The organism is Streptomyces sp. NPDC031379 (genome assembly GCF_055569615.1).
Map to the genome: position 1 here is coordinate 160,553 of NZ_JBVIIT010000021.1, position 45,255 is coordinate 205,807.

The 45,255-nt window shown below is 70.4% G+C and carries 38 protein-coding genes and 2 tRNA genes (1 of these 40 running past the window's edge); 21 read left to right on the forward strand and 19 right to left on the reverse strand.

The annotated features are described in order from the left end of the window. A protein-coding gene (locus ACZ5CW_RS28445; protein ID WP_468606216.1) for a CCA tRNA nucleotidyltransferase crosses the window boundary here: on the reverse strand, positions 1–349 show its start. Its footprint begins 1,094 nt before the window's first position; only the first 349 of its 1,443 coding nucleotides appear in the window; it begins with the start codon at positions 347–349; the stop codon falls past the left edge of the window. 256 nt (positions 350–605) lie between these two features. Between ACZ5CW_RS28445 and ACZ5CW_RS28450 the strand changes: the two genes are divergently transcribed. From ACZ5CW_RS28450 to trxA, 7 genes are all read left to right on the forward strand, one after another. Further along, complete coding sequence (locus ACZ5CW_RS28450; protein WP_468606218.1) at positions 606–2,978, forward strand: DUF6049 family protein; 2,373 nt, start codon at positions 606–608, stop codon at positions 2,976–2,978. A gap of 45 nt (positions 2,979–3,023) precedes the next feature. After that, positions 3,024–5,384, forward strand: a complete 2,361-nt coding sequence (gene murJ / locus ACZ5CW_RS28455; protein WP_468606220.1) for a murein biosynthesis integral membrane protein MurJ — start codon at positions 3,024–3,026, stop codon at positions 5,382–5,384. Positions 5,385–5,502: 118 nt separating this feature from the next. Further along, positions 5,503–7,206, forward strand: a complete 1,704-nt coding sequence (locus ACZ5CW_RS28460; RefSeq protein WP_468606222.1) for a protein kinase family protein — start codon at positions 5,503–5,505, stop codon at positions 7,204–7,206. A 21-nt stretch (positions 7,207–7,227) separates the two neighbouring features. Beyond that, on the forward strand, positions 7,228–7,953 hold the full coding sequence (gene sigM / locus ACZ5CW_RS28465; RefSeq protein ID WP_468606224.1) for an RNA polymerase sigma factor SigM: 726 nt from the start codon (positions 7,228–7,230) through the stop codon (positions 7,951–7,953). Continuing rightward, on the forward strand, positions 7,950–8,885 hold the full coding sequence (locus tag ACZ5CW_RS28470) for an anti-sigma factor family protein (protein ID WP_468606226.1): 936 nt from the start codon (positions 7,950–7,952) through the stop codon (positions 8,883–8,885). The genes sigM and ACZ5CW_RS28470 overlap by 4 nt, the downstream gene beginning before the upstream one ends. A 151-nt stretch (positions 8,886–9,036) precedes the next feature. Beyond that, on the forward strand, positions 9,037–10,008 hold the full coding sequence (gene trxB / locus ACZ5CW_RS28475) for a thioredoxin-disulfide reductase (RefSeq protein WP_468606228.1): 972 nt from the start codon (positions 9,037–9,039) through the stop codon (positions 10,006–10,008). Between the two features lie 49 nt (positions 10,009–10,057). Further along, complete coding sequence (gene trxA / locus ACZ5CW_RS28480; protein ID WP_393739944.1) at positions 10,058–10,390, forward strand: thioredoxin; 333 nt, start codon at positions 10,058–10,060, stop codon at positions 10,388–10,390. A 125-nt stretch (positions 10,391–10,515) separates the two neighbouring features. Here trxA and ACZ5CW_RS28485 read toward each other — a convergent pair whose 3' ends face one another. From ACZ5CW_RS28485 to rpmH, 9 genes are all read right to left on the reverse strand, one after another. Then, a complete protein-coding gene (locus ACZ5CW_RS28485; RefSeq protein ID WP_468606231.1) occupies positions 10,516–11,133 on the reverse strand; it encodes a GNAT family N-acetyltransferase in 618 nt (205 codons plus the stop codon). Between the two features lie 322 nt (positions 11,134–11,455). After that, positions 11,456–12,556 carry a ParB/RepB/Spo0J family partition protein gene (locus tag ACZ5CW_RS28490; protein WP_468606233.1) on the reverse strand — a complete coding sequence of 367 codons (1,101 nt, stop codon included), beginning with the start codon at positions 12,554–12,556 and terminating at the stop codon, positions 11,456–11,458. Continuing rightward, entirely contained in the window at positions 12,553–13,626 is a 1,074-nt protein-coding gene (locus ACZ5CW_RS28495) for a ParA family protein (protein WP_468606306.1), read from the reverse strand. The genes ACZ5CW_RS28490 and ACZ5CW_RS28495 overlap by 4 nt, the downstream gene beginning before the upstream one ends. Positions 13,627–13,970: 344 nt before the next feature. Beyond that, positions 13,971–14,687, reverse strand: coding sequence for a 16S rRNA (guanine(527)-N(7))-methyltransferase RsmG (rsmG, locus tag ACZ5CW_RS28500; RefSeq protein WP_468606235.1), 717 nt, complete (start codon positions 14,685–14,687; stop codon positions 13,971–13,973). Between the two features lie 121 nt (positions 14,688–14,808). Beyond that, positions 14,809–15,321 carry a Jag family protein gene (locus ACZ5CW_RS28505; RefSeq protein ID WP_468606237.1) on the reverse strand — a complete coding sequence of 171 codons (513 nt, stop codon included), beginning with the start codon at positions 15,319–15,321 and terminating at the stop codon, positions 14,809–14,811. 15 nt (positions 15,322–15,336) lie between these two features. Then, entirely contained in the window at positions 15,337–16,608 is a 1,272-nt protein-coding gene (gene yidC / locus ACZ5CW_RS28510) for a membrane protein insertase YidC (RefSeq protein WP_468606239.1), read from the reverse strand. A 3-nt stretch (positions 16,609–16,611) separates the two neighbouring features. Then, the gene (gene yidD, locus ACZ5CW_RS28515) at positions 16,612–16,977 is read right to left on the reverse strand and encodes a membrane protein insertion efficiency factor YidD (RefSeq protein ID WP_468606241.1); all 366 of its coding nucleotides are present in this window, start codon (positions 16,975–16,977) and stop codon (positions 16,612–16,614) included. After that, complete coding sequence (gene rnpA / locus ACZ5CW_RS28520; RefSeq protein WP_079173071.1) at positions 16,974–17,345, reverse strand: ribonuclease P protein component; 372 nt, start codon at positions 17,343–17,345, stop codon at positions 16,974–16,976. The genes yidD and rnpA overlap by 4 nt, the downstream gene beginning before the upstream one ends. A 21-nt stretch (positions 17,346–17,366) precedes the next feature. Then, the gene (gene rpmH / locus ACZ5CW_RS28525; protein ID WP_008746848.1) at positions 17,367–17,504 is read right to left on the reverse strand and encodes a 50S ribosomal protein L34; all 138 of its coding nucleotides are present in this window, start codon (positions 17,502–17,504) and stop codon (positions 17,367–17,369) included. 398 nt (positions 17,505–17,902) lie between these two features. On the opposite strand from rpmH, the gene dnaA reads away from it, so the two are divergent. From dnaA to ACZ5CW_RS28570, 9 genes are all read left to right on the forward strand, one after another. Further along, positions 17,903–19,855, forward strand: coding sequence for a chromosomal replication initiator protein DnaA (dnaA, locus tag ACZ5CW_RS28530; protein WP_468606244.1), 1,953 nt, complete (start codon positions 17,903–17,905; stop codon positions 19,853–19,855). Positions 19,856–20,923: 1,068 nt separating this feature from the next. Beyond that, complete coding sequence (gene dnaN / locus ACZ5CW_RS28535) at positions 20,924–22,054, forward strand: DNA polymerase III subunit beta (protein WP_468606246.1); 1,131 nt, start codon at positions 20,924–20,926, stop codon at positions 22,052–22,054. A 206-nt stretch (positions 22,055–22,260) separates the two neighbouring features. Then, on the forward strand, positions 22,261–23,136 hold the full coding sequence (gene gnd, locus ACZ5CW_RS28540) for a phosphogluconate dehydrogenase (NAD(+)-dependent, decarboxylating) (protein WP_468606247.1): 876 nt from the start codon (positions 22,261–22,263) through the stop codon (positions 23,134–23,136). Between the two features lie 92 nt (positions 23,137–23,228). Further along, complete coding sequence (gene recF, locus ACZ5CW_RS28545; RefSeq protein WP_468606249.1) at positions 23,229–24,350, forward strand: DNA replication/repair protein RecF; 1,122 nt, start codon at positions 23,229–23,231, stop codon at positions 24,348–24,350. Beyond that, positions 24,347–24,916, forward strand: a complete 570-nt coding sequence (locus tag ACZ5CW_RS28550; protein WP_468606251.1) for a DciA family protein — start codon at positions 24,347–24,349, stop codon at positions 24,914–24,916. Before recF ends, ACZ5CW_RS28550 begins: the two co-directional genes overlap by 4 nt. A gap of 373 nt (positions 24,917–25,289) precedes the next feature. Next, positions 25,290–27,359 (forward strand): DNA topoisomerase (ATP-hydrolyzing) subunit B, encoded by a 2,070-nt coding sequence (gyrB, locus tag ACZ5CW_RS28555; RefSeq protein ID WP_468606253.1) that lies wholly within the window; start codon positions 25,290–25,292, stop codon positions 27,357–27,359. Between the two features lie 42 nt (positions 27,360–27,401). Further along, positions 27,402–29,996, forward strand: coding sequence for a DNA gyrase subunit A (gene gyrA / locus ACZ5CW_RS28560; RefSeq protein ID WP_468606255.1), 2,595 nt, complete (start codon positions 27,402–27,404; stop codon positions 29,994–29,996). Positions 29,997–30,014: 18 nt separating this feature from the next. Continuing rightward, positions 30,015–30,740: a DUF3566 domain-containing protein gene (locus tag ACZ5CW_RS28565; protein ID WP_468606257.1), complete on the forward strand. Its 726-nt coding sequence runs from the start codon at positions 30,015–30,017 to the stop codon at positions 30,738–30,740. A gap of 112 nt (positions 30,741–30,852) precedes the next feature. Then, positions 30,853–30,929, forward strand: a tRNA-Ile gene (locus tag ACZ5CW_RS28570). 67 nt (positions 30,930–30,996) lie between these two features. On the opposite strand, the gene ACZ5CW_RS28575 is transcribed toward ACZ5CW_RS28570, so the two are convergent. The 5 genes from ACZ5CW_RS28575 to ACZ5CW_RS28595 all read right to left on the reverse strand — a co-directional run bounded on the left by ACZ5CW_RS28575 (position 30,997) and on the right by ACZ5CW_RS28595 (position 37,750). Then, positions 30,997–31,344, reverse strand: a complete 348-nt coding sequence (locus ACZ5CW_RS28575) for a hypothetical protein (protein WP_468606259.1) — start codon at positions 31,342–31,344, stop codon at positions 30,997–30,999. A gap of 491 nt (positions 31,345–31,835) precedes the next feature. Then, on the reverse strand, positions 31,836–32,162 hold the full coding sequence (locus ACZ5CW_RS28580) for a hypothetical protein (protein WP_468606261.1): 327 nt from the start codon (positions 32,160–32,162) through the stop codon (positions 31,836–31,838). Between the two features lie 20 nt (positions 32,163–32,182). Continuing rightward, positions 32,183–32,305, reverse strand: a complete 123-nt coding sequence (locus ACZ5CW_RS28585) for a hypothetical protein (protein ID WP_468606263.1) — start codon at positions 32,303–32,305, stop codon at positions 32,183–32,185. A 182-nt stretch (positions 32,306–32,487) separates the two neighbouring features. After that, on the reverse strand, positions 32,488–36,765 hold the full coding sequence (locus tag ACZ5CW_RS28590; RefSeq protein ID WP_468606265.1) for an nSTAND1 domain-containing NTPase: 4,278 nt from the start codon (positions 36,763–36,765) through the stop codon (positions 32,488–32,490). Positions 36,766–37,246: 481 nt separating this feature from the next. Next, entirely contained in the window at positions 37,247–37,750 is a 504-nt protein-coding gene (locus ACZ5CW_RS28595) for a hypothetical protein (protein ID WP_468606267.1), read from the reverse strand. 412 nt (positions 37,751–38,162) lie between these two features. Between ACZ5CW_RS28595 and ACZ5CW_RS28600 the strand changes: the two genes are divergently transcribed. Continuing rightward, positions 38,163–38,501, forward strand: coding sequence for a hypothetical protein (locus ACZ5CW_RS28600; protein ID WP_468606269.1), 339 nt, complete (start codon positions 38,163–38,165; stop codon positions 38,499–38,501). A gap of 206 nt (positions 38,502–38,707) precedes the next feature. Next, positions 38,708–38,896, forward strand: coding sequence for a ferredoxin (locus ACZ5CW_RS28605; protein ID WP_468606271.1), 189 nt, complete (start codon positions 38,708–38,710; stop codon positions 38,894–38,896). Positions 38,897–38,906: 10 nt separating this feature from the next. Here ACZ5CW_RS28605 and ACZ5CW_RS28610 read toward each other — a convergent pair whose 3' ends face one another. Together ACZ5CW_RS28610 and ACZ5CW_RS28615 are read right to left on the reverse strand one after the other, a co-directional pair. Next, positions 38,907–39,665, reverse strand: coding sequence for a glycosyltransferase family 2 protein (locus tag ACZ5CW_RS28610; RefSeq protein ID WP_468606273.1), 759 nt, complete (start codon positions 39,663–39,665; stop codon positions 38,907–38,909). A gap of 212 nt (positions 39,666–39,877) precedes the next feature. Beyond that, positions 39,878–40,219 carry a DUF6344 domain-containing protein gene (locus ACZ5CW_RS28615; RefSeq protein ID WP_468606275.1) on the reverse strand — a complete coding sequence of 114 codons (342 nt, stop codon included), beginning with the start codon at positions 40,217–40,219 and terminating at the stop codon, positions 39,878–39,880. Positions 40,220–40,569: 350 nt separating this feature from the next. Between ACZ5CW_RS28615 and ACZ5CW_RS28620 the strand changes: the two genes are divergently transcribed. Beyond that, the gene (locus ACZ5CW_RS28620) at positions 40,570–40,698 is read left to right on the forward strand and encodes a DLW-39 family protein (RefSeq protein WP_003999697.1); all 129 of its coding nucleotides are present in this window, start codon (positions 40,570–40,572) and stop codon (positions 40,696–40,698) included. Between the two features lie 285 nt (positions 40,699–40,983). Then, positions 40,984–42,543, forward strand: a complete 1,560-nt coding sequence (locus ACZ5CW_RS28625; RefSeq protein ID WP_468606277.1) for a hypothetical protein — start codon at positions 40,984–40,986, stop codon at positions 42,541–42,543. Here ACZ5CW_RS28625 and ACZ5CW_RS28630 read toward each other — a convergent pair. Both ACZ5CW_RS28630 and ACZ5CW_RS28635 read right to left on the reverse strand, forming a co-directional pair. Beyond that, on the reverse strand, positions 42,507–44,036 hold the full coding sequence (locus ACZ5CW_RS28630; protein WP_468606279.1) for a serine/threonine-protein kinase: 1,530 nt from the start codon (positions 44,034–44,036) through the stop codon (positions 42,507–42,509). The genes ACZ5CW_RS28625 and ACZ5CW_RS28630 overlap by 37 nt on opposite strands. Before the next feature lie 233 nt (positions 44,037–44,269). After that, the gene (locus ACZ5CW_RS28635) at positions 44,270–44,818 is read right to left on the reverse strand and encodes a helix-turn-helix domain-containing protein (RefSeq protein ID WP_468606281.1); all 549 of its coding nucleotides are present in this window, start codon (positions 44,816–44,818) and stop codon (positions 44,270–44,272) included. Between the two features lie 182 nt (positions 44,819–45,000). Between ACZ5CW_RS28635 and ACZ5CW_RS28640 the strand changes: the two genes are divergently transcribed. Next, positions 45,001–45,073, forward strand: a tRNA-Ala gene (locus ACZ5CW_RS28640). Positions 45,074–45,255: the final 182 nt, after the last annotated feature.

Sequence of the window (45,255 nt, forward strand, 5' to 3'; positions counted from 1 at the left end):
TGCGGTCGTAGGCCTCCGACCGGTAGGTGGTGATCTCGATCTGATAGCCGCCCTTGTGGGCGCCGACGGTGCCGAAGGCGATCCCCACCTCCCAGACGGCGTCCGCCCACGGCCGGACGATCTTCAGTACGTCCTCGGGACGGGCGTCGGTGGTGAAGTCCAGGTCATTGCCGAGCCGCCCGAGCAGCGCGTCGCGGACCGATCCGCCGACCAGGGCGAGGGAGAACCCGGCTTCCTGGAATCGGCGGGCGAGATCGTCGGCGACCGGGGCCACCCGCAGCAGCTCGGCTACCGCGCGCTGCTGCGCCTGGCTCAGGGCAGAGGGAGTGTCTTCGTTGGGGTTCGGCACAACAGAAGAGGGTACGTGCCCCGCGCGTCCGCGGGCGCCCCCATTGAGGGCCGCGGACAGCTCCCTGCATACCCGCGCAAGCGCTGCTCTTACGGCGGACGACCGCTCTCCGCTCGATACTGGATATAGAGGACGGGTCACCGTTGTCCTTCGATCTTGTGGAGGAGACCGCGGCACTTCCCCTCAGCGCGCATCGTTACCATGCGTGGACGCACATTCCGACGACCACTGACGACGACGAGGGACGGGCGAGCGCGTGGCCGAGGCGGCTGACTTCCAGGGGACCAGTGCCTCACCTGCCCGCCGGTGGCTGCGGCGCACCGGCGCGATGCTCGCCGGTGCGCCCCTGCTGGCCGGGTTGCTCCAGCTGCCCGCCGCAGAGCCCGCTCAGGCCGCCTCCTCGGACACGGTGTCCGTCGTCCTGGACACGCTCACCCCCAACGCGCCCAGCGACGGTGACACGCTGACCGTCTCCGGCACGGTGACCAACAACGGCAAGCAGGCCGTCACCGGGGCCCACGTGGACCTGCGGGTGGGCTCGATGCTGAACACCCGCGATGCCATCGACGGCATCGCCAGGAACCCCGACGATCTGCAGAGCGGAATCGGCTCCGCGGTCGGCGGCAAGTACGTGGAGAAGTTCGCCAAGCTGTCCCCGGGCGTCGCCGAGCACTTCAGCATCGCGGTCCCCGTGGACAAGCTCGACCTCGGCGACGACGGCGTCTACGAGTTCGGGGTCTCCCTGTCCGGCCAGACCTCCGCCCGGCCCTGGGAGCAGGTGCTCGGCATACAGCGGACGTTCCTTCCCTGGCAGCCTTCCGAGGCCGACACCAGGACCAGGACGACATTCCTGTGGCCGCTCCTCTCCACGGTCCACATGACCGCCAAGACGGGCGCCGGCGAGCAGCAGACGCCGGTGTTCCGCAACGACGACCTGGCCAAGGAGCTGGCTCCGGGTGGCCGGCTGGCGCAGATGGTGGACCTGGGCAAGGACCTCGACATCACCTGGGTGATCGACCCGGACCTGCTGGCCTCGGTCGACGCGATGGCGGCGGGCAACTACCGGCTCCAGGGCGACGGAGACACCACCACGCCCGGCTCCCGCGAACATCAGGCGATCGCCAAGCAGTGGCTGGCGAACCTGCAGAAGGCGGTGACGGGCAAGGAGGTCGTCGCGCTGCCGTTCGCCGACCCGGACCTGGCCTCCCTCGCGCACAAGGGCACCAGCGTCACCGGCTCGCTCAGCCATCTCAAGGACGCCACCGAGGTCGCCGCCATCACCGTCAAGACCGTGCTCCACGTCACACCGAGCACCGACTACGCCTGGCCGGTGGACGGGGCGGTGGATCCGTCGATCATGAAGGTCGCCACCTCCGCCGGTGCGGACCGGGTGATCGCGCGCAGCGACAGCCTCCAGGAGACCGCAGGGCTGTCGTACACGCCCTCCGCAGCCCGCCCGGTCGGCGGAGGCACCACCGCGGTGGTCTCCGACGCCCGGCTGTCCACCGCCTTCGAGGGTGATCTGACGAAGGCGGGGTCGGCCACGCTCGCCGTGCAGCAGTTCCTGGCCCAGAGCCTCGAGGTCAACGCTCAGACGGACGAGCAGCGAAGCATCGTCGTCGCCCCCCAGCGCACGCCCACGGCGAGCCAGGCGCAGGCGATGGCGGCGGCCCTGAAGACGCTCCAGGCCGGCGCCTGGACCCAGTCCCAGAACCTCACCGCCGCCGCCAAGGCCAAGCCCGATCCCGACGCCACCACGCGCGTCCCCTCGGGGTCCGCCTACCCCTCCTCGCTGCGTCGGCAGGAGCTGCCTCGGTCGACCTTCGAGCAGATCGCGCGTACCCAGGACAAGCTGGACAACTTCCAGGTGATCCTCTCCGACCAGTCCCGGGTGGTGACCCCGTTCGGGCGGGCCATAAACCGTGAGATGTCCACGTCGTGGCGCGGCCGGATCCAGGAGGCGGACAGCTACCGGGGCGGCGTGGAGGCATGGCTCGACGACCTCGCCGACCAGGTGAAGCTGATCGACAAGTCGGAGACCAAGCTCTCCGGACGCAGCGCCACCATCCCGGTGACCGTCCAGAACAACCTCGTCCAGCCCGTCGGACATCTGGTCCTGCGCCTCTCCTCGACCATGCCGACCCGCCTGAAGATCGGCGGCAAGGATTACGCCGAGCAGCGCGTGGAGGTCTCCGGCGGGCACAGCCAGTCCGTGAAGTTCGCCACCTCGGCCAACGCCAACGGCCGGGCCACGGTGATCGCCCAGCTGTACACCGAGGACGGCCGGGCGTACGGCTCGCCGGTCAGCTTCGACGTGAAGGTCACCGAGGTCACGCCCACGGTGATGCTGGTCATCGGTGGCGGTGTGCTCCTCCTGGTGCTCGCCGGCTTCCGGATGTACACCCAGCGCAAGCGCGCCGCCGCCCGCCGGGCCGGGGAGGACGACTCCGGCACGGAGGAGGAGGGCTCCGACGAGCCCGGGAACCCCACGGCGCCCGGAGACCGTCTCCCGGAGGAGTCCGACTCCCGCTCCGGGGCAGACGACCCGGAGCAGCCGAGTGACCCTGCGCCGGACACCGCACCGGAAAGCACCGACCCGTCCGGGACGGGTGAGAGAGTGGACCGTTGAGCGATGTCGTGGCCGGTGGGCCCGGGACGATGAGGTGGGGTAAGCATGAACGCGCCGTACGACGGTGAACGCGGCCAGGGCGCGGCCGGCTCGGGCTACCCCGAGACGCCGCCCGAGCCCGGCCAGGTACCGCCACAGCACACGGCGGACATGTACCTCCAGGACGCCTACGAGCAGGACCCCTACCGGGCGCACGACCTGACCGCCCAGGACCCGGTCGCCGAGGCGCTCTACGACCGCGCCGCGCACCCGCCACCGCCCCCGGGCACCTACGACCAGCAGCAGCCCCTGTACGCCCCGCCCGCCCCGTCGCCCTACGCCCCCGACCCGCACGTGTGGGCACAGACCCCGGCACCGGAGCCGGAGGCCGCGACCCAGTACCTGCCCTACGGCGACGACCCGCGCACCACCCAGTTCGTGGGCGTGGACGACCTGGTGACGCACTCCGGCGAGGAGTACCACGAGCCGGACGCCTTCGCGCACCTCTTCAAGGACCAGCAGCAGAGCGGCGGGCACACGCCCATGGATCCCCCGGGCGTCCCGGGACCGGCCGCCGCGCCGGGCTACGGGCAGGCAGGCGCGGGACAGTACCCGCTGTCGTACGGCCAGGGCCCGCAGCAGGGCCACCCCTACGCCGAGGCCTCCTACCCGTCCGCTCCCCACGCCGCCGGCAACCCGGTGCAGCCGCCGGTGCCCGCGCCGGCCGCGGCCCCGGACCCGGTCGGCGCGCTCCACTCCGCGGAGCCCGAGGCTCCCGCCGCTCCGGCGAAGAAGGGCGGCAAGGCTGCCGGGCTGCTCAAGTCCAGTGCCGTCATGGCGGCGGGCACCATGGTCTCCCGCCTCACCGGCTTCATCCGCTCCGCGCTGATCGCCGCGGCGCTGGGACTCGCCTTCCTCGCCGACTCCTTCCAGGTGGCCTACCAGCTGCCGACGATGATCTACATCCTCACCGTCGGCGGCGGCCTCAACTCGGTCTTCGTGCCGCAGCTGGTGCGGTCCATGAAGGAGGACGAGGACGGCGGCGAGGCCTTCGCCAACCGTCTGCTGACCCTGGTGATGGTGGCGCTGGCCGCGCTCACCGGTCTCGCGATGTACGCCGCGCCGTTGCTGGTGCGGTTGCTGTCTCCCACCATCGCCGACAACCCGGCGGCCAACGACGTCGCGGTCACCTTCACCCGTTACTTCCTGCCCTCGATCTTCTTCATGGGCGTCCACGTGGTGATGGGTCAGATCCTCAACGCGCGCGGGAAGTTCGGCGCGATGATGTGGACCCCGGTCCTGAACAACATCGTCATCATCATCTCGCTCGGCGCGTTCATCTGGGTCTACGGCTCCGCCGCCAACTCCCACATGGACGTCACCAACATCCCGCCGGAGGGGCAGCGACTGCTCGGTGTCGGTGTGCTGCTCGGCCTCGTCGTGCAGGCGCTGGCGATGATCCCCTACCTGCGCGAGACCGGCTTCCGCATCCGGCTGCGGTTCGACTGGAAGGGCCACGGCCTGGGCAAGGCCGCGATGCTCGCCAAGTGGACGGTCCTGTTCGTCCTCGCCAACCAGGCGGGCGCCATGGTGGTCACCCAGCTGTCCACCGCCGCCGGCGACGACTCCGGCGTCAAGGGCACCGGCTTCGCCGCCTACGCGAACGCCCAGCTGATCTGGGGCCTGCCGCAGGCCATCATCACGGTGTCCCTCATGGCCGCCCTGCTGCCGCGCCTGTCGCGCTCGGCCGCCGAGGGCGACGCCGGTGCCGTTCGCGACGACATCTCGCAGGGCCTGCGCACCACCGCGGTCGCCATCGTGCCCATCGCCTTCGGCTTCCTCTCGCTCGGCATCCCGATGTGCACGCTCATCTTCGGTTCCGCGGGCACCGGCTCGGCCGTCAACATGGGCTACATGCTGATGGCCTTCGGCCTCGGCCTGATCCCGTACTCCGTGCAGTACGTCGTCCTGCGTGCCTTCTACGCCTACGAGGACACCCGCACCCCCTTCTACAACACCGTGATCGTGGCGGCGGTCAACGCGGGTGCCTCCGCGCTCTGCTACTTCCTGCTGCCGTCCCGCTGGGCGGTCGCCGGCATGGCCGCCTCATACGGCCTGGCCTACGCGATCGGTGTGGGCGTCGCCTGGCGGCGGCTGCGCAAGCGGCTCGGCGGTGACCTGGACGGGACGCGGGTGCTGCGCACCTACGCGCGGCTCGGCATCGCCTCGGTGCCGGCGGTCCTTCTCAGCGGCGCGGCCTGCTACGGCATCGGGCACACTCTCGGTCAAGGCGTGGTCGGCTCCTTCGCCGCCCTGATCGTCGGTGGTGCTGTACTGCTCGGTGTCTTCTTCGTCGCCGCCCGCCGGATGCGGATCGATGAACTCAACTCGCTCGTGGGAATGGTCCGCGGGCGTCTGGGGCGCTGAGGCGGGGGTAGGCGCACAACCATCGTCCGCTGCCGTGTGTCGTGCATAGCGGCGGACTGTGGGCACAATTGGTTTCGGCGTCGGACAGCGTGCAACGGATGGGGAGGCAGGGACGACGGTGGCGGAACGGAGCACGGCTGCCGTCGACGTGGCAGACAACAGCGGTGAGCAACCGCTGACCGCCAAGGCGGACCAGTCCACGGCCGACGGGGTGGCCAAGAACCCGGAGCGGGACACGGACAGCGAAGAGGCGCAGGGGAGCGGCGGAATCGAAGGTCCCGGGCAGAAGGCCGCCCCACCCGAACTGCACAGCGGTCACAAGCTCGCCAGACGCTACCGCCTGGAGGAGTGCGTCACCCGTCTGGACGGATTCAGCAGTTGGCGTGCGGTCGACGAGAAACTCCGTCGTGCCGTCGGCGTCCACACCCTGCCCGCGGACCACGCTCGGGCCCGTTCCGTGCTGGCTGCCGCCCGTTCCTCCGCGCTGCTCGGGGACCCTCGCTTCGTCCAGGTGCTCGACGCCGTCGAGGAGAACGACCTCGTCTACGTCGTGCACGAGTGGCTGCCCGACGCCACGGAGCTGACCCCGCTCCTCGCGGCCGGCCCGCTGGAGCCGCACGACGCCTACCAGATGGTCACTCAGATCGCCTCCGCCATGGCCGCCGCGCACCGTGAAGGCCTGGCCCATCTGCGGCTGAACCCGAACGCCGTCCTGCGCACGTCCACGGGCCAGTGGCGCATCCGCGGCCTCGCCGTGAACGCCGCGCTGCGTGGCATCAGCTCCGACACCCCGCAGCGCACCGACACCGAGGCGATCGGCGCCTTGCTGTACGCGGCGCTGACCCAGCGCTGGCCGTACGAGAACGACGCGTACGGTCTGTCCGGCCTTCCCAAGGACATCGGGCTCATCGCACCGGACCAGGTGCGGGCGGGCGTCCACCGCGGCCTGTCCGAACTGGCCATGCGCGCACTCGTCAACGACGGGGCCACCGCGTCCCGTCACGAGTCCGCGTGCACCACGCCGGAGGAGCTGGTGAAGGCGATCGGCGAGATGCCGCGCATCCGCCCGCCGGAGCCGGCGTTCGCGGCCCCGCCCGAGTACCAGCGCACGACCTATCAGCAGGGCACCTACGGCCGTCCGGCGCCGCACTCTGGCGCCACCCAGCCGATCACGCCTCCGCCTCCGCCGCTGCAGAGCCGCACCGGCAAGGCCCTGAAGTGGGCGGTGTCGGCACTCCTCATCGCCGCCCTCGGCCTCGGCAGCTGGCAGCTGGCGGACGCGCTGATGGGCCACGGCGACAAGTCGAACGACACCAACAACACGCAGACGCAGGACGAGGGCGACAAGAGCCCGAAGAAGCCGGCGTCCGGCAAGCCGATCGCCATCAGTGGCGCCCGTGACTTCGACCCGTTCAGCAAGGACCAGTCCGAGAAGCCTCTCGACATAGGGAAGGCCTACGACAGCAGTACGGCGACGTACTGGCAGACGGACTTCTATCTGAGCCCGGAGTTCGGCAACCTGAAGTCGGGTGTCGGCGTCATCCTGGACCTCGGCAAGGCCCAGCAGGTCGGGAAGGTGACCGTCACGTTCGTGGGCGACACCTCGGTGGAACTCCGCAGTGCAAGTGCGGACGCCGGTTCGGAGCCGACATCGTTCGACGCCTACACCAAGGTTGCTCAGGGTTCTGGGTCGACCGTGGAACTCAAGCCCGGCAAGGCCCTCAAGACCCGGTACCTCCTCGTGTGGCTGACCAAGCTGCCCTTGCAGCAGGACGACGGCAAATGGCGAGGCAGAGTGGCCGATATCAAGGTGACCAGCTAGGTTCCCCCCAGGGAGGGGCCGATGGCAGATGGTGCCGGATACGGCGACGTACGGGACGATGAGCTGCTCGCCCGCCATGTGGGGGGCGATACCGAGGCCTTCGGTGAGATCGTGCGGCGGCATCGGGATCGACTCTGGGCGGTCGCGCTGCGGACGCTGGGAGACCGCGAGGAGGCCGCTGACGCGGTTCAGGACGCCCTGGTGTCGGCCTACCGGGCCGCTCACACCTTTCGCGGGCAGTCGGCTGTCACGACGTGGCTGCACCGCATCACGGTGAACGCCTGCCTGGACCGGGCGCGCAAGGCGGCCTCACGCAAGACCGCGCCGGTCGACGACACCGAGCGGCTGGAGCAGCTGCTGGAGCCGCACGAGTCGGCCTCGGCGCCGGCCGAGCGGAACGACGTCCACCGCCAGCTCCTCGAGGCGCTCGGCACCCTCCCGCACGATCAGCGGGCCGCCCTGGTGCTCGTGGACATGCAGGGCTACCCCGTGGCAGAGGCCGCGCGGATCCTCGACGTACCGACGGGGACGGTGAAGAGCCGCTGCGCCCGAGGCAGGGCCAAGCTGCTGCCCCTGCTCACCCACCTGCGCCCCGAGGGCGCCAGAGGCGGAAAAGAATCCGGCGCGGGACGGAACCGGGCGACGGGGACATCCGTCCCACCGGCAACGGGGTCTCCTGATGAGAACCCCGAGGACACGGGACCGAGTGATCCAGCCGTAGTGAAGGGCGGAGGTGGGCGAGCGTGACTTCCACGACAGACACGGCCGGGCACCCGGACGTCGCGGAGATCTCCGACCTCACCGAAGGCCTGCTCCCTCCGGACCGGAGTACGCACATACAGCGCCACCTGGAGGCGTGTGAGGCGTGCACGGCCGTCCATGCCTCGCTGGAAGAGATCCGGGAGCTGCTGGGATCCGCGCCGGAGACGGAGCGCATGCCGGCCGACATGGCCGGACGCATCGACGCCGCCCTGGCCGCGGAGGCACTGCTCAGTGCCTCCGCGCCGAACATGACGGACGCGCCGGTCACTCACTCGGCCGATCGCGCCCGCGAGGACGACGAGAGTCGTGTTTCACGTGAAACATCGGCGCCGGCGGATCGGCCGGCCGGACGTCCGCAGGCGACGACCGGCCCGGGACGCAAGGGGCGCGAGCACGGTCGGCGCCGAAGGCGTGTGGTCCTGGGTGCCGTCTTCACCGCGGCCGTCCTGGGGGCCGGGTCCCTGGTCCTGCAGTCGTTCGGCGACCACTCCGGCGACACGACCGCGCACGGGCAGCAGACCCCTTCCGCCGGGCCCTTCTCGGGCAACAGCGTCCAGAGCCAGGTGAAGTCTCTCCTCGCCACTAAGAAGGACACGCGGCGGAACACCGACAGCCTGCAGCCCGGAGGAGACGTCGGGACTCAGCAGACCAGCCCGGGCTCTACCCCGAGCGCGAACACCCTGATCCAGACGGACACCGCCGTCCCTGACTGCGTTCGGGAGGCGCTCCGTCGGAGCGACGCCGTCCTGGGCGCCAAGACGGGAACCTACGACGGGAGGGCCGCGTACCTGGTCGTGGTGCCGGACTCCAAGGACAGCACGCGTGTCACGGCCTACGTCATCGACGCGGCCTGCGTCCGTCAGCAGCCTGCCTCCGCCGGCAAGGTTCTACTGAAGCAGTCCTACGCCCGTCCCTGAGTCTGCAAGCGCTCCGTCGGTCCCACTCGGCCAAGCGTGTGCCCGGACACTTCGGGAATGCTGGCCCCGTAGGATCCGTTGGGTGGGGTGAGAGCGCCGAAAGGCGCTCCCACCGGTCGACTGACACAGACCAGAGACGAGGAATCAAGCCGTGAGCGACGTCCGTAACGTGATCATCATCGGCTCCGGGCCCGCCGGCTACACGGCCGCGCTGTACACCGCGCGCGCGTCGCTGAAGCCCTTGGTGTTCGAGGGCGCCGTCACCGCTGGTGGTGCGCTGATGAACACCACCGAGGTGGAGAACTTTCCGGGCTTCCGCGACGGCATCATGGGTCCCGAACTCATGGACAACATGCGCGCTCAGGCCGAGCGGTTCGGCGCCGAGCTGATTCCGGACGACATCGTCTCCGTCGACCTGGCCGGTGAGATCAAGACCGTCACCGACACCGCGGGTACGGTCCACCAGGCGAAGGCCGTCATCGTCACCACCGGTTCCCAGCACCGCAAGCTGGGTCTGCCGAACGAGGACGCGCTCTCGGGCCGCGGTGTCTCCTGGTGTGCCACCTGTGACGGCTTCTTCTTCAAGGACCAGGACATCGCCGTGATCGGCGGCGGTGACACCGCGATGGAGGAGGCCACCTTCCTCTCGCGGTTCGCCAAGTCCGTGACCGTCGTCCACCGCCGGGACACGCTGCGGGCCTCCAAGGCGATGCAGGAGCGTGCCTTCGGCGACCCGAAGATCAAGTTCGTCTGGGACAGCGAGGTCGCCGAGGTCCAGGGCGAGCAGAAGCTGTCCGGCCTGAAGCTGCGCAACGTCAAGACCAGCGAGCTGTCCGACCTGCCCGTGACCGGCCTGTTCATCGCGATCGGCCACGACCCCCGCACCGAGCTGTTCAAGGGCCAGCTGGACCTGGACGAGGAGGGCTACCTGAAGGTCGACTCTCCGTCCACGCGCACCAACGTGACGGGTGTCTTCGGCGCCGGTGACGTGGTCGACCACACCTACCGCCAGGCGATCACCGCGGCCGGCACCGGCTGCTCCGCCGCTCTGGACGCCGAGCGCTTCCTCGCCGCTCTCGCGGACGAGGACAAGGCGGAGCCCGAGAAGACCGCCGCCGTCTGACCTTCCTTCTCTCCCCGCCCCACCACACGATCAAGACTAGGAGCCCGCAGTGGCCGGCACCCTGAAGAATGTGACCGACGATACCTTCGAGCAGGACGTCCTTAAGAGCGACAAGCCCGTCCTGGTGGACTTCTGGGCCGCCTGGTGCGGCCCGTGCCGCCAGATCGCTCCGTCGCTGGAGGCGATCGCGGCCGAGTACGGCGACAAGATCGAGATCGTCAAGCTCAACATCGACGAGAACCCGGGCACGGCCGCCAAGTACGGCGTCATGTCCATCCCGACCCTGAACGTCTACCAGGCCGGTGAGGTCGCCAAGACCATCGTCGGCGCCAAGCCCAAGGCCGCGATCGTCCGCGACCTGGAAGAGTTCATCGCCGAGTAAGGCGTAGAGCCAAGCGGTGTCGTCGCCGGGCGGCGGCGCATGTTTCACGTGAAACACGAATGGGCCAACCCCTTGGGGTTGGCCCATTCGCTTGTGGCACTCGGCTGCCGCCGGCCCGGCGACCGCTACAGCGGTCTCAGTGCCGGCTCTTTCTGAACTGCTCCCAGGAGCCGGTCGAGCGCCATCTCCACGTCTTCCTTCCAGGAGAGCGTCGACCGCAGCTCCAACCGCAATCGGGGATACGTCGGATGCTGTCGGACCGTCTTGAAGCCCACGGCCAGAAGATGATCGGCGGGCAGCAGACAGGCGGGTTCCTTCCAGCGGGCGTCTCCGAAGACCTCGACCGCCTTGAAGCCCCGGCGCAGCAGATCCTTGGCGACCGTCTGCACCAGCACCCGGCCCAGCCCCTGCCCCTGATAGCCGGGCATGATGAAGGCCGTCATCAGCTGTACGGCGTCCGGTGACACCGGGCTCGTCGGAAAGGCCGTCGAGCGCGGGACATAGGCCGGCGGTGCGTAGAGCACGAACCCCACCGGGACATCATCGACGTACGCCACACGGCCGCACGACCCCCAGTCCAGCAGGACGGCAGAGATCCAGGACTCCTTCTCCAGCGCGGACCTGCCGGCCTTCACCGCCGCTTCGCCGCTGACGGGGTCCAGCTCCCAGAAGACGCACGCCCGACAGCGCTGGGGGAGGTCCTGAAGGTTGTCCAGCGTGAGCGGCACGAGCCGACGCCCCATGAAGGCTGTTCCTCGCTTCCTTCGCCCGCCGCATCGCGAGCGGCTGTCAGAGCGCTGCGTTCCCTGAGCAGGCTGCCGACGAATCCGCCGACCGCTCCAAGGCTCAGACCCGCGCTCACCAGTCCGGTGCGGCTCATCGATCGCATGGCCCGACTCCCCACTCAGAGATGCAGATGCTGTCCGGTGGATGTGCCATACCTGATCGCATCGTATCCACGATGCGATTCACTCGATACCGCCTCAAAGCAAAGAGCGGGCCGTGTTTCGGTGCACACCGGACACGGCCCGCTCCTCGGTACAACTGGGCGGTACCGCCTGAGGATCAGTCGTCCGTCTCTTCCGACTCGTCTTCCCTCGACGCCTTCTGGAGAGCCAGTCGCTCGCCGGGGGCGAGCGTGCTGAGGATCCGCTCCAGGTCGTCCGGGGAGGCGAACTCGACGGTGATCTTGCCCTTCTTCTGGCCCAGCTCGACCTTCACCCGCGTCTCGAAGCGGTCCGAGAGCCGGGTGGCAAGCTCGTTCAGCGCCGGGGAGGGCACGGAACCAGCCCGGGGGCCTTTCGAGCGCGAGGACCTCTGAGGCCGCGAGCCCATCAGCGTCACGATCTCTTCCACTGTCCGCACCGACAGCCCCTCGGCCACGATGCGGTGCGCCAGCCGGTCCTGCTCCTCCGAGTCCTCCACGGACAGCAGCGCCCGGGCATGGCCGGCCGAGAGCACTCCGGCGGCCACCCGCTTCTGGACGGTAGGCGAGAGCTTGAGCAGACGCAGGGTGTTGGAGACCTGCGGGCGGGAACGCCCGATCCGGTCGGCCAACTGGTCATGTGTGCAGTTGAAGTCCTTCAGCAGCTGATCGTAGGCGGCGGCCTCTTCGATCGGGTTCAGCTGCGCGCGGTGCAGGTTCTCCAGCAGCGCGTCCAGAAGGAGCTTCTCGTCCTCGGTGGCCCGGACGATAGCCGGGATGGCCTCCAGGCCGGCCTCGCGGCAGGCCCTCCAGCGCCGCTCGCCCATGATCAGCTCATAGCGGGCGGGTCCCAGCTGCCGCACCACCACGGGCTGCAGAAGACCGACCTCCTGGATGGAGGTCACCAGCTCCTGAAGAGCGTCCTCGTCGAAGACCTCACGCGGCTGACGCGGGTTGGGTGTGATGGCGTCGAGGGGGATCTCAGCGAAGTGGGCGCCTACCGGAGACGCGGACGCCTCCACGACCGGGGTCGCCGGCAGCACCTCGGCTTCCTGCGAAACGGGCGGCAGGGTGGCCACCTTTGCCGCAGCCACACCACGGTCGGTCGTCAGCACCGGCACGGCCGCGGGGGAGGTGGGGGCTCCGCCCCCCATCGCCGTCGAAGCCGGCGTCTTCTCGGTCGGTGCAGCGGGGATCAGCGCGCCGAGTCCACGGCCCAGCCCCCTCCGTCGCTCACTCACTGGATCCCCTCCACCATGCTCGGGTCGTTCTGGACGCCGATATGGGCCTGGCTCGCGTCATAGCTGATACCGATGCCCCTCAGCGCGATTTCTCGGGCAGCCTCAAGGTAGGAGAGCGCGCCACTCGAACCTGGATCGTAAGTCAGCACCGTCTGCCCGTAGCTCGGCGCCTCGGAGATACGGACCGAGCGGGGAATGCTGGTCCGCAGCACCTCGTCACCGAAGTGGGTGCGCACCTCTTCCGCGACCTGCGAGGCAAGACGCGTCCGGCCGTCGTACATGGTGAGCAGAATGGTCGACACATGCAGCGTGGGGTTGAGGTGCCCCCTCACCAGGTCCACGTTGCGCAGCAGCTGTCCCAGCCCCTCCAGCGCGTAGTACTCGCACTGGATCGGGATGAGGACCTCCTGACCCGCGACCAACGCGTTGACCGTCAACAGGCCGAGCGAGGGCGGGCAGTCGATGAGGATGTAGTCCAACGGCTGCTCGTATGCCTGGATCGCGCGCTGCAGCCGGCTCTCCCGGGCCACGAGCGACACCAGCTCGATCTCCGCACCGGCGAGATCGATGGTGGCGGGCGCACAGAAGAGGCCCTCGACATCGGGCACGGGCTGGACGACCTCGGCGAGCGGCTTACTCTCCACCAACACGTCATAGATGGAGGGGACTTCGGCGTGATGGTCGATCCCCAGAGCCGTGGATGCGTTGCCCTGCGGGTCGAGGTCGATCACCAGGACGCGGCCGCCGTGCAGAGCCAGCGAAGCGGCAAGGTTGACGGTCGTCGTCGTCTTGCCCACGCCACCCTTCTGGTTGGCGACCACGATGAGCCGGGTCTGCTCCGGTCGTGGCAGGCCTTCGCCGGCGCGACCGAGAGCCTCCACCGCCAGTTGGGCAGCACGACCGATGGGAGTGTCGTCCATCGGGGGCGGTGTTTCACGTGAAACATCCGCCCCCATCGACTCGGTACGGGGACCGGGGACCGGATCGGTCATCGGTCCCGCGATGTTGGCGTCGGACCGCACGGATTCACTCTCCTCGACTTCAGGCTCGCAATGAACAGAGCCTCCCATGTCTTCGGGGTCGTGAACCAGTGAGGCCTGGTCTTCTGTGGAGAAATCCACCTCTGTGGACAACTCTGTGACTCGAGAAGGGGCCGGATTGCTCTGGGGAACGGTGCCCTCTCCTAGTGATCCGAGAGGCTTCCGGTCGCGAGGTTCGGCAGCAGCGCGGCCGCGACTGATGATGCCGTGCAGCAGTGAGCGACGTTTCACGTGAAACACGATGCACAGCGGCGGCGACCGAAACCTCGCGACACTCCGTCCTGCGTAGGTTTGGCAGCTTGTGTGGAGTACGTCTCGCCGTCAGGACGGATCAGCACGGATGATGAAGACGTCTTGCCGGGCGCCGGACCCACTCAGCGACGCCTGCGTGCCCGCCCCGTCCGGGCTGCCTTCGCCCGCTTGGCCGCGAAGCGCACACCGCCCGGGCTCTCCCCGACCTCGACCCGGACGACGGTGGACATCGGATCCACCACGCCCTGACCCACATGCAGGATGGACGTCTCCACCGCACCGAGCTTGCTGAGCGCGGTGGCCGCGGCCTTCAGCTCCTCCTCGGCTGTGTCGCCCTTGAGCGCGAGCATCTCACCGTAGGGGCGCAGCAGCGGAATGCCCCAGGCGGCCAGACGGTCCAGCGGGGCCACGGCCCGGGCGGTCACCACATGGACGGGCGGCAGCTTGCCCAGGACCTCCTCGGCGCGGCCGCGGACCACGGTGACATGGTCCAGTCCCAGCAGCTCGACGACCTCGGTGAGGAAGTTGGTGCGCCGCAGCAGGGGCTCCAGCAGAGTGATGTTCAGGTCCTCCCGGACCAGGGCCAGCGGAATGCCCGGCAGCCCGGCTCCGGAGCCCACATCGCAGACCGTCACTCCCTCAGGGACCGCCTCGGAGAGCACCGCGCAGTTGAGCAGGTGCCGCTCCCAGAGGCGGGGCACCTCCCGCGGCCCGATCAGGCCACGCTGCACGCCCGCCTCGGCGAGCAGCTCCGCGTAGCGGACCGCATCGGCGAAGCGCTCACCAAACACTTCCCGAGCCTCTTCGGGCGCGGGGGGAAGCTCCGCTGCCTCCGTCACGGGGGACCGTCCTTCCGTACAGCGCCGGCGCTTCGCGCACCGGCCACCAGAACTATCAGGCTGACAAAGTTCGGCCCCGTCTGCTCAACAGACGGGGCCGGTGGAACGTGTGGGGTTCCGATCAGGCGGGAAGCACGACGACGAAGCGCTGCGGCTCCTCGCCCTCGGACTCACTGCGCAGCCCCGCGGTCTTGACCGCGTCGTGCACGACCTTGCGTTCGAAGGGGGTCATCGGCTTGAGCTTCACCGGCTCGCCGGTGCTCTTCACCTCGGCGGCGGCCTTGGCGCCCAGCTCGGACAGCTCGGCCCGCTTCTTGGCCCGGTAACCCGCGACGTCCAGCATGAGCCGGCTGCGGTCGCCGGTCTCCCGGTGCACGGCCAGACGCGTCAGCTCCTGCAGCGCCTCCAGCACCTCGCCGTCCCGGCCGACCAGCTTCTGCAGGTCGCGGCTGCCGGTGTCGCTGATGATCGACACGGAGGCGCGGTCGGCCTCGACGTCCATGTCGATGTCGCCGTCGAGGTCGGCGATGTCCAGCAGACCCTCCAGGTAGTCCGCCGCAATCTCACCCTCCTGCTCCAGGCGGGTGAGGGTGTCTGCACCCTCGGCAGCGGCGGAGGTGGTGCCTTCCGTCACGGGATGGGCTCCTTCTTACTTCTTGGACGGGGACTTGGGCCGCTGCGGGCCACCCTTGCGCTGGCCGGACTGGGCCTTGCTACGGGTGCCGGAGCCGGGCTTCTGCGGCTGCTGGGCAGCGGCGGGCTTGGCGTCCTGCGGCTCGTCGGACTTCTCCAGAGAAGGGGAGTCGCCCGCCTGCTTGGGCCCGCCGGACTGACGCTGAGACTTGGACTGGCGCTTGGGCTGCTGGCGCCGGGCCGCGGCGGTGGCCGTCGCGGTGGTCGCGCCGTCCTCGGTCTGCGCCGTGGCCTGGGCCGTGCTCTGCACCACACTGCCGTCGGCCTGGGCAGCCAGGCCGGCCTTGTTCAGGGAGTTGATGAACTTGCGCTCGGACTCGTTGCGGTCGCGGCCCTTGGCGACGATCGCCTTGACGATGGTCTTCTCACTCCGGCGACGGATCTTGCCGTGGTGCGTGACGTGCTTGGTCAGACGCTCCAGGTAGGCGGCCTGGGCCTTGGAACCCGGGGTGGGGTTGTTGTGGATGACGTACATCTGCTGGCCCATGGTCCACACGTTGGTGGTCAGCCAGTAGATGAGGACACCGACCGGGAAGTTGATGCCGAAGACGGCGAACATGATGGGGAAGACGTACATCAGCATCTTCTGCTGCTGCATGAACGGCGTCTTCACCGTGGTGTCGACGTTCTTCGTCATCAGCTGGCGCTGCGTGTAGAACTGCGACGCCGACATCAGGACGATCATGACCACGGTCACGACGCGGACGTCGGTGACCGAGGCGCCCAGCGCTTCGATCGTGCTGGAGCTGTCCTTGAACTTCGCGGCGAGCGGAGCCCCGAAGATGTGCGCCTTACGGGCGCTCTCCAGCAGCGACTCGTTGATGACGCCGATCGTGTCGCCGGACGCGATGCCGTTGAGCACGTGGTACAGGGCGAAGAAGAACGGGGACTGCGCCAGGATGGGAAGGCACGAGGAGAGCGGGTTGGTACCCGACTCCTTGTACAGCTTCATCATCTCTTCGGACTGACGCTGCTTGTCGTTCTTGTAACGCTCCTGGATCTTCTTCATCTCGGGCTGGAGCGTCTGCATGGCCCGGGTCGCCTTGATCTGCTTCACGAAGAGCGGGATCAGGCAGATGCGGATCAGGATCACCAGGGACACGATGGACAGGCCCCAGGCCCACCCGGTGTCAGGGCCGAAGATGGCGCCGTACACGGTGTGGAACTGGACGATGACCCATGAAACGGGTGTCGTGATGAAGCTGAAGAGGCTGGCAATCGTGTCCACTAATCATGCTCCTTGGGCATGGGACGAGGTCTCTGCGGCCGGGCTCGGAGGAAGCTCGGAAGAGAGCTTCTCTTCGGTGGCCGGTTCGGCGGCGGAGGGCCCGCCCCTGCGTGCGCGCCAAGCGTTACGCAGCATTTCGTGCCACCGCGGGCGCTTGCGCGGCGGAACATGGTCCACACCGCCTAGCGACCACGGATTACACCGGAGGATGCGCCAGGCGGTGAGCGCCGTTCCCTTGATCGCACCGTGCCGGTCGATGGCCGTGTAGCCGTAGTGGGAGCACGACGGGTAGTACTTGCACACCGGCCCGAGCAGCGGACTGATCGTCCACTGGTACAGCTTGATCAGAGCCAGTAGTGGGTACTTCATCGCGCGCCCCCTCCCAGCAGCCGCTGAACGGCGGCATCCAGGTCTCGGGCCAGCTGTGCGTGGTCTGCGTCGCCCGATCCGGGCAGCGCTCGTACGACTACCAGGCTACCGGGGGGAAACAGGGCGACTCGGTCACGCATCAGATGACGCAGTCTGCGCTTCACTTTGTTGCGCACGACCGCACCACCCACAGCCTTGCTCACGACGAAACCCGCACGCGTCGGGGGAGCGCTCTCCCCTGGCGCGTGCGGGTCCGTGGCACCGCTACGAAGGTGGACGACGAGGGTCGGACGGCCTGCCCGACGACCTCGTCGTACCGCGGTCGCGAAGTCCTCGCGCCGCCTCAGCCGGTTCTCGGTGGGCAGCACGACGTCATGACCTGATCGGGATCAGGCGGACAGGCGGGCGCGACCCTTGGTACGGCGGGACGCGAGAATCGCGCGGCCGGCACGGGTCCGCATACGCAGCCGGAAGCCGTGGGTCTTCGCGCGACGACGGTTGTTCGGCTGGAAAGTGCGCTTGCTCACTCGGGGGCTCCAGAAAGAATCGATGGTTGGCGGGGTGCCGTCCTGGCTGTCACCGTGCGCCCACGAGTAGCTCGCGTCACGCCCGAGTGCACCGCTTCCCGATCACCTGAAGTGACCTGTGCCCATCGGAGGCAGGCGGCAGCAGCCATCGACAACTCGACCTGGTTACGGTACGCGGGGCTGCGCCATCCGGTCAAACCGGGGGGCATCGAGGGACACTGTCCACAGGCTGGGGACAACAACTTGAACCGTACCCGCCGCGCTGACTACCGTGGCTGGACTCCGATTCGTTCCCTTGTCCCCCGCACGAGCGGGATTGCCCCCCGCCCACCACCTGGATTCCATCCCAACCCGTCCCACAACCACACGTTCGTGGGACCTGCGAGAGAGCGTGCCCTGTGGCTGACGTACCTGCCGATCTTGCCGCAGTGTGGCCACGAGTACTCGAGCAGCTCCTCGGTGAGGGCCGCGGACAAGGCGTCGAGGCGAAGGACGAACACTGGATCCGTCGCTGCCAGCCGCTGGCGCTGGTCGCGGACACCGCCCTGCTCGCCGTACCGAACGAGTTTGCGAAGGGTGTCCTCGAGGGCCGTCTCGCTCCGATCGTCAGCGAGACCCTGAGCCGCGAGTGCGGTCGGCCCATCCGCATCGCCATCACCGTGGACGACTCCGCCGGCGAGCCGCCGGCCCCGGCGGCCCCCCCCGCGCAGCAGGCGCCCAAGCCGCGCTACGAGGAGCCGGAGCTGCCTTCCGGCCCGTACGAGGGCTACGGCCGGCACCGCGCCCCGGAGCAGCTGCCGGGCGGTGAGCCCCAGCCGCGCGGCGACCAGCTCCCCACGGCCCGCCCCGCGTACCCCTCCGAGTACCAGCGCCCCGAGCCCGGCGCCTGGCCGCGCCCGGCGCAGGACGAGTACGGCTGGCAGCAGCCGCGGCTCGGCTTCCCGGAGCGCGACCCGTACGCGTCGCCGTCGTCCCAGGACTCCTACGGCTCCGGGCACGACTCCTACGGCTCGCCGTCCCAGGACTACCGCCCGCAGAGCATGGACCGCCCGCCGTACGAGCAGCAGCGCGGCGAGTACGACAGCCCGCGCGCGGACTACGAGTCCCCCCGCCCGGACTACGACCCGGGGCGCTCCGAGTACGAGGCGGGCCGGACCGAGTACGACCAGCGCGACCCGGTCCGCCGCGAGCGGCCCGACCAGCCGGCGGGCGGCGGCCCGGCGCACCGCGGTGGGCACGGCCGCCCGGACGTGCCTCCGGCCGGTGCCCCCGGTCCGTCGGCCGCGCAGCCCGCCCCGGCGAGCGGTCCCGGCGAGCCGACGGCCCGTCTGAACCCGAAGTACCTCTTCGACACGTTCGTCATCGGCGCCTCCAACCGCTTCGCGCACGCGGCCGCGGTGGCCGTCGCCGAGGCGCCCGCGAAGGCGTACAACCCCCTGTTCATCTACGGGGAGTCGGGGCTCGGGAAGACGCACCTGCTGCACGCCATCGGGCACTACGCGCGCAGCCTCTACCCGGGCACGCGCGTGCGGTACGTCAGCTCGGAGGAGTTCACCAACGAGTTCATCAACTCCATCCGCGACGGCAAGGGCGACAGCTTCCGCAAGCGCTACCGCGAGATGGACATCCTGCTCGTCGACGACATCCAGTTCCTCGCGGACAAGGAGTCGACGCAGGAGGAGTTCTTCCACACCTTCAACACGCTCCACAACGCCAACAAGCAGATCGTGCTCTCCAGCGACCGGCCGCCCAAGCAGCTGGTCACGCTGGAGGACCGGTTGCGGAACCGTTTCGAGTGGGGCCTGATCACCGACGTCCAGCCGCCCGAGCTGGAGACGCGCATCGCGATCCTGCGCAAGAAGGCGGTGCAGGAGCAGCTGAACGCGCCGCCGGAGGTGCTGGAGTTCATCGCCTCCCGGATCTCTCGGAACATCCGTGAGCTGGAGGGTGCGCTGATCCGGGTGACGGCGTTCGCCTCGCTCAACCGGCAGCCGGTCGACCTGGGCCTGACCGAGATCGTCCTGAAGGACCTGATCCCCGGCGGCGAGGACAGCGCCCCCGAGATCACCGCGACGGCGATCATGGCGGCCACCGCGGACTACTTCGGGCTGACGGTGGAGGACCTGTGCGGCACCTCGCGCGGGCGGGCGCTGGTCACCGCCCGGCAGATCGCCATGTACCTGTGCCGTGAACTGACCGACCTGTCCCTGCCGAAGATCGGCGCGCAGTTCGGCGGCCGCGACCACACGACCGTCATGCACGCCGACCGCAAGATCCGCGCGCTGATGGCCGAGCGGCGCTCGATCTACAACCAGGTGACCGAGCTGACGAACCGCATCAAGAACGGCTGACGCCGGCCGCACGAGAGAGCCGAAGGGCGCCCTGGGGATCGGATCCCGAGGGCGCCCTTCGGCTTCCCGACGTCCCGGCGTCCCCGCTTGCCGGCGTCCCCGCTTGCCGGCGTCCCCGCTTGCCGGCGTCCCGGCTTGCGGGCGTCCCGGCTTGTGGGCTTCCCGGAGGCCCGCGGAGCCGCGCTCGCGCTCACGGAGAGGTGCCGGGAGGGCGCCCACAGCTGTGGGGAAGGGGCCCCGGGACGGCTTCCGCGGCCGTTCGGAAGGGCTCGCGCGGGCTGTGCGGTGTTTCCCGTTCGGCACCGAGTGTTCGATTACGTGCCTGGTTACGGCCACTCTCCACAGATTCGGTGACTTTCTGCCGTCCACATGCTGGGGACTGCGGAGTTGTCCCGAACTGCATCCACAGGGAGGCTGTTCATACGACATCCGCCCAGCTCAAGTGCCTGTGGAATCGTGGACGAACGATCTCCACAGACTGTGGACAAAGCGGAGATCCACAGGCTGTGCACAAAGTTGTCCACCGGCGGCCCACAGGCTGGGCGCGGTTGTCCCCAGCGATCTCCGGCTTCTCCACATGGCTGTCCACTGTTCGGCAACCCGACGCACTCGCTCACCGCGTCGAGTGAAAGGCGTCACACGAAGGTGCCGGGTTGGGGTGTGGGAAACGTGGGTAAACCTGGGGACGCAGCTGGGGAGAACTGCCCTCGGGCTGTGGGCGGTGTGTGCAGAACTTTCTGTTCTCCACAGACACCCCTGGTTGTCCACCGCCTCCGCCCACAGGGCCAGTGGATAAAATTTCGGCTCTGAGCTGGGAAAACGTGGTTATCCACGGTATCCACAGGCCCTACTACTACTCCCGACTAGAGAGAGCTGGGAATCCGTTTCGAAGCGGGGCCTGTGCACAACTCGTCGTCTCGAGCCCGGCTGCCCCTCGGAGCGACTTGACCCCGACAGGCACCTGCTGTCAGCGCGGTGCGTCAGACTGGTCCCCGGTGTCCTTCCCTCCGCAGTGGGCGGTGACACCGAGTCGGAGGACTCAGTAGCAACAGCAGGAGGCGGCTTACGGTGAAGATCCGGGTGGAACGCGACGTACTCGCGGAGGCAGTGGCGTGGGCTGCACGCAGCCTCCCGGCCCGTCCGCCGGCGCCTGTCCTCGCCGGCCTGCTGCTGAAGGCCGAGGACGGCCAGCTGAGCCTGTCGAGCTTCGACTACGAGGTCTCCGCGAAGGTGAGCGTCGAGGCCGAGGTCGAGGAGGAGGGCACGGTGCTGGTCTCCGGCCGCCTGCTCGCCGACATCTCCCGCGCTCTCCCCAACCGGCCGGTGGAGATTTCCACAGACGGTGTACGGGCGACCGTGGTCTGCGGCTCCTCGCGCTTCACCCTCCACACCCTGCCTGTGGAGGAGTACCCGGCGCTGCCGCAGATGCCGAGCGCGACGGGCACCGTGCCCGGCGAGGTCTTCGCCGCCGCCGTCTCCCAGGTGGCCATCGCGGCCGGCCGTGACGACACGCTCCCCGTGCTCACCGGTGTGCGCATCGAGATCGAGGGCGACACGGTCACCCTGGCCTCCACCGACCGCTACCGCTTCGCGGTCCGCGAGTTCCTGTGGAAGCCGGAGAACCCGGACGCCTCCGCGGTCGCCCTGGTCCCCGCCAAGACGCTGCTGGACACCGCCAAGTCCCTCGGGGCCGGGGACAGCGTCACGCTGGCGCTGTCCGGCTCGGGCGCGGGCGAGGGCCTGATCGGCTTCGAGGGCGCGGGCCGCCGTACGACCACGCGGCTGCTCGAGGGCGACCTGCCGAAGTACCGCACGCTGTTCCCGACCGAGTTCAACTCCGTCGCCGTGATCGAGACGGCGCCCTTCGTGGAGGCCGTCAAGCGTGTGGCGCTGGTGGCCGAGCGGAACACTCCGGTGCGGCTGAGCTTCGAGCAGGGCGTGCTGATCCTGGAGGCCGGCTCCAGCGACGACGCACAGGCTGTGGAAAGGGTCGACGCCCAGCTGGAGGGCGACGACATCTCGATCGCCTTCAACCCGACGTTCCTTCTGGACGGTCTGAGCGCGATCGACTCTCCGGTGGCCCAGCTGTCGTTCACGACGTCCACGAAGCCGGCGCTGCTCAGCGGGAAGCCGGCGCTGGATGCCGAGGCGGACGACGCGTACAAGTACCTGATCATGCCGGTGCGCCTCAGCGGCTGACGTTGTCCACAGCTGTGCACAGTGCCGGGTGTCCCCTGTGGGTGCCCGGCACTGTGGTCCCGCAGCTACGGCGACGCGAAGTCGCAGGTCAGGTGGGTCTCGCATGAGCGCGTATGCCCACAGCTGTGCGTGAAGGTCCGGGTCTAGGCTCACCTCGGCACGCAGGTGCCTCACACGCCACACAGCGACCTTAAGGAACACCACTGATGGAGCTCGGTCTCGTCGGCCTCGGCAAGATGGGCGGCAACATGCGCGAGCGGATCCGCCGCGCGGGCCACACCGTCATCGGATACGACCGCAACGCGGACCTCGCCGATGTCCACAGCCTGGAAGAGCTTGTGGGCAAGCTCAGCGGCCCGCGCGTGGTCTGGGTGATGGTCCCGGCCGGTGAGGCCACCCAGTCGACCATCGACCAGCTCGCCGAGCTGCTGGAGCCCGGCGACGTGGTCGTGGACGGCGGGAACTCCCGCTGGACGGACGACGAGAAGCACGCCGAGGAGCTGGCCGCCAAGGGCATAGGCTTCGTCGACTGCGGTGTCTCCGGCGGCGTCTGGGGCCTGGAGAACGGGTACGCGCTGATGTACGGCGGCGACGCCGAGAACGTCGCCAAGGTGCAGCCGGTCTTCGACGCGCTGAAGCCGGAGGGCGACTTCGGCGCGGTGCACGCCGGCAAGGTCGGCGCGGGCCACTTCGCGAAGATGGTCCACAACGGCATCGAGTACGCGATGATGCAGGCTTACGCCGAGGGCTGGGAGCTGCTGGAGAAGGTCGACTCCGTGGAGAACGTCCGCGAGGTCTTCCGCTCCTGGCAGGAGGGCACGGTCATCCGCTCCTGGCTGCTCGACCTCGCGGTCAACGCCCTCGACGAGGACGAGCACCTCGCCGGCCTGCGCGGTTATGCACAGGACTCCGGTGAGGGACGCTGGACTGTGGAAGCCGCCATCGACAACGCGGTGCCGCTGCCGGCGATCACCGCGTCGCTGTTCGCGCGGTTCGCCTCCCGCCAGGAGGACTCGCCGCAGATGAAGATGATCGCCGCGCTGCGCAACCAGTTCGGCGGCCACGCCGTAGAGAAGAAGTAGTCCGCGGATCCACCCGGATCCACAACGATCCACAGGGTCGCTCTCGCGATCCACATGCCATCACCACTCTGGGGGAGGTCGGCGGAACGACCATGCACGTCACGCATCTTTCGCTGGCCGACTTCCGCTCGTACGCCCGGGCCGAGGTCCCGCTCGACCCGGGCGTCACCGCCTTCGTCGGCCCCAACGGCCAGGGCAAGACCAACCTGGTCGAGGCCGTCGGCTACCTGGCGACCCTGAGCAGCCACCGGGTCGCCTCCGACGCCCCGCTGGTGCGCATGGGCGCCGACCGGGCGGTCGTCCGGGCGCAGGTGCGGCAGGGCGAGCGGCAGCAGCTGGTCGAGCTGGAGCTGAACCCCGGCAAGGCCAACCGCGCCCGCATCAACCGGTCCTCGCAGGTCCGGCCCAGGGACGTGCTGGGCATCGTACGGACCGTGCTGTTCGCGCCCGAGGACCTCGCGCTGGTCAAGGGGGACCCCGGTGAGCGGCGGCGGTTCCTGGACGAGCTGATCACCGCGCGCTCCCCGCGCATGGCGGGTGTGCGTTCCGACTACGAGCGGGTGCTCAAGCAGCGCAACACGCTCCTGAAGACGGCAGCGCTGGCCCGCCGGCACGGCGGCCGGTCCATGGACCTGTCCACCCTCGACGTGTGGGACCAGCACCTCGCGCACGCGGGTGCCGAGCTGCTCGCGCAGCGGCTGGACCTGATCGCCGCGCTGCAACCGCTGGCCGACAAGGCGTACGAGCAGCTGGCTCCGGGCGGCGGACCCCTCGCGCTGGAGTACAAGCCGTCCGCGCCCGGCGAGGCGCACGCGCGCGAGGACCTCTACGCCCAGCTGATGGCGGCGCTGGCTCAGGCGCGCAAGCAGGAGATCGAGCGGGGCGTCACGCTCGTGGGGCCGCACCGGGACGACCTGGTCCTCAAACTCGGTCAGCTGCCCGCCAAGGGCTACGCCTCGCACGGCGAGTCCTGGTCCTACGCCCTCGCGTTGCGCCTGGCCTCGTACGACCTGCTGCGGGCCGAGGGCAACGAGCCGGTGCTGATCCTGGACGACGTCTTCGCCGAGTTGGACGCCCGCCGCCGCGAGCGGCTGGCCGAGCTGGTCGCGCCCGGCGAGCAGGTGCTGGTCACCGCCGCTGTGGACGACGACGTCCCGCATGTGCTGGCCGGCGCCCGGTACGCGGTGGCCGACGGGACGGTGGAACGCGTATGAGCACCGAAGAGCCCGCCCGGGACAGGAGGGAACGCTCCGGCAAGAAGGAGCCCGCCGACAGGCGGGAACCCTCCGGCGTCGACCTCGCGCGCGTGGCGTTGCGCGCGGCGAAGGAACAGGCACGTGCGCGTGGGGACGCGGCGCGGCAGAAGAAGCAGGCGCGGCGGGGCGGCGGACTGCGTTCCGGTGCCCGCGCCGACGGCCGGGATCCGATGGCGCTGGGCGCCGCGATCAACCGGCTGATCAACGAACGCGGCTGGGAGACCCCGGCGGCGGTCGGCGGGGTGATGGGGCGCTGGCCGCAGATCGTCGGCGAGGACCTGGCCAAGCACTGTGTGCCGCAGCGGTACGACGAGGACGAGCGCGTGCTCACCGTGCAGTGCGACTCGACGGCCTGGGCGACCCAGCTGCGCGTGCTCGCCCCCACGCTGGTGGCCCGGCTCAACGAGGACCTCGGGCACGGCACGGTACGGATGATCAAGGTGCTCAATCCGGGCGGACCGGCCCGCCGCTACGGCCCTCTGCGGGCCCCGGGGAGCAGCGGTCCCGGCGATACGTACGGGTGACGTACCTCACGTCCCGGGCTTGCTCCGGGGTGCCGTCACGCCTTCGTCCACAGTTGTGGATCGCCGCCTGACCGGCGCCGGATCGCCATCTGACCCCCCAGTAGCCAAGGGTTGACGGCTCAAAGCGCTGAGTGCCGCTGTGAGCCCCTCGGAGCCCCCATCCGTATATCGGGACCCGGCCGAGACCGGTTGAGGGCGGCACATGGGGACTCAGGTACCGGCAAACCCCCATCGATGTCAGCGCTACCGGTAGACTGGAAGCCAATCCCGCCCCAACGTGGGGACCGCCCGGGAAAAGCTGAGCAACGCTGATCAAGGCTTACCAACGCAACATGCCGCAGCCGCTCCGGCAACCTGCCGACGAGCCCGGCTCGTGCTGTGCCAGAAAGGGCGCTTCGTGGCCGATTCCGGCAACCCCAACGAGAACATCCCGTCCACCGACGCCGGCGTGAACGGCGAGGCCGTAGCCTCCGCCTCCTACGACGCCAGCGCCATCACCGTGCTCGAAGGGCTGGACGCGGTCCGCAAGCGGCCCGGCATGTACATCGGTTCCACCGGCGAGCGCGGTCTGCACCACCTGGTGTACGAGGTCGTCGACAACTCGGTCGACGAGGCGCTGGCCGGCCACGCGGACACCATCGACGTGACGATCCTCGCCGACGGCGGGGTGCGCGTCGTCGACAACGGCCGTGGCATCCCGGTGGGCATCGTGCCCTCCGAGGGCAAGCCGGCCGTCGAGGTCGTGCTGACCGTGCTGCACGCGGGCGGCAAGTTCGGCGGCGGCGGCTACGCGGTCTCCGGTGGTCTGCACGGCGTCGGCGTCTCGGTGGTGAACGCCCTGTCGTCCAAGGTCTCCGTCGAGGTCAGGACGGACGGCCACCGCTGGACGCAGGACTACAAGATGGGCGTCCCGACGGCCCCGCTGGCCCAGCACGAGGCCACGGAGGAGACCGGCACGTCGGTCACCTTCTGGGCCGACCCGGAGATCTTCGAGACCACCGAGTACTCCTTCGAGACGCTGTCGCGGCGTTTCCAGGAGATGGCGTTCCTCAACAAGGGCCTGACGATCAAGCTCACCGACGAGCGCGAGTCGGCGAAGGCCACCGCCGGGGCGGACGAGGCGGGTGCGGACGAGAAGGACGAGGTCAAGACCGTCACGTACCACTACGAGGGCGGCATCGTCGACTTCGTGAAGTACCTCAACTCCCGTAAGGGAGACGCGGTGCACCCCACGGTCATCGACCTGGAGGCCGAGGACAAGGACAAGAGCCTGTCCCTCGAGGTCGCCATGCAGTGGAACAGCGGCTACAGCGAGGGCGTGTACTCCTTCGCGAACATCATCCACACCCACGAGGGCGGTACCCACGAAGAGGGCTTCCGCGCCGCGCTGACCTCGCTGATCAACAAGTACGCACGCGACAAGAAGCTGCTGCGCGAGAAGGACGACAACCTCACCGGTGACGACATCCGCGAGGGTCTGACCGCGATCATCTCGGTCAAGCTGAGCGAGCCGCAGTTCGAGGGCCAGACGAAGACCAAGCTGGGCAACACGGAGGCCAAGACCTTCGTGCAGAAGGCGGTCTACGAGCACCTCAACGACTGGCTGGACCGCAACCCGGTCGAGGCGGCGGACATCATCCGCAAGGGCATCCAGGCGGCCACCGCGCGCGTGGCGGCCCGCAAGGCCCGCGACCTGACCCGCCGCAAGGGCCTGCTGGAGTCGGCGTCCCTGCCGGGCAAGCTGTCCGACTGCCAGTCGAACGACCCGACCAAGTGCGAGATCTTCATCGTCGAGGGTGACTCCGCCGGCGGCTCGGCCAAGTCCGGCCGGAACCCGCAGTTCCAGGCGATCCTCCCGATCCGCGGCAAGATCCTCAACGTCGAGAAGGCCAGGATCGACAAGATCCTGCAGAACCAGGAGATCCAGGCGCTGATCTCCGCCTTCGGCACCGGTGTGCACGAGGACTTCGACATCGAGAAGCTCCGCTATCACAAGATCATCCTGATGGCGGACGCCGACGTCGACGGCCAGCACATCAACACCCTGCTGCTGACCTTCCTGTTCCGCTTCATGCGGCCGCTGGTCGAGGCCGGACACGTGTTCCTGTCCCGTCCGCCGCTGTACAAGATCAAGTGGGGCCGGGACGACACCGAGTACGCGTACTCCGACCGCGAGCGTGACGCGCTGATCGAGATGGGCCGGCAGCGCGGCAAGCGCATCCGCGAGGACTCGATCCAGCGCTTCAAGGGTCTCGGCGAGATGAACGCCGAGGAGCTGCGCGTGACCACGATGGACCAGGAGCACCGGGTCCTCGGCCAGGTCACCCTCGACGACGCCGCCCAGGCCGACGACCTGTTCTCGGTCCTCATGGGCGAGGACGTCGAGGCCCGCCGCGCGTTCATCCAGCGCAACGCCAAGGACGTCCGCTTCCTCGACATCTGAGTCGGTCTCAGCTGACCGCACCAGGAAGGATCTTCACCAGCAATGGCCGACGAGAACACTCCCGTCACCCCCGAAGAGGGCGGCGAACTCGCGATGCGCATCGAGCCCGTCGGGCTCGAGACGGAGATGCAGCGTTCGTACCTCGACTACGCGATGTCCGTCATCGTCTCCCGTGCGCTTCCCGACGTCCGGGACGGTCTCAAGCCCGTCCACCGCCGGGTGCTGTACGCGATGTACGACGGCGGCTACCGCCCCGAGCGCGGCTTCTACAAGTGCGCCCGTGTCGTCGGTGACGTCATGGGTAACTACCACCCCCACGGCGACTCCTCGATCTACGACGCCCTGGTGCGCCTCGCCCAGCCGTGGTCGATGCGGATGCCGCTGGTGGACTCCAACGGCAACTTCGGCTCCCCGGGCAACGACCCCGCGGCGGCCATGCGCTACACCGAGTGCAAGATGGCGCCGCTGTCGATGGAGATGGTCCGCGACATCGACGAGGAGACCGTCGACTTCACGGACAACTACGACGGCCGCTCCCAGGAGCCGACCGTCCTGCCGTCCCGCTTCCCGAACCTGCTGATCAACGGCTCGGCCGGTATCGCGGTCGGCATGGCGACCAACATCCCCTCGCACAACCTGCGCGAGGTCGCGTCCGGCGCCCAGTGGTACCTGGAGAACCCGGAGGCGTCGCACGAGGAGCTGCTGGACGCGCTGATCGAGCGCATCAAGGGCCCGGACTTCCCGACCGGCGCCCTGGTGGTGGGCCGCAAGGGCATCGAGGAGGCCTACCGCACCGGCCGTGGCTCCATCACCATGCGCGCGGTCGTCGAGGTCGAGGAGATCCAGAACCGCCAGTGCCTGGTGGTCACGGAGCTGCCGTACCAGGTGAACCCGGACAACCTGGCGCAGAAGATCGCCGACCTGGTGAAGGACGGCAAGATCGGCGGCATCGCGGACGTCCGCGACGAGACGTCGTCCCGTACGGGCCAGCGCCTGGTGATCGTCCTCAAGCGGGACGCGGTCGCCAAGGTCGTCCTGAACAACCTGTACAAGCACACCGACCTGCAGACGAACTTCGGCGCCAACATGCTGGCGCTGGTCGACGGCGTGCCGCGCACCCTGTCGCTGGACGCGTTCATCCGCCACTGGGTGACGCACCAGATCGAGGTCGTCGTCCGCCGGACGCGGTTCCGGCTGCGCAAGGCCGAGGAGCGCGCCCACATCCTGCGCGGTCTGCTGAAGGCCCTGGACGCCATCGACGAGGTCATCGCGCTGATCCGGCGCAGTGACACCGTCGAGATCGCGCGCGGGGGCCTGATGGGCCTCCTGGAGATCGACGAGATCCAGGCCAACGCGATCCTCGAGATGCAGCTGCGGCGCCTCGCCGCCCTGGAGCGGCAGAAGATCGTCCAGGAGCACGACGAACTCCAGGCGAAGATCAACGAGTACAACGAGATCCTCGCCTCGCCGGTCCGCCAGCGCGGGATCGTCAGCGAGGAGCTGGCCGCGATCGTCGAGAAGTACGGCGACGACCGCCAGACCAAGCTGATCCCGTACGAGGGCGACATGTCCATCGAGGACCTGATCGCCGAGGAGGACATCGTCGTCACCGTCTCGCGCGGCGGCTACGTCAAGCGGACGAAGACGGACGACTACCGGGCGCAGAAGCGCGGCGGCAAGGGTGTCCGGGGTACGAAGCTGAAGGAAGACGACATCGTCGACCACTTCTTCGTCTCCACCACGCACCACTGGCTGCTGTTCTTCACCAACAAGGGCCGGGTGTACCGGGCGAAGGCGTACGAGCTGCCCGAGGCCGGCCGGGAGGCACGCGGCCAGCACGTGGCGAACCTGCTCGCCTTCCAGCCGGACGAGGCGATCGCCGAGATCCTCGCGATCCGTGACTACGAGGCGGCGCCGTACCTGGTCCTGGCGACCAAGTCCGGCCTGGTGAAGAAGACGCCTCTGAAGGATTACGATTCGCCCCGCTCCGGCGGTGTCATCGCGATCAACCTGCGCGAGCGGGAGGACGGTTCCGACGACGAACTGATCGGTGCCGAACTCGTCTCGGCCGACGACGATCTCCTTCTGGTCAGCAAGAAGGCACAGTCGATCCGGTTCACCGCCTCGGACGACACCCTGCGCCCGATGGGCCGCGCCACCTCGGGCGTCAAGGGGATGAGTTTCCGGGAGAGCGACGAGCTTCTCTCGATGAATGTTGTTCGACCCGGTACGTTCGTGTTCACTGCGACGGACGGTGGGTACGCGAAGCGGACCGCCGTCGACGAGTACCGCGTCCAGGGTCGCGGCGGCCTCGGCATCAAGGCCGCCAAGATCGTGGAGGACCGCGGCTCGCTCGTCGGCGCGCTGATTGTCGAGGAGAACGACGAGATCCTCGCCATCACCCTGTCCGGCGGTGTGATTCGTACGCGAGTCAACGAGGTCAGGGAGACGGGCCGTGACACCATGGGCGTCCAACTGATCAACCTGGGCAAGCGCGATGCCGTGGTCGGTATCGCACGTAACGCCGAGGCGGGGCGCGAGGCGGAGGAGGTCGACGGCGAGGACGTCGTCGACGAGACCGTCGAGGGTGCCGCGACCACCGGCACGGACGAGGGTGAGGCGCCCTCGGCCGAGTAGCACGAGGAGAGAGTCATCGTGAGCGGAGCCACGGGCGCCGGATCGGCCGGTACCTCCAGGGGTACGGAAACGGACGGCGGCGGCCGTGGCTCCGCCGCGCGTGCGGGGGCCGCGAACGACCCGCACACGACCAATCTGAAGCCGGTGAAGGCTTCCGTGACGGACTCTGCCGGCACGCAGGAATCCCAGGGGGCAACTGTGACGGACACCCGAGGCCCGGCCGCGGCCGGAGAGGCGCACGCGGGGTCCCCGCTTCCCGGGGAGCGGCGCACGGATCAGCCCGGCGGGCCCTACCACCCGCCGCAGGCCTACCCGGCCCAGGCTCCCGCCGGCGGCGTACGCCTGCCGCGCACCGGCGCGCGCACCGCGCCGCGCACCCGCAAGGCCCGGCTGCGGGTGGCCAAGGCCGACCCGTGGTCGGTGATGAAGGTCAGCTTCCTGCTCTCCATCGCGCTCGGCATCTGCACGATCGTCGCCTCGGCGGTGCTGTGGATGGTCATGGACGCGATGGGTGTCTTCTCGACGGTCGGCGGCACGATCTCCGAGGCGACCGGCTCCAACGAGGCGAACGGCTTCGACCTGCAGGCGTTCCTGTCGCTCCCCCACGTCCTGATGTTCGCGACGATCATCTCGGTCATCGACGTGGTCCTGGCCACGGCGCTCGCGACCCTCGGCGCCTTCATCTACAACCTCTCCGCGGGCTTCGTGGGCGGCGTCGAGCTGACCCTGGCGGAGGACGAGTGACCGCTCGCGGTGCCCTGACCTGACGGTCCCCCGACAACCGATTTTGGGACTGACGTGGTCGTGCGCTAATCTTCAGGAGTCAGCGCGCGGGACACACACCGCAGAGCGCGGCGGGGCTATAGCTCAGTTGGTTAGAGCGCATCCCTGATAAGGATGAGGCCACAGGTTCAAATCCTGTTAGCCCCACCAGTACGAAGACCCCCGGTCCACTCAGGACCGGGGGTCTTCGGCATCCACGGCTGCTGACATCAGCCCATCATTCCCCTTCAGCCAGGCGACGACCCCGAGCAGGGCCCGCTTGTCGGCCGGGGGCGGCGCGGGCGCCTCGGACCTTCTCCAGTTCGCGTTCGGCGATGTCCTGGAGGCGTTGGCCGGGGGCGGCGCGGCGGTCAGCGAGATCGGCCTGGCGGATCTCGGGGGCCTGGCGCACTTCGGCGGCTCGGGAGAAGGAGAGGCCGAGTCCCTTCGCGATCTCGCTGATGGTGCGCCCGGAGCGGCCGAGGATCTCGGCGATCCCGTTGCGGCCCTTGCTCTCGGCGTGCAGCTCGCGGACGCGTCGGCGGTCCTCCTCGGTGACCGGCCGGGCCTTGCCCAGGGCGGTCACCCCCTGGGCATGACGAAGGCCCGCACGATGGCGGGCCTCCGGAAGCTTCTGCGTCCGGGTACGCCGGACTTGGTCCCAGGATGGATCACGTCGTCCCAGGATGCGAACACCTCACGTCAGACCTTGCAGAATCGGCGGGGCGGAGAGCGAACCTCACCGGCATCGCCTGGAGACGACCTTCAGAGAGTGTTGATTTGCCAGGCGAGGACACCCGAAGAGCCCTTTATGCCAGAGACGTCTATGCGGACTGGCCCGTTTCCGTTGAGGCGTTGCTGGAACACGGACTGGTCGCAGGGAACCGTTGCGTCGGAACCCGAGCCCTTGGGGCGACGGTCGGGTGTGCACTGCCCTGGCCGACGCACGTGAGGACGAGCCGGTATGTCCTGCCCTTGCGGAGTGCCGGGTGCGTATGGATGCCGTCCCCGACGCGCTCCGATCCGCCCTCCAGGAGAACGCCGCCTGGAACACTCGCCGCCAAACGACCGGGTGGCTCATGACGATGTCTCCCAGTACTTCCAACCCGTCTCGGACGTCGGCAGGATAGCCTTCCCGCTGCCGAGTTCCTTTACCCCGCAGGAGCCGATCCGCTGGTACTTCGCCCATGTCACCTTGTATCCCCACGAGCCGTACTGGAGATGGCCGTACTTGCGGCTGTGGACATTGTGGGTGTACTGATGGCCGACCGAAACAGTGAAGCTCCCGCCGACCTTGACACTCACCTGGGCCTTGGCCTTGGCGATGATCGCGTTGGAACTCCATTCTATGGAGCCGGAGATCTCCGCCGAGATAGTGCCGGCCTTGGTGACGGAAACATTCATGGTGGTTTGGCAGCGCGTGCTTAAAGCCGCTTGGTGGTCTGCCACCAGGTCGCCGGCGCCACGAGTACGACGAGGCAGAGCAGACCGACCAGCCACCCGGACCCGTTGAAGTAGTGGGCGAGGGCCGTGTCCGTGTGCGTCACGTGGCCGGACTGTAGACGATCCCGTTTCCGGGCCCCCGGCGGATGCGCCGGTTCCTCAGGGCATGAGAAAAGACCCGACCGCTGGCGACGGGGGATGCACCAGCGATCGGGCCATGGCCAAGGGTAACAAGGTTGGGCGCTCCGTGGGGCCAAGTCGCCCGCCAATCAGCCAGGTTGGCCGATCATCGTCCGCACGGGGGGTCGTAGGAGAGGCGGGGAAGGTACTCGTGCCACTTCTGCGGGGTCAGGACGCCCCGGGTGACCGAGCAGATGTGCCGGATCGCCTCGTCGGCGTCCAGCCGCCACAGCCGGACCGTGTCGGCACCGCTGGAGACCCCGAGGACATGGCTGTTGGGGCTGAAGGACAGGAAGGTGCCCGTCTTGGCGTAGGGGGTCATCGACTGGCCGATCGCCTTCGCCGCGGTGGGGTCGGAGATGTTCCACAGGCGGACCGAATTGTCGTTGCCACCGCTGGCCAGGACGTGGCCGCCCGCGCTGAACGTCAGTGACGTCACGGCCTCGCTGTGGCCGGTGAGCGGTGCGCCCAGCTCGCTCGCGCCGGCGGGGTCGGTGACGTTCCACAGGCGGACCGTGTCGTCGTCGCTGCCGCTGGCCAGGGTGTGCCCGGCAGGGCTGTAGGCGAGCGTGTTGACGGGGCCGGAGTGCTGGTCGAGCGGGGCGCCGGCCGGGACCGGGTGGGCCGGGTCGGTGACGTTCCACAGCCGGATCGTGCTGTCCGCGCTGCCGCTTGCCAGCGTGCGGCCGTCCGGGCTGAAGACCAGGGCGTTGATGTAGCCCCGGTGGCCGGTGAGCGGCTTGCCGAGCGGCACGGGGCGCGAGGGGGCGGAGACGTCCCAGAGCTGGATGGTGCGGTCGTCGTAGGCCGTGGCCAGGGTGCGGCCGTCCGGACTGTAGGCCAGCGCGTCGGGGCCCATGAAGCGGGTCCGCAGCGGCAGGGGCGCTCCGGTGGAGACCGGGTGGGAGGGATCGGAGACGTTCCACAGGTACACGGCCTTGGTCCCCGTCAGGACGGCGAGGGTGCGGCCGTCGGGGGAGAACATCAGCGAACGCTGGGCGCCGTCCGCCCGCATGAACGGCTTGCCGAGCGGCACGGGCCGGCCGGGACGCGCCACGTTCCACAGCCGCAGCCTGCCGTCCCGCGCGGCCGTGGCCAGCACCCGTCCGTCCGGCCGGAACGCTCCGCTCCGGCCGATCATGTCCGAGGTCGGTATCGACCACAGGCGCACCTTGCTGTCGCCGCTGCCGGTGGCGAGGGTCCGCCCGTCGGGGCTGAACCCCAGGGCGTACATCTCCCCGCTGCTGCCCGCGAGCGGCTCCCCGACCTGTGACGGTGACGCCGGATCGCTCACGTTCCACAGGCTCGCCGTGCTGTCCGCGCTCGCGGCGGCCAGCCTGCCGCCGTCGGGGCTGAACGCCACGGACCAGACCGGGCCGGTGTGGCCGGTCAGCGGCGAGCCGAGCGCGGCCGGGCGCCCGGGGTCGGTCACGTCCCACAGCCGGATGGTGTCGTCCGCGCCGCCGCTGGCCAGGGTCCTGCCGTCGGGACTGAAGGCCAGCGAGTGCACGATGTCCGTGTGGCCCTTGAGCACGGTGCGGATCGACTCGGGCCGGCGCGGGTCGGCCGTGCGCCACAGCAGGACGGTGGCGTCGTCGCCGCCCGCCGCGAGCGTCCGCCCGTCGGGGCTGAACGCCACGGAGCGCACTGCCGCGGTGTGGCCGCGCAACACGCCCAGGGACTTCGGCCGGCGCGGGTCGGTCACGTCCCACAGGCGCACGGTGTGGTCCTCGCCGGCCGAGGCCAGGGTGCGGCCGTCGGGGCTGAAGGCGACCAGGTAGATCGTGCCCGTGTGGCCGGTCAGGGGCCGGCCGAGCGGTGACGGGTGCGCGGGGTCGGTCACGTCCCACAGCCGGACCGTGCCGTCGTCGCCCGCGCTGGCCAGCGTGTGCCCGTCCGGGCTGAAGACCGCGCTGCTCACCCAGCTGGTGTGGCCGGTGAGGGGCTTGCCGAGCGGTTTCGGGCGGCTCGGGTCGGCCACGTTCCACAGCCGGACCGTGCGGTCGTAGCTGGCCGTGGCCAGGGTGCGGCCGTCGGGGCTGAAGGAGGTGAGGTACACCGCGCCGGTGTGGCCGGACAGCGGGGTGGCCAGCGGTGCGTTGACGATCGAGATCAGCCGGCTGTACGTGCCCTCGTCGTCCGGGCGCAGATCGTGGGCGACCAGGTCGAGCTGCGCGGCCAGGGACGGGTCCGCGTGCTGGACCCGGTCGGCCTCGGCGAGGACCTGTGCGAACACGGCGTCGTCACGCTGCTGCCAGGCGATCACCGCGGAGCCGCCGGCGAGCAGGGCCAGCACGACCAGCGCCGCCACCGCGGCCCGGCTGATCCAGACGGTGCGCTTGCGCAGCCGGACGGAGGCGGCCAGGAACTCCACCGCGCTCCGGGTCAGATAGGTGTCCCCGGCCGACCTCGCCCAGCCGCGGGCCTGCTCGAGACGGGAACCGCGGTACAGCAGCGAGCTGTCCCGGCCGGAGTCCTCCCAGGCCCGGCCGTCCTCCTCCAGCCGCTGCCGCAGCAGGTGGTCGTTGCGGTTGTCGTCGATCCAGTGCCGCAGTCGGGGCCAGGCGTGCAGCAGCGCCTCGTGGGTGATCTCCACGGTCTCCGCGTCCAGCGTCACCAGCCGGGCCCGGACCAGCGCCTCGAGGGACTCCTCGGTCTTGCCGGGGTCCGACGACTCGTCCGCCAGCTGCCGCCGGGTGCCCCGCCGCCGGGTGGCCTGGGTGTCCTCGCCCAGCCGGACCAGCCGCAGCAGGAGCAGCCGGGCGGCCGTCCGGGCGGCGGGGTCGAGGCCGGACCAGGCGCGCTCGGCGGTGGCCGCCACCGCTCCCTGGATGCCGCCCGCCGCGCGGTAACCGGCCAGCGTCAGCCGCCCGCCCTTCCGGCGCTGCCAGGTGGCCAGCAGGGCGTGGGACAGCAGTGGCAGCACACCCGCGTCGTGCGCCCCGCGCGGGCCGTCGGCGCTCACCTCGCGCACGATCAGTTCGGCGAGCCCCGGCTCCAGCTCCAGGCCCACCGCCTTGGCCGGGCCGGTCACGGCGTCACGCAGCTCGCCGCTGGTCAGCGGGCCGAGCACCATGTGCCGGTGCTGCAGCGCGTCGGCGAGTTCGCGGTAGCCGAGGCACTGTTCGTAGAAGTCGGCGCGGATGCCGAGGACGACCAGCGCGGGGGCGGTCGCGCCCGGCCGGGCGGGCGGGGTGCAGGCGGCGGCCAGGAGCTGGATGAAGGTACGCCGCTCCGCCTCGTCGGCGCAGAGGGTGAACGCCTCCTCGAACTGGTCCACGATGACGACCGGCCGGGTCTCCGGGGGCATCTCGCGGCGCGCCCAGGCCGAGACGGCCTCGCGCACCGCCCGGGCGAGCCGCGGTGCGTCGGATCCGGGCGCGGCCGGGTTTCGGGTGGCCTCCTGCTCGGCCTTCCGCGCGTCGGCGGCGACGGGGACGAGATCCGGGATACGGCGGACCAGCTCGCCCAGGGGATCGGCACCGGGGACGAGCTGCAGCACGGGGTCGGAGGGCGCGGTGCCGTCGTCGGCGGTGCCCTCCTCGGGGGGAATGCCGGAGACGTCGCCCGTGGGGACGCCAGCGGGCGCGTGCGCGGGCGCGTGTGCGGAGGTGCTCCGGGAGGCGGTGCCCGCGGAGGGAGTGGTCGGGGAGGGAGCAGACGGCGAGGGAGCGGCCGCGGAGGGAGCGGACGGCCAGGGCGCGGCCGCGGAGGAGGTGGTGGGGGAGCCGGTGCCCGTGGGCGCCGCCTGCCCGTCGGCCGCCGGGGCCCCGAGGGCGCCGTCGCGGAGCGCGGGGACCAGACCGGCGTTCAGCAGGGACGACTTTCCCGCACCCGAGGCGCCCACCAGCATCACCAGACCGCCCGTCCGCTCGGCGGCGCGCAGCTGGGCGACGAGCGCGTTCGTGCTCCGCTCCCGGCCGAAGAACCACCGCGCGTCCTCCTGCCGGTACGGGGCCAGCCCCCGGTACGGGCACACCCCACCGGCGACGGGCGGGGCCTGGGCCGGAGGACGCCGGTCCTGCTGCGCGGGCGGTCCGGGCCGGTCGCCCACCGGGTCGGCCAGCGCGCGTTCCCACAGGCGCTGCCAGTGGGCGAGGTCGTACAGGCCGCCGGACACCGGCGCGGGCCGCAGGCGTCGCGCCTCCGGGATCAGGATGTGCAGGACCGCCGCGAGGGCGGCGAACTGGGCCGGCACGTTCCGGGCCCGGCGCCAGTCGCTGATGCGCTGCGCGGACACCCGTACGGGCCGGCCGCGCTCGTCGACCCGCTGCAGCCGTACGACCGCCTCGGCGACGCTCTTGAGGGGAGGGTTGCCGGCCTCCTTGTACAGCAGCGCGAGGCGCTCGGCGAAAGCTGTGCGTGCCCCTGAGTCGGAACTCAAGGTCCCACCCCTTACTTCCCCCCGCACCTGGACGTCCGGACCGGAAAACCCACCTTATACGGCTGACCTGCGGATAAGGCCTGGACCGGAGACCGGAACCTCCTCGCCGGGGACGACAGATGGCAGGATCCAAACCGGGTAGCGGACTGGTCACACACCGTCTGGACAGGCCACCGGCTCAGCGCTCGGAGAGACAGCCCATGGCAGCGAACGTTCTCGGTCAACTTCCGCCGCAGGCATGCGAGCGGACGCCGCTGGAGGCAAGGAGCGGCGACACCCACGGCTGAACCCGCGAGCCCGCGGGAACGGCCCCCTTCTTCGGCCCGCGCCGATGCGCCGACGTGGCACGGGTCGACATCCCCTGCACCGTTCGGTACCGGTCCCCACGAGGGGAGGGACCGGTACCGGACGGTCAGGGGCTCTGCTTCGGATGCCCCGATCCGGCCGGGGCATGCCTTCCGCGGTGGCCCGGACCGGGAAGTCACCCGTTCGTCTCGGGGTCCGCCGCGAGCCATCCCGCCGCGCGGGCCGTGGCGACCGCGTGGTGCTCGGCCTCCGCGGCGGCGGCGTTCAGGGCCGCGTCCCGTCCTCGCGCGCTGCCGCCGGCCGCGGCCGCCGCGGCCCGGGAGGCGGCCAGGGACGCGCGCAGGGCCGCGTCGGAGGCCTCGGTTCCGTCCCGGGCGGCGGCGACCTGCGCGGCCAGGGCCGCGGTGGCGGCGGTGTTGCGGGCGCAGCGGGCGTCCGCCGCCGGATCCGGGGCGCTCGCGGCGAGGGCGGCGAGCGACCGGGCCGACAGTCGCAGCGCGTTGGCGGCCCTGCCGACGGGGTCCTTCGGCACGACCTCGGCCGCGTCCCCGCCGACGCCGGCGTACCGGCACGCGGCGACCGCGCGGTCGTAGGCGCTGTGGGCACGGGCACCGTGGACCGGGCGCAGTGTCTCTTCCCGCGGCGTGGTTGCGGCCGCCGCCTCGTCCCGTCCGCTCATTCTCGGCCTCCTTCGTCCGGCTCGTCCGGCTCGGACCGGGCGCGGGCAGGGTGCCACGGCGCCCGCGAAGAGACCAGAAGCATGCGGGAACGCGGATCCCGGGGCTCCTTCCGGGCCTGCCGGAGCGGCATGTGCGCCGTGCACCACCCCGTGCATCACGCGAGCACCACGCCCTGCATCACGTCGTGCACCACGTCGTGCACCACCTGGAAATCTGATGGTCCGTCAGTTACGGTCGCCACGCCGGCTGTTCCCGAAGGGGTGAGTGAGTGCCATGGAGAAGCGTCCCCCGTGCCCGCCGCCGCCCGGTGCTCCCCGCTGGGTCGCGATGTTCCGTCAGCCCTCCCAGGAATCCTGGACGGTGGCTGCCGAGTCCCCGTACCAAGCTCCGGTGCGGTACGCCGTCGGAGACATGACCCGGACCCTGCGGGCGCGCGGGGACGAGGCGACGGTCGCGCTGTGGGGCCCGGTGGACGGTACCTGGCACCTCTACGAGGCCCCGGCCGTCAGGGCATCCGCGCCCGCTCCCGCCGCCGGGCCGCTCCCGGACGGCCCCGGCGAACCGGCCAGGCTCGCCGAACGCATGACCGACCGGCGGCACCAGGTGCTCATGGCCGGTCTGAGCAAGGCGGGCTTGTACGACCTGAGCCCCGAGGACGGCGAAGCGGTGCGGACGCTGGCCGACCGGCTCGACGAGCCGACGGTCCGGCGGGTGGCCCACTGGCTGTCGGCCGCGGGCGGGGCGGGCTAGCGCCGCGGGGGCGGTGGCCGCCGGCCCGGTCCGGTTCGGCGGCCCGTCGCGTCGGACGGTGGACCCGGCCGGTTCGGCGCCCCGTCGCGGCGCGCGGCGCACCCGGTCGGTTCGGCGCCCTTCTCACCGGGCAGTGACGTCCTGGAAGTCACCGAGCCGACCCCCGCCGGACGTCATCGCAGGGGTCGCCGACGGCTGGAGGACGCATGAAGGTCTCCGTCGACCGCAGCCTGTGCTACGGCTCCGCCGAGTGCGCGCACCGGGCGCCGGACGTGTTCACGTTCGAGGACGGATACGGGGTCGTACGCCCCGGCCGCGAGGAGTCCGCCGACGACCCGCAGATCGCGGAAGCGGCCGAGAAGTGCCCTTCGCAGGCGATCCTGCTCATGGAATGAGGGGCCGGCTTCAGCGGACGGCCGGATAGGTCCAGCCGAACTCGGCCAGCGCCCGTGCCCTGGCCTCCGCCACCGCCATGCGCGCCTCGCGTTCGGCGGGGTCCACATGGGACGCCCGACCCGTGACCTGGCCCTCCCACTTGCGGTACAGCAGGCCGGTCTCGGCCGAGAACCAGCCGCGGCTCACCGCGTTCAGCGCCAGCAGCAGGCCCGTGTCCTCGGATGCCGGCAGGGCCATCCAGCCGCCCAGGGCGCTCAGCAGGTCCCGCCGGACGCACAGGGTCGCCGGGTGGACCGGCGCGAGGAAGTCGTTCCGCTTCCAGTGGTCGAGCACGACACCGCGTTCCAGGGGGCCGGCGTCCGGATCGCCGGGGAAACCGGCCGTGGAGCCGTCCGGCAGCAGGTCGAGCACCCGGGACGTCGTCCACCCCACGGTGCGGTCGGCCTCCAGCACGGCCAGGTCGCGGGCCAGCGCGCCCGGGGTGAGCTGGTCGTCGGAGTCGAGGACCTTGACGTACGTGCCCTCCGCGCGCGCCAGCGCGATCGTCCGGGCGACACCGGGGCCGCCCGGCCGGCCCTGGCGGAAGGACACCCGCTCGTCGTCCGGGACATGGGGGCGGACCTCGTCCGTGCCGCCGTCCTCCTGGATCAGCCACTGCCAGTCCCAGCCGTCGGGAAGCCGCTGGGCGCACAGGGACGCGTAGGCGTCCGGCAGGAACCGGGCGGACGGTCCGTGGACCGCCGTGACAACGGTGACGCGTCGGCTCACGGCAGCACTCACCACCTTGTCTTTGTCTCTGTCGTTGTCGTGCCGTCGTCGAGGATGCCGTACGCGCACACAGCGCGAGACCCCCGGCCGAGCCCGGCCGGGGGTCTTTCCGTATCGACTTATGCGTACGCAAGTCGCCTGGTGTCGAGACGTCTGCGGTGCTGTGTGCCGGTCCTGCGCGGGTGGGCGGGGGAGCGGCGGATCGAGCGGGATCAGCAGTCCAGCGCCGCCGGGTCCTGGGCGGAGGTCGTGGTCTCCGCGTTCTCCGCCTGTGTCTCGGTGAGGGGCCGGTGCCGGCAGCTCGGGGACTTTCCGTGGGCCTCGGCCCGGATGCGCTGCTTCATCGTGGGGGGCAGGGCCCTGGCATGGGACCAGAGCCAGTGCTGTGTCGCCGGGAACGTCGGGGCCGTGCGGTGCGTGGCGCCGGTGGTGGGGGCCTCGGTCTGGGCAGCGGCCGGCGTGGTGGCCGCGGTGACGAGTCCGAGCGCCGTGCACAGCGCGAGGAAGGCGGTGACGATGGCGGTCCACAGCTTCATGACCTTGTTCTGGGTCATGGCCCCTCACTTTCGGGTTGGGCGATTTGCGTACTTTCCTCATGATGTGTATGGGGGCCGCGAAGTGGTGGACCTACGTCCGTGGCGCGTCGATGTTCCGATGAACACCACCCGGATGGGCGCAAGAGGGTCGAAAGGTACCCAAAGGGCCGCGAGATGGAGTGAAAGGGGAGCAAAGTAACGGTGTGTGGAGGTGTGATCACCCTCCGATCGCAACGGTCCCGAGTCCGGCTATTGCGCTGCCGGAGGCCCCAGTTGAGCCCCGACACAGGTCACCGATCGATATCGGCCGGTGTGTATAGTCGGGCGCCAGAGAGGTCCCCTACGTCAAGGAAAGACGAGGTCGCGCGGTGAAGAAGCTGCTCCTGGTCGCACTGGCCGCCATCGGCGGGCTCCTCGTGTACCGCCAGATCCAGGCGGATCGCGCCGAGCAGGATCTGTGGACGGAGGCGACTGACTCCGTGCCCACGGGTTCGTGAGTCCCGACACCAGAATCTGAACAGACCCCGGCCGCCCTCGCGGTCGGGGTTTTGCGTTGCCCCGTGTTGCGGGGTCGTGGCGGGTGAGGTAGGCGTTCCGGAGTCCCCTACGAGGATCTGCCGGGCGTGGCCGGGTGGTGCCGGGCGTTTCGGACGGCTGTACGCGTTGCCCGGATGGCGCAAGGGCCCTCGGGGCAGGATGGGCCACGGCCCCGTACGGCCGCGCAAGAGCGGTCGCGGGCAGCGGCCGGGGGCGCGGTTGCGGGCGACAGGGGGGTGTGGCACGTGCGGCGGCGGCAAGAGCGTACGGCGTGGTGGCGGGGCGGCTGGTCCGCGCGTCGGCACGCGATGGCCGTACGGCCGGGTCGGCACGCGATGGCCGTACGGTCCGGGCCGCATACCGCGGCTGTCCCGCCGGGGGCGTTCGCCGGGGGCATCCTGCCGGGGTCGGGTTCCGCGGCAGTCCTGCCAGGGCGGTGTTCCGGCGTCGGACCGCTGGGGGCGGGTACCGAGGCCGTTCTGCCGGGGCGGTGTTCCGGCGTCGGACCGCTGGGCCTGCGGGTCCTTGTCCTCCTGCTGGTCCTGGGTGCCCTGGTCGCCGGGCCGGGCGGGACCGCGGTCGCCGCCGACGCTGGACCGGAGCGGTACGGCTTCGCGCCCGGCGCCCGTACGGTCGCGGGCGCGGCGGGCACCGCGGAGGCCGAACGGCTGGATCCCGGCCGTATCTACCGAAGCTCCGTGCCGAAGAACGGCAAGCTGTACTACCGCCTCCACCTCACCGCCACGGACACCGCGTACGTCCCCGTCACCGCCGTACCGCCCACGAACGCCACCGTCACCGCCACCGACGGCATCCGCGTGTCCGTCCGGGACTCCGGCGGCGCGCCCTGCTCCTTCGCCGCCGCCCGCTTCGGCGCCGGGCTCAGCCCGCGCCCGGTCACGGCCCTGGCGGAGCGCGAGGCCGGAAAGGCGCTGTGCCAGGGCACGGGGACGTACTACCTGCTCGTCGAACGCCTCGACGCCGAAGGCTCCGGTACGGCGGCCCCGGCACCGCGCTGGGATCTGGAGATCGCTCCCGCCACGGAACCGGGCCCGGCACAGGCCGGCCCCACCACCGCGCCGCAGACCTGGGACTCCGCCACGCCCGAGCCGCTCACCGGCCGGCCCCGCGACCGGTCCGGCGGCGCCGGCTTCGCCTCGGCCGTCCCGGTGGGCCAGGGGGTGTGGCGGACCGCCCTCGTGCCCGGCGAGACACGGTTCTACAAGGTTCCGCTCGATTGGGGACGCCGCCTGCACGCCTCCGCCGAACTCGACGCCGCCCCCGGCCACGGCTACACCGGCGGGGCTCTGAACCTCTCCCTGCACAACCCCGTCCGGGGTCCCGTCGACGACGCGTCCCTCGGTTACACGGGCCTCCGCAAGTCCGTCGGCCTCGACCCGCTCCCGCCGGTCGAGTACGCCAACCGTCACGCCGTCCCCGCCGGGGTCACCTCCGTCCGCTTCGCCGGCGCGTACTACCTGGTCCTGCACCTCAGCGAGCAGATGGCCGGCACCTTCGGGCGGGGCCCGTTCGGGGTGACCCTGCGGATACGGGTGGACGGGCGGGCGCATGCCGGGCCGGGCTACGCCGGACGCCCCGAGCCGGCGGACGTCTTCACCGTCACGGAACAGGAGCGGGAGGCGGCGCTGACCGGGAGTACCGACAGCGCGGACGGCACGGTGATGAAGCTGGTCGCGGCCGGCGGGATCGGCCTGGGCACCGCGCTGCTGCTGGTGCTCGGCGGATGGACGGCGGCGGCCCGGCGGGCTCAGACGCGGGTCAGCGCCCAGAAACCCACCGCGTAGCAGGCCAGCGCCAGCAGCAGCATCGGGACCGCGACCTTGGCCGGAGGACCGGGGCGGCGGCGGTCCGCGCGGTGCGCCCGACGGCTCTGTGCGGGGGGTGCCGTCGAGATCGGCGGGGCGTGAGGGGGAACCTGCGGGTCTTGAGCGGTGTACGAAGCAGTAGAGGCATCAGCGCGATGCCCGGGCACCGCGGCCGGAGGCGGGACGGCGCTCCATGCTGCGTGGGACGGGGCGGAGGGGGTGAGGGCGTGCGTCGGACCGTGCGAGGGACGCTCCGGGACCTGGGGTGGGTGCTGCGAGCCGTACTCGCTCTGCTCCTCGGCATGTCGGGGTGGCGGCAGGGGTGCCGGCCGGGGGTGCGGTTCGGGGTCCAAGTGCCCCTGCGGCGGGAGGAGTCGGAAACTGCCGGTGTCCGACATGGAGTCGGTGTGCGTGTGAGCCTGGGCGCTCGGGTGCGAGGGGGTGTCCGCGACAGCGCCGGCGGGGAAGTCCGTGCGGGAGTCTGCGGGGGTGTCCGGGCGCGAGGCGGTGCGTGGATCGGAGGGGAGATCCGTGCCGGCGGAGGTCCTCCCCGGGGCCGAGGCCTTGCCGCCCGAGGTCGTCCTGGCCTTCTCGAGAGGACCGTCGGGTCCGAACCCCGGTGGCAACGGGCCGAGTTGGTCGAAGACCTCGATCAGTTCGTCGTCGGGTCCGGGCTCCGGCAGGAGTTCCGCGGCAGAGGCGAGCGCCTTGCGCGCACCCGTGGCGGTGCGGAAACGGGCCGCCGGATCCGGCTGGAGCAGCATGGCGACGACCTGCCACAGCGGGTCGGGGATGCCCTTGGGCGTCCCTGGGGTGCCGTGCTCCATGAAGTACTGCACGAGCGCCTTCGTGTCGGGCTTCGCGCCTTCGAGGAGATACAGGGCGACCAGCCCGACGGCGAACAGGTCGGCCGGGAAGTCGGGTTCGGCGCCGAGCACCTGCTCGGGGGCGAGATAACCGGGCGTGCCCACCACGAGGTTGGTCTCGGTCAGCCGCGGTTCGCCGAGCCGCATGGCGATGCCGAAGTCGGACAGCCGCAGTCGCGGCCGGCCCGTGCCGGTCGCTTCGAGGAGCACGTTGGCCGGCTTGACGTCCCGGTGGACGACGCCTTCCGTGTGGACGGCGGCGAGACCCGACAGGAGTTGGTCGAGCAGCGTGCACACGAAGGCCGGAGGGAGGGGGCCGTAGTCGCCGACGAGGTGGGCCAGGGACCCGCCGGCGACCAGATCCATGGTGAACAGGACCTTGTCGTCGTCGGCGGCCCAGCTGGCCGGAGCGAGGACGTGGGGGTGGTCGATCCGCAGCGCCTGCTCCCGTACGAAGCGCAGCAGGGAGTGGGCGTCCCGCTGCTGGAGCACCTTGGCGGCCACATAGCGCCGTCGGCGATGGTCCCAGGCGCGCCATACCGCGCCCACGCCACCGCGCCCGATCGGGTCGGCCAGCTCGTACCGGCCGGCGAAGACCTCACCCATGACAGTCCGCCGCTCCTCCCCCTAGCCCCGCGGTCCCCTCGACCCCTGCTTCCCCTCCTACCCCTCCTGCCCCTCGACCACTGCTTCCCCTGTCCCTCTCTTGCCCCGCTCCCCCGCTGATTCGCCCCGCACGGCTGCCCCGGACGTCCGCTACCCCGGACGTCCGCTCACCCTGGAATGCTGCCGTGCTCCGGGCCCGGCGCGGAGGCCCTACGGAGAACCGGGCCCGTGGGTCAGTTCTGGTGGGACTGGTAGTGCGCGACCGCGTCGGAGGTGCGGCCGGCACCGTAGACCCGGAGGAACTCGGCCAGCTCGGGGTGGCTCGGGGCGAGACTGTCCGCGGCGTCGATGATGTCGCCCGCGGCGGCCACCGAGCGCAGCAGCGACTGGATCTCGCGGACCACCCGCTTGACCGTGGGCGCCCCGGAACCGCTCGTGGTCTGCGTGGTGTTGCTGAGCACGGAGCCCCCCTGCGACTTCTTGATCTCGTCCATGCGCTCGGTCGCCTCGGCGGCGCTGACGCTGCCGTCCGCCACCTGCGCCGCCAGCTCCTGCAGCAGCTGCACCCGCTGGACCACAGCAGGATTGCCGATCTTCGCGCGCTGGCCGCTCATCAGCTGCGAGAGCATCGGAGCGGACAGCCCCAGGACCCCCGCGAGACGGGCCTGGTTGAGCCCGAGATCGTCGATGAGCTTACGGAAGAGCGCCCCCAGTGGCTCCCCGTACCAGTTCCGCTGCAGCTCCCGCGCTCTGGCGGTGGCTTCCTGCTGTGCGGCGTCCATTGCGTCTCCCCATCGCTTCCCCTGAAAACCGCGGTTCGCTGTAGCGAACCACGCCGAGCATCTTACGGAGAGTGGTCATCCGCGGGGACCCCCAATCTTTTTGCGGGATACGGGGGGTGACCCGGTACTCTGGTCTGCGACGGCCGCCGGAACGTGATTCCTCCGGTCGGTCGCTCCTTCCCGGGGCCTTAGCTCAGTTGGTAGAGCGCCGTCTTTGCATGGCGGATGTCAGGGGTTCGACTCCCCTAGGCTCCACAATGGAAATGCCCTCCGACCTGCGAAAAGCAGGATCCGGAGGGCATTTCTCGTCGGGTGTCGCCCGTCTGGTTTCACGTGAAACGGGCCGTGGGGGGGGGGGGGGGGGGGGGGGGGGGGGGGGGGGGGGGGGGGGGGGGGGGGGGGGGGGGGGGGGGGGGGGGGGGGGGGGGGGGGGGGGG

What these genes read in the sequence shown, in the direction of transcription:
- murJ (WP_468606220.1), top strand. Translation starts at nt 3,024, where the DNA reads ATGAACGCGCCGTACGACGGTGAACGCGGCCAGGGCGCGGCCGGCTCG.
- sigM (WP_468606224.1), top strand. Translation starts at nt 7,228, where the DNA reads ATGGCAGATGGTGCCGGATACGGCGACGTACGGGACGATGAGCTGCTC.
- ACZ5CW_RS28485 (WP_468606231.1), bottom strand. Translation starts at nt 11,133, where the DNA reads ATGGGGCGTCGGCTCGTGCCGCTCACGCTGGACAACCTTCAGGACCTC.
- ACZ5CW_RS28495 (WP_468606306.1), bottom strand. Translation starts at nt 13,626, where the DNA reads ATGGGAGGCTCTGTTCATTGCGAGCCTGAAGTCGAGGAGAGTGAATCC.
- yidD (WP_468606241.1), bottom strand. Translation starts at nt 16,977, where the DNA reads ATGAAGTACCCACTACTGGCTCTGATCAAGCTGTACCAGTGGACGATC.
- gnd (WP_468606247.1), top strand. Translation starts at nt 22,261, where the DNA reads ATGGAGCTCGGTCTCGTCGGCCTCGGCAAGATGGGCGGCAACATGCGC.
- recF (WP_468606249.1), top strand. Translation starts at nt 23,229, where the DNA reads ATGCACGTCACGCATCTTTCGCTGGCCGACTTCCGCTCGTACGCCCGG.
- ACZ5CW_RS28550 (WP_468606251.1), top strand. Translation starts at nt 24,347, where the DNA reads ATGAGCACCGAAGAGCCCGCCCGGGACAGGAGGGAACGCTCCGGCAAG.
- gyrA (WP_468606255.1), top strand. Translation starts at nt 27,402, where the DNA reads ATGGCCGACGAGAACACTCCCGTCACCCCCGAAGAGGGCGGCGAACTC.
- ACZ5CW_RS28580 (WP_468606261.1), bottom strand. Translation starts at nt 32,162, where the DNA reads ATGAATGTTTCCGTCACCAAGGCCGGCACTATCTCGGCGGAGATCTCC.
- ACZ5CW_RS28595 (WP_468606267.1), bottom strand. Translation starts at nt 37,750, where the DNA reads ATGAGCGGACGGGACGAGGCGGCGGCCGCAACCACGCCGCGGGAAGAG.
- ACZ5CW_RS28600 (WP_468606269.1), top strand. Translation starts at nt 38,163, where the DNA reads ATGACCCGGACCCTGCGGGCGCGCGGGGACGAGGCGACGGTCGCGCTG.
- ACZ5CW_RS28605 (WP_468606271.1), top strand. Translation starts at nt 38,708, where the DNA reads ATGAAGGTCTCCGTCGACCGCAGCCTGTGCTACGGCTCCGCCGAGTGC.
- ACZ5CW_RS28615 (WP_468606275.1), bottom strand. Translation starts at nt 40,219, where the DNA reads ATGACCCAGAACAAGGTCATGAAGCTGTGGACCGCCATCGTCACCGCC.
- ACZ5CW_RS28630 (WP_468606279.1), bottom strand. Translation starts at nt 44,036, where the DNA reads ATGGGTGAGGTCTTCGCCGGCCGGTACGAGCTGGCCGACCCGATCGGG.
- ACZ5CW_RS28635 (WP_468606281.1), bottom strand. Translation starts at nt 44,818, where the DNA reads ATGGACGCCGCACAGCAGGAAGCCACCGCCAGAGCGCGGGAGCTGCAG.